The 57,671-nt window shown below is 60.8% G+C and carries 47 protein-coding genes and 1 pseudogene (1 of these 48 running past the window's edge); 20 read left to right on the top strand and 28 right to left on the bottom strand.

Annotated features, from left to right (window positions below; all coding sequences use genetic code 11):
* Positions 1-1,186, bottom strand: partial view of an AMP-binding protein gene (locus tag VJ651_RS21395; protein WP_324109368.1) — the 5' portion only. The gene continues 497 nt to the left of window position 1, outside the view; the window shows 1,186 of its 1,683 coding nt (coding positions 1-1,186); its start codon is at positions 1,184-1,186; the stop codon falls past the left edge of the window.
* A gap of 413 nt (positions 1,187-1,599) precedes the next feature.
* Here VJ651_RS21395 and ctaD point away from each other — a divergent pair, with 413 nt between their 5' ends.
* Positions 1,600-3,189: a cytochrome c oxidase subunit I gene (ctaD, locus tag VJ651_RS21390; protein WP_324109367.1), complete on the top strand. Its 1,590-nt coding sequence runs from the start codon at positions 1,600-1,602 to the stop codon at positions 3,187-3,189.
* Positions 3,190-3,217: 28 nt separating this feature from the next.
* The gene (locus VJ651_RS21385) at positions 3,218-3,679 is read left to right on the top strand and encodes a DUF2244 domain-containing protein (RefSeq protein WP_324109366.1); all 462 of its coding nucleotides are present in this window, start codon (positions 3,218-3,220) and stop codon (positions 3,677-3,679) included.
* A 40-nt stretch (positions 3,680-3,719) separates the two neighbouring features.
* Here the strand turns inward: VJ651_RS21385 and VJ651_RS21380 are convergent, their stop codons facing one another.
* Positions 3,720-4,361, bottom strand: coding sequence for a cation transporter (locus VJ651_RS21380; protein WP_324109365.1), 642 nt, complete (start codon positions 4,359-4,361; stop codon positions 3,720-3,722).
* Here VJ651_RS21380 and VJ651_RS21375 point away from each other — a divergent pair.
* Positions 4,331-4,480, top strand: a complete 150-nt coding sequence (locus VJ651_RS21375; RefSeq protein WP_324109395.1) for a hypothetical protein — start codon at positions 4,331-4,333, stop codon at positions 4,478-4,480. The genes VJ651_RS21380 and VJ651_RS21375 overlap by 31 nt on opposite strands.
* 73 nt (positions 4,481-4,553) lie before the next feature.
* On the opposite strand, the gene VJ651_RS21370 is transcribed toward VJ651_RS21375, so the two are convergent.
* Entirely contained in the window at positions 4,554-5,414 is an 861-nt protein-coding gene (locus VJ651_RS21370; protein WP_324109364.1) for an MBL fold metallo-hydrolase, read from the bottom strand.
* Positions 5,415-5,491: 77 nt separating this feature from the next.
* Here VJ651_RS21370 and VJ651_RS21365 point away from each other — a divergent pair, with 77 nt between their 5' ends.
* The 3 genes from VJ651_RS21365 to VJ651_RS21355 are packed head-to-tail and all read left to right on the top strand — an operon-like array spanning position 5,492 to position 6,711.
* Entirely contained in the window at positions 5,492-5,812 is a 321-nt protein-coding gene (locus VJ651_RS21365; RefSeq protein WP_324109363.1) for a metalloregulator ArsR/SmtB family transcription factor, read from the top strand.
* 10 nt (positions 5,813-5,822) lie between these two features.
* The gene (locus VJ651_RS21360; RefSeq protein WP_324109362.1) at positions 5,823-6,257 is read left to right on the top strand and encodes a YeeE/YedE family protein; all 435 of its coding nucleotides are present in this window, start codon (positions 5,823-5,825) and stop codon (positions 6,255-6,257) included.
* Between the two features lie 4 nt (positions 6,258-6,261).
* Entirely contained in the window at positions 6,262-6,711 is a 450-nt protein-coding gene (locus tag VJ651_RS21355) for a DUF6691 family protein (RefSeq protein WP_324109361.1), read from the top strand.
* A gap of 6 nt (positions 6,712-6,717) precedes the next feature.
* Here the strand turns inward: VJ651_RS21355 and VJ651_RS21350 are convergent, their stop codons facing one another.
* Positions 6,718-9,066: a response regulator gene (locus VJ651_RS21350; protein ID WP_324109360.1), complete on the bottom strand. Its 2,349-nt coding sequence runs from the start codon at positions 9,064-9,066 to the stop codon at positions 6,718-6,720.
* 350 nt (positions 9,067-9,416) lie between these two features.
* On the opposite strand from VJ651_RS21350, the gene VJ651_RS21345 reads away from it, so the two are divergent.
* Complete coding sequence (locus tag VJ651_RS21345) at positions 9,417-12,896, top strand: pyruvate carboxylase (RefSeq protein ID WP_324109359.1); 3,480 nt, start codon at positions 9,417-9,419, stop codon at positions 12,894-12,896.
* A gap of 74 nt (positions 12,897-12,970) precedes the next feature.
* Here the strand turns inward: VJ651_RS21345 and VJ651_RS21340 are convergent, their stop codons facing one another.
* The 4 genes from VJ651_RS21340 to VJ651_RS21325 form a co-directional block, all read right to left on the bottom strand.
* Positions 12,971-13,465: a glycine zipper 2TM domain-containing protein gene (locus VJ651_RS21340; RefSeq protein WP_324109358.1), complete on the bottom strand. Its 495-nt coding sequence runs from the start codon at positions 13,463-13,465 to the stop codon at positions 12,971-12,973.
* Between the two features lie 259 nt (positions 13,466-13,724).
* Positions 13,725-15,992: an adenylate/guanylate cyclase domain-containing protein gene (locus VJ651_RS21335; protein WP_324109357.1), complete on the bottom strand. Its 2,268-nt coding sequence runs from the start codon at positions 15,990-15,992 to the stop codon at positions 13,725-13,727.
* A gap of 15 nt (positions 15,993-16,007) precedes the next feature.
* On the bottom strand, positions 16,008-17,639 hold the full coding sequence (locus VJ651_RS21330; protein ID WP_324109356.1) for an HD domain-containing phosphohydrolase: 1,632 nt from the start codon (positions 17,637-17,639) through the stop codon (positions 16,008-16,010).
* 88 nt (positions 17,640-17,727) lie between these two features.
* Entirely contained in the window at positions 17,728-18,495 is a 768-nt protein-coding gene (locus VJ651_RS21325) for a 3',5'-cyclic-nucleotide phosphodiesterase (RefSeq protein WP_324109355.1), read from the bottom strand.
* 316 nt (positions 18,496-18,811) lie between these two features.
* On the opposite strand from VJ651_RS21325, the gene VJ651_RS21320 reads away from it, so the two are divergent.
* Positions 18,812-21,184, top strand: a complete 2,373-nt coding sequence (locus VJ651_RS21320; protein WP_324109354.1) for a GspE/PulE family protein — start codon at positions 18,812-18,814, stop codon at positions 21,182-21,184.
* A gap of 6 nt (positions 21,185-21,190) precedes the next feature.
* On the opposite strand, the gene VJ651_RS21315 is transcribed toward VJ651_RS21320, so the two are convergent.
* The 4 genes from VJ651_RS21315 to VJ651_RS21300 form a co-directional block, all read right to left on the bottom strand.
* Positions 21,191-21,343, bottom strand: coding sequence for a hypothetical protein (locus VJ651_RS21315; protein WP_324109353.1), 153 nt, complete (start codon positions 21,341-21,343; stop codon positions 21,191-21,193).
* A gap of 34 nt (positions 21,344-21,377) precedes the next feature.
* Complete coding sequence (locus VJ651_RS21310) at positions 21,378-22,226, bottom strand: FecR family protein (RefSeq protein WP_324109352.1); 849 nt, start codon at positions 22,224-22,226, stop codon at positions 21,378-21,380.
* 136 nt (positions 22,227-22,362) lie between these two features.
* Complete coding sequence (locus tag VJ651_RS21305) at positions 22,363-28,884, bottom strand: filamentous hemagglutinin N-terminal domain-containing protein (RefSeq protein ID WP_324109351.1); 6,522 nt, start codon at positions 28,882-28,884, stop codon at positions 22,363-22,365.
* Positions 28,885-28,895: 11 nt separating this feature from the next.
* Positions 28,896-30,470, bottom strand: coding sequence for a ShlB/FhaC/HecB family hemolysin secretion/activation protein (locus tag VJ651_RS21300; RefSeq protein ID WP_324109350.1), 1,575 nt, complete (start codon positions 30,468-30,470; stop codon positions 28,896-28,898).
* Between the two features lie 379 nt (positions 30,471-30,849).
* Here VJ651_RS21300 and VJ651_RS21295 point away from each other — a divergent pair, with 379 nt between their 5' ends.
* Positions 30,850-33,939 (top strand): bifunctional diguanylate cyclase/phosphodiesterase, encoded by a 3,090-nt coding sequence (locus VJ651_RS21295; RefSeq protein ID WP_324109349.1) that lies wholly within the window; start codon positions 30,850-30,852, stop codon positions 33,937-33,939.
* Positions 33,940-33,958: 19 nt separating this feature from the next.
* Here the strand turns inward: VJ651_RS21295 and VJ651_RS21290 are convergent, their stop codons facing one another.
* The 3 genes from VJ651_RS21290 to VJ651_RS21280 all read right to left on the bottom strand — a co-directional run bounded on the left by VJ651_RS21290 (position 33,959) and on the right by VJ651_RS21280 (position 35,801).
* Entirely contained in the window at positions 33,959-34,555 is a 597-nt protein-coding gene (locus VJ651_RS21290) for a DUF938 domain-containing protein (RefSeq protein ID WP_324109348.1), read from the bottom strand.
* 95 nt (positions 34,556-34,650) lie between these two features.
* The gene (locus tag VJ651_RS21285) at positions 34,651-35,406 is read right to left on the bottom strand and encodes a DUF5615 family PIN-like protein (RefSeq protein WP_324109347.1); all 756 of its coding nucleotides are present in this window, start codon (positions 35,404-35,406) and stop codon (positions 34,651-34,653) included.
* 17 nt (positions 35,407-35,423) lie between these two features.
* A complete protein-coding gene (locus tag VJ651_RS21280) occupies positions 35,424-35,801 on the bottom strand; it encodes a phasin family protein (protein WP_324109346.1) in 378 nt (125 codons plus the stop codon).
* Positions 35,802-36,018: 217 nt separating this feature from the next.
* Here VJ651_RS21280 and VJ651_RS21275 point away from each other — a divergent pair, with 217 nt between their 5' ends.
* From VJ651_RS21275 to cydB, 3 genes are all read left to right on the top strand, one after another.
* Positions 36,019-36,858, top strand: coding sequence for a universal stress protein (locus VJ651_RS21275; RefSeq protein WP_324109394.1), 840 nt, complete (start codon positions 36,019-36,021; stop codon positions 36,856-36,858).
* Positions 36,859-36,972: 114 nt separating this feature from the next.
* Positions 36,973-38,367, top strand: coding sequence for a cytochrome ubiquinol oxidase subunit I (locus VJ651_RS21270; RefSeq protein ID WP_324109345.1), 1,395 nt, complete (start codon positions 36,973-36,975; stop codon positions 38,365-38,367).
* A complete protein-coding gene (gene cydB, locus VJ651_RS21265; protein WP_324109344.1) occupies positions 38,364-39,377 on the top strand; it encodes a cytochrome d ubiquinol oxidase subunit II in 1,014 nt (337 codons plus the stop codon). The genes VJ651_RS21270 and cydB overlap by 4 nt, the downstream gene beginning before the upstream one ends.
* A 57-nt stretch (positions 39,378-39,434) precedes the next feature.
* On the opposite strand, the gene VJ651_RS21260 is transcribed toward cydB, so the two are convergent.
* Entirely contained in the window at positions 39,435-41,171 is a 1,737-nt protein-coding gene (locus VJ651_RS21260; RefSeq protein ID WP_324109343.1) for a methyl-accepting chemotaxis protein, read from the bottom strand.
* A gap of 585 nt (positions 41,172-41,756) precedes the next feature.
* The gene (locus VJ651_RS21255) at positions 41,757-42,089 is read right to left on the bottom strand and encodes a hypothetical protein (RefSeq protein WP_324109342.1); all 333 of its coding nucleotides are present in this window, start codon (positions 42,087-42,089) and stop codon (positions 41,757-41,759) included.
* Positions 42,090-42,595: 506 nt separating this feature from the next.
* On the opposite strand from VJ651_RS21255, the gene VJ651_RS21250 reads away from it, so the two are divergent.
* From VJ651_RS21250 to VJ651_RS21235, 4 genes are all read left to right on the top strand, one after another.
* The gene (locus tag VJ651_RS21250; RefSeq protein ID WP_324103150.1) at positions 42,596-42,796 is read left to right on the top strand and encodes a CsbD family protein; all 201 of its coding nucleotides are present in this window, start codon (positions 42,596-42,598) and stop codon (positions 42,794-42,796) included.
* 191 nt (positions 42,797-42,987) lie between these two features.
* Entirely contained in the window at positions 42,988-43,251 is a 264-nt protein-coding gene (locus tag VJ651_RS21245) for a DUF2188 domain-containing protein (RefSeq protein ID WP_324109341.1), read from the top strand.
* A gap of 214 nt (positions 43,252-43,465) precedes the next feature.
* On the top strand, positions 43,466-43,735 hold the full coding sequence (locus VJ651_RS21240; protein ID WP_040039440.1) for a GlsB/YeaQ/YmgE family stress response membrane protein: 270 nt from the start codon (positions 43,466-43,468) through the stop codon (positions 43,733-43,735).
* A 221-nt stretch (positions 43,736-43,956) separates the two neighbouring features.
* The gene (locus tag VJ651_RS21235) at positions 43,957-44,262 is read left to right on the top strand and encodes a YciI-like protein (RefSeq protein WP_324109340.1); all 306 of its coding nucleotides are present in this window, start codon (positions 43,957-43,959) and stop codon (positions 44,260-44,262) included.
* Between the two features lie 43 nt (positions 44,263-44,305).
* Here the strand turns inward: VJ651_RS21235 and VJ651_RS21230 are convergent, their stop codons facing one another.
* Positions 44,306-44,503 carry a hypothetical protein gene (locus VJ651_RS21230; RefSeq protein ID WP_324109339.1) on the bottom strand — a complete coding sequence of 66 codons (198 nt, stop codon included), beginning with the start codon at positions 44,501-44,503 and terminating at the stop codon, positions 44,306-44,308.
* Positions 44,504-44,736: 233 nt separating this feature from the next.
* On the opposite strand from VJ651_RS21230, the gene VJ651_RS21225 reads away from it, so the two are divergent.
* Positions 44,737-45,117, top strand: a complete 381-nt coding sequence (locus VJ651_RS21225) for a hypothetical protein (protein ID WP_324109338.1) — start codon at positions 44,737-44,739, stop codon at positions 45,115-45,117.
* Here VJ651_RS21225 and VJ651_RS21220 read toward each other — a convergent pair.
* Together VJ651_RS21220 and VJ651_RS21215 are read right to left on the bottom strand one after the other, a co-directional pair.
* Positions 45,114-46,412 (bottom strand): NAD(P)/FAD-dependent oxidoreductase, encoded by a 1,299-nt coding sequence (locus tag VJ651_RS21220; RefSeq protein WP_324109337.1) that lies wholly within the window; start codon positions 46,410-46,412, stop codon positions 45,114-45,116. The genes VJ651_RS21225 and VJ651_RS21220 overlap by 4 nt on opposite strands.
* Positions 46,413-46,585: 173 nt before the next feature.
* On the bottom strand, positions 46,586-47,380 hold the full coding sequence (locus VJ651_RS21215; RefSeq protein WP_324109336.1) for an HAD family hydrolase: 795 nt from the start codon (positions 47,378-47,380) through the stop codon (positions 46,586-46,588).
* A 136-nt stretch (positions 47,381-47,516) separates the two neighbouring features.
* On the opposite strand from VJ651_RS21215, the gene VJ651_RS21210 reads away from it, so the two are divergent.
* Complete coding sequence (locus tag VJ651_RS21210) at positions 47,517-48,479, top strand: LysR family transcriptional regulator (RefSeq protein WP_324109335.1); 963 nt, start codon at positions 47,517-47,519, stop codon at positions 48,477-48,479.
* A 20-nt stretch (positions 48,480-48,499) separates the two neighbouring features.
* Here VJ651_RS21210 and VJ651_RS21205 read toward each other — a convergent pair whose 3' ends face one another.
* Positions 48,500-49,936 carry a HAMP domain-containing sensor histidine kinase gene (locus VJ651_RS21205; RefSeq protein ID WP_324109334.1) on the bottom strand — a complete coding sequence of 479 codons (1,437 nt, stop codon included), beginning with the start codon at positions 49,934-49,936 and terminating at the stop codon, positions 48,500-48,502.
* Entirely contained in the window at positions 49,933-50,610 is a 678-nt protein-coding gene (locus VJ651_RS21200) for a response regulator transcription factor (RefSeq protein ID WP_324109333.1), read from the bottom strand. Before VJ651_RS21200 ends, VJ651_RS21205 begins: the two co-directional genes overlap by 4 nt.
* Before the next feature lie 157 nt (positions 50,611-50,767).
* Here VJ651_RS21200 and VJ651_RS21195 point away from each other — a divergent pair, with 157 nt between their 5' ends.
* Positions 50,768-51,862 (top strand): hypothetical protein, encoded by a 1,095-nt coding sequence (locus tag VJ651_RS21195; RefSeq protein ID WP_324109332.1) that lies wholly within the window; start codon positions 50,768-50,770, stop codon positions 51,860-51,862.
* A 49-nt stretch (positions 51,863-51,911) separates the two neighbouring features.
* Here VJ651_RS21195 and VJ651_RS21190 read toward each other — a convergent pair whose 3' ends face one another.
* The 6 genes and pseudogenes from VJ651_RS21190 to VJ651_RS21165 form a co-directional block, all read right to left on the bottom strand.
* Complete coding sequence (locus tag VJ651_RS21190) at positions 51,912-53,627, bottom strand: long-chain fatty acid--CoA ligase (protein ID WP_324109331.1); 1,716 nt, start codon at positions 53,625-53,627, stop codon at positions 51,912-51,914.
* 67 nt (positions 53,628-53,694) lie between these two features.
* Positions 53,695-53,967, bottom strand: a complete 273-nt coding sequence (locus VJ651_RS21185; RefSeq protein WP_324109330.1) for an SDR family oxidoreductase — start codon at positions 53,965-53,967, stop codon at positions 53,695-53,697.
* Positions 53,968-54,058: 91 nt separating this feature from the next.
* Positions 54,059-54,460 (bottom strand): annotated as a pseudogene (locus tag VJ651_RS21180) (SDR family NAD(P)-dependent oxidoreductase); the annotation flags it as partial.
* Positions 54,461-54,544: 84 nt separating this feature from the next.
* Positions 54,545-55,759 carry an acyl-CoA dehydrogenase family protein gene (locus VJ651_RS21175; RefSeq protein WP_324109329.1) on the bottom strand — a complete coding sequence of 405 codons (1,215 nt, stop codon included), beginning with the start codon at positions 55,757-55,759 and terminating at the stop codon, positions 54,545-54,547.
* A gap of 142 nt (positions 55,760-55,901) precedes the next feature.
* Entirely contained in the window at positions 55,902-56,672 is a 771-nt protein-coding gene (locus VJ651_RS21170) for an SDR family oxidoreductase (RefSeq protein WP_324109328.1), read from the bottom strand.
* A 1-nt stretch (position 56,673) separates the two neighbouring features.
* Positions 56,674-57,381 carry a histidine phosphatase family protein gene (locus VJ651_RS21165; RefSeq protein ID WP_324109327.1) on the bottom strand — a complete coding sequence of 236 codons (708 nt, stop codon included), beginning with the start codon at positions 57,379-57,381 and terminating at the stop codon, positions 56,674-56,676.
* Positions 57,382-57,479: 98 nt separating this feature from the next.
* Between VJ651_RS21165 and VJ651_RS21160 the strand changes: the two genes are divergently transcribed.
* Positions 57,480-57,671 (top strand): LysR family transcriptional regulator (locus tag VJ651_RS21160; protein ID WP_324109326.1); only part of this gene is annotated, 192 nt, incomplete at its 3' end.

Below are 57,671 nucleotides of genomic sequence, written 5' to 3'. Positions count from 1 at the left end.
GGATCTGCACTTCGGTGGATGGCAGCGGTATGCCGACGCTGCCGCAGCGCGGCCGATGCAAGGGGTTGATGCAGACGCCGGCAGTGGCTTCGCTCAAGCCGTAGCCTTCGATCATGGCAGCCTTGGTCGCCGCCATCCAGCGTTCCATCACCGGACGCAGCATGGCGGCGCCGGCCCCGATCGACAGCTTGGCCGCGCGGGCGCAGTCCGGTCCGAAGCCGGGCTGGTTGGCGAGCGCGTTGTACAGCGTGTTCACGCCGGTCATGACGGTCCATGGGTAGGCGCGCATGGTTTTGACGAAGGCTGGCAGATCCTTCGGATTGGTGATCAGGATGCTGTGCCCGCCGAAGTTCATGAAGGTCAGGCAATTCGCCACCAGTGAAAACGCGTGATACAGCGGCAGCGGCGTGAGCACGATTTCCTCGCGCTGGCGTAAGGTATTGCCTATCCACGCGCTGCATTGCAGGACATTTGCAATGACGTTGGAATGGGTCAGGACGACGCCTTTCGAAACGCCGGTGGTACCGCCCGTGTATTGCAGAAAGGCGATGTCATTGCCGTGCGCCATGCGCCCCGGGCGGGCTTGCGCGGCAAGCTTGCTGCCCGCCGAAAGCGCCTGCAGCAAGCGAATGGCGCCGGGGATGTGCCAGCGGGGAACCATTTTTTTGATGTGGCGCACAGCCATGTTGACGATCATGCGTTTGGGCGGATCGAGCATATCGCCGACCCGCGTCACAAGCACGTGCCTGACGGCCGTTGCTGGCAGCACCCTCTCGACCTTGGAGGCGAAATTCTCCAGCACGACAATGGCGCGCGCACCGGCATCCTGCAGTTGATGTTGAAGCTCGCGCTCGGTGTACAGCGGGTTGACGTTGACAACGACCAGTCCGGCGCGCAAGGCACCGAACATGACGATTGGATACTGCAGCAGGTTGGGCAGCATGATCGCGACCCGCTCGCCCGGCGCCATGCCTGGCAAGGAAAGTAAAAATGCCGCGAAGGCGGAGGACAGGCGGTCAAGCTCGCCATAGCTGATCGATTTTCCCATGCAAGTGAATGCAGGCAGATCCGCGTATTGATGGCATGCCTCATCAAACATCTGGTTAATCGATTGAAAGCTGCCGGCATCGATGCTTGCCGGAACGTCGGGCGGGTAATCCTGCAGCCAGGGTTTGATCGTCTCCATATCATTCTCTTTCCGAGTTGTGTTTTTAGACACATGCTACGCCGGCATCAAATTAAAGCAAGCGATTGACTTTGTTCGACCCCGTAATACGGCAGATTGTTGATTCCGATCTAATTGCTGAATGTCGTCCCTTCGCCCCTTCGGCCCGGCGCAAAGGATTGCGGCGGGCGACGTACCCGTCTTTCATTACGGAAGCGAAATGCGCGCGTGCATTGATCGGGATCAGAGCCGGACGCACTGGCCCGGCAATTTGCATGCACGGCGATATATTTCAATACATTGTCCTGCAGAGACGACACGGTTCTTCCCTGCCATTTATCTTGCCGCCCACGGCGACGTAACAGGCCGCCGCGGCGTTGACGGAAGACATGTTCAGCAACGCAATCGCGGGCAATTCTTTCAGGAGCTCTCCCATGGCGATCACGACCACCGCCGATCATCCGCATGATCACCCAGAACATGCGCACCCGCACGGCTGGCGCAGGTGGCTATATGCAACAAACCACAAGGATATCGGTACGATGTACCTTTGGTTCTCCATCGTCATGTTCCTGTTCGGCGGCATTCTTGCAATGCTGATCCGTGCCGAACTGTTCCAGCCCGGCCTGCAGTTTTTTCAGCCCGAGGTCTACAATCAGCTGGTGACCATGCATGGCCTGATCATGATTTTCGGTGCCATCATGCCGGCCTTCGTCGGCCTGGCGAACTGGATGATTCCGCTGCAGATCGGCGCATCCGACATGGCGTTCGCACGCATGAACAACTTCTCGTTCTGGCTGCTGCCGCCTGCCGCCGTTCTGCTGGCGACCTCATTCCTGGTGGCCGGAGGCGCTGCCGCGGCCGGCTGGACCATGTACCCGCCGCTCTCGATACAGATGGGCGTCAGCATGGACATGACGATCTTCGCGGTGCACATCATGGGTGCTTCGTCCATCATGGGCGCGATCAACATCATCACCACCATTCTCAACATGCGCGCACCCGGCATGACCATGATGAAATTGCCGATGTTCTGCTGGGGCTGGCTGATCACCGCCTACCTGCTGATCGGCATCATGCCGGTGCTGGCCGGCGCGGTGACGATGATGCTGACCGACCGCCACTTCGGCACCACTTTCTTCGACGCGGCAGGCGGCGGCGATCCGGTGATGTACCAGCATATTTTCTGGTTCTTCGGCCATCCCGAGGTCTACGTCATGATCCTGCCGGCGTTCGGCATCATCTCCCACATCATTCCCACTTTTGCGCGCAAACAGCTGTTCGGCTATGCCTCGATGGTCTACGCTATCGCGTCGATCGCGATCCTGTCGTTCATCGTCTGGGCACACCACATGTTTACCACTGGCATGCCGGTGACCGGCCAGTTGTTCTTCATGTATGCAACCATGCTGATTTCCGTGCCGACCGGCGTGAAGGTCTTCAACTGGGTGGCGACCATGTGGAAAGGTGCGCTCAGCTTCGAGACGCCGATGCTGTTCGCGGTCGGGTTCATTTTCGTGTTCACGATCGGTGGCTTTTCCGGTCTGATCCTGGCGGTGGCACCGATCGATATCCAGATGCAGGACACTTATTACGTCGTGGGACACTTCCACTACGTGCTGGTGGCTGGCTCCCTGTTCGCGCTGTTCGCCGCCTTCTACTACTGGTCACCCAAGTGGACCGGTCACATGTACAACGAATGGCGCGGGAAATTTCATTTCTGGAACTCGCTGATCTGGGTCAACGTGAGCTTTTTTCCGATGCACTTCCTGGGACTGGCCGGCATGCCGCGCCGCTACGCCGACTATCCGGCGCAGTTCACCGACTTCAACATGTTGACATCGATCGGCGCCTTTCTTTTCGGCCTGACGCAGGTCTACTTCATTTTCTTTGTCGTCATTCCGGCAATCCGCGGCGGCAAGAAGGCAGAAGCGGCACCATGGGAAGAAGCGCAGGGATTGGAGTGGACAGTCCCGAGCCCGGCGCCGTTTCACACCTTTGAAGTGGCTCCCATCGTGAAGTAGCCTGACGCGCCGCAGTGAGGAGCGATTCATGAACAGGCATGAATGGCAGTTGAGGCGCAATTGCTCGCTGTCGCCATGCCAGCTTGGCATCGCCTTCGCCCTGCCCTGCCTCGCATCGCTTTTCATCGCGGCATTTTTCCTGTGGCAGGGTACCTGGATTGTTCTTGCCTTTACCATGCTGGAAATCGTCGCCGTGGCCTTGGCGTTCTGTCAGTATGCGCGTCATGCAACCGATCAGGAGCACATCGTCGTGGCTGACGACTGCCTGCTGGTCGAACGAATCCTGGCCGGACAGATCAAGCAATTCCGGCTGGACCCGCATTGGACTCGTGTTTCGCCGCCCGACCAGGCGCAGGATCTGATCCATCTTGAAGCAAAGGGAATAAAAATCGAAGTCGGACGTTTTGTCACAAAGGAATGTCGACGGCAGATCGCCCTGGAACTTCGGCAAGAATTGCAGAGGAGTCCATCGCTGCACGGAAGCGCATGATGTTTGCCACCAGACTGCGACGACATTCGCCGTGATACGACTATGACGATGGATGCGTCGCGAAGGGCCGGTATGCCTGCATCTCTGCACGCGCCTGCCGAATGACAGAACGCGCGGCGCTCAGCCCCAGCGTACCCATGACGGTGGCGACGACGATATCCGGCCATCCGGTGCCCGTGCCGAAAACACCCAGCGCCGCCAGCAGGACGGCGACATTGCCGATGGCATCGTTGCGCGTGCACAGCCATACGGAACGCATGTTGGAATCGCCATTGCGATAGGCGAACAAGAGCACCGCGACGAGCAGATTCGCGAGCAAGGCCAGCGCCCCGATCTTGCCCATGGTCATATGTTCAGGGAGCACGCCGGACGCCGCATTCCACAGCGAAGCGCCGAGCACGAAGAGGCCGTACGCACCCATGGTCAGGCCCTTCGCCAGGGCGGCGCGCGAGCGCCAGACCGGCAGCATGGCCAAGACAAACAGCGAGAGGCCGTAATTCGCGGCATCGCCGAAGAAATCCACCGCATCCGCGAGCAGCGATACCGACCCGGCCGACCAGCCGCTCACCAGCTCGACGCCGAACATCGCGGCATTGACGAACAAGGCGATCCAGAGCACGCGCCGATAGCATGGGTCGACAGGAGGTTGGGATGAACATGTTCCAGAACAACAATCCGACATCGATGACTCCTTTTCCTTTCCCGACATTACACACCATGCTGCGGGTACAAGGTCAAGCAATGTTTGAAAAATGCCGGAAAGTAAAACAACAAGGCAAACTTTCCATGACGCCTTGTTGATGGAACGCCAGCGCTTCAGGCGAAGTCCAATGCCAGTCGATGATGATTTTCGGGCGAGGAGGTGGCCCGCCGCTCAGAGCGCATTGAGCGGGATCTTCAGGTAGCTCACTCCGTTGCCTTCCGGGGGCGGGACATTGCCGGCGCGAATGTTCACCTGGATCGCGGGCAGGATCAGATTGGGCATGTCGAGGCCGGCATCCCTCTTCTGACGCATGTCCACGAATTGCTCTTCGCTGATGCCGTCGCGGATATGGATATTGCGCGCACGCTGCTCGCCCACCGAGGTTTCCCATGCAGGCGGACGGGCACCGGGCGGATAGTCGTGGCACATGAAGAGCCGCGTGTCGGCCGGCAGCGACAGCAGCTTGCGAATCGAGCGATAGAGGGTGCGCGCATCGCCGCCCGGGAAGTCGCAGCGCGCGGTGCCGACATCCGGCATGAACAGGGTATCGCCGACGAACACGGCATTGCCGAAGCGGTAAGCCATGTCGGCGGGGGTATGGCCGGGCACGAACAGGGCCTGCCCGGTCAGTGCTCCGACCTGAAAGCTTTCATTGTCGGCAAACAGATGATCGAACTGCGAACCGTCCTCGCGGAATTCGTCGTCAAGGTTGAACAGGCGCTTGAACACGGCCTGCACCTGGCAGATGCGCTCACCGATGGCAACCTTTCCATCCATGTGGCGCTTCAGGTATTGCGCCGCGGACAAATGGTCGGCGTGGGCGTGGGTTTCGAGTATCCAGTCGAGGGTCAGCGAATGCGCGTAGACAAACTGCATCAGGCGGTCGGCCCGGCTGGTGCGAGTGCGGCCGGACTTGGGATCGTAATCGAGCACCGGATCGATGATCGCCGCACGTCCGCCCGGGCGGTCATACACCACATAGCTCACGGTCCCGGTGACGCTATCGAAAAACGCCTCAATGCGCGGCTCCATCTGCTGCTCCGAAAACATTATATTCAATGATATATTATCGCCCTGCCCGACAAGGTCAAGAAGATTCTGGAGACGCCATGAAAGACCATCCGACGCTGATCGACATCGCTTCCATGCATGCGGCGGCCGCGGAAGCAACGGCACTGCTGCGCACTTTGGCCAATGAAGATCGCTTGCTCTTGTTGTGCCAGTTGAGCCAGGGCGAGAAATCGGTCGGCGAGCTGGAGGAACTGCTCGACATCCGCCAGCCGACCCTGTCGCAGCAACTGGGCGTGCTGCGCACCGAAAACCTGGTCAACACCCGGCGCGACGGCAAGCGGATCTACTACTCGGTGGTCGATCCCAAGGTGCTGACCCTGCTCGGCATCCTCTACGATTTGTACTGTCCGCAGGAATAAGGAGAAAACAATGTCGATCGACTGGACGCATTTCACGCCGCTTTCGGCATTGGCGGGCGGCTTGCTTATCGGCCTGGCCAGCGCGCTGTTCGCGCTCTTCAACGGCCGGATCGCCGGTGTCAGCGGCATTGTGGCCGGCATGCTGCGTCCGAACGGCGGCGACATGCTGTGGCGCCTTGCCTTTGTTGCAGGAATGGCCGCGGCGCCGCTGCTCTACCTGGTGTTTTCTCCGCTGCCGGAAATCCGCATCGACACCGGGCCGGCGCTGCTGATGCTGGCCGGACTGCTGGTGGGCATCGGCACGCAGTATGGCTCCGGCTGCACCAGCGGCCACGGCGTGTGCGGCCTGTCGCGCCTGTCGCCGCGTTCGCTGTTCGCAACGATGATGTTCATGGCAGCCGGCTTTGCGACCGTGTATGTCGTGCGCCACCTGCTGAGAGGATGAGCGCATGAACATCCTGTTCGCCTTTATTGCCGGCCTGGTGTTCGGACTCGGGCTCATCGTCTCGGGCATGGCCAATCCGGCGAAGGTGCTCGGCTTCCTCGATCTCGCCGGCGCCTGGGATCCGTCGCTTGCACTGGTGATGGCCGGTGCCATCGGGATCGGCCTCGTGGGATTCGCGTTTGCCCGGCGCAGGACCCTCACCCTGCTGAATCTGCCCATGCAACTGCCTGACGCGGACCATATCGACCGGCGCCTCGTCGGCGGCAATCTTCTGTTCGGCATAGGCTGGGGTCTGGCCGGCATCTGCCCGGGACCGGGGCTGGTCTTGCTGGGTGCGGGGGTCGTGAAAGGATGGCTGTTTGTCCTTGCGATGATTGCCGGCATGGCCCTGTTTGAATTCATCGAACAATTCAGGCAGCGTGGTGCCGCCCCCGGCGCATCGGTGCTGCGCTAAGATCGGTCAGGACGCGGACACGATGCCGCGCAAGTGCTGGCGCGCGATGTCGAATTCGCGCTGCAATGCCTCGTACAATTTCTGCGCACCTTCGAGGCTGCCTTCCTTGCCCATCCGTTCGAGTTCCATGCAGTGCTTGCGCATGCGGTCCGCGCCGAGGTTTTCAATGCTGGAAAGGAAGCGATGCGCGGCCGATTCCAGCGCCTCGGCCTTGCCTTCGGCCAGCGCGGTAGCGATGTTGTTCAGATGCTTGGGCGAGTCGGCGACGAACAGTTCGATGATGTCGGACACCAGCGTCGGATTGTCCTCATCCTGCAACTCCATCAGCTGGTTGATGCGGCGGCGATCGATGACTTCCGTCCCCTCCGGCGCGACCTCGTCCCTGGGCGGCGCCGACACGGCGATCAGCACCGCGCGCACATCGTCCAGTTCGATCGGCTTGGACACATAGGCATCCATTCCCGCGGCCAGGCAGCGTTCGCGATCGCCGGGCATCGCGTTGGCCGTCATCGCAATCACCCGCGGCGGCATGTTCGCACCGTAGCGCGCACGCAAGCGCCGCGTCGCTTCCAGCCCGTCCATTTCCGGCATCTGCACATCCATCAGGACCACGTCGTAGTTCTGCCGTTCCAGCGCATCGAGCACTTCGATGCCGTTGGCGACCACATCCGCACGATAGCCCAGATGCGCCAGCAATTGCTGCACCACTTTCTGGTTGACGGTATTGTCCTCCGCCACCAGGATCTTGAGCGGCACCGTTTCGGACAGCCTCTCGCTGGGCGCCATCGGCCGCCGCAATGACGTCTGCATGGGTTCGATCCGCATCGCATGCAGCAAGGCGTCGAACAAGGCGGTCGGCTTGATGGGCTTGTTGAGATACGCCGAAAACCTCACCTCGCTCATCTTCGCGTCGCGCGGCCGGTGGGCCACCGAGGTCAGCATAATCAGCGGCAAGGCTTTTTCGTCGCGGTATTTGCGAATCTCAAGCGCGAGGCCGAGGCCGTCCATCTCCGGCATGCTCATGTCGAGTATGCCGACGTCAAACGCATGCCCGTGGCGCACGAGGTCCAGCGCCTCGATGGCCGACGCGGCGGCCGACGGCACCATGCCCCACAGCAGTGCCTGCTTGACCAGGATGCGCCGGTTGGTGCTGTTGTCGTCGACGATCAGCACATGCTTGCCTGCCAGCGCGGAAGAGCGCTCCTGTAGAAAGCTGTGCGCCAGCTGCGACCCGGATGCTTCGGCGACGATGGTGAAGTAAAAGGTCGAGCCACTGCCGACCTCGCTCTCCACCCACATCCTGCCGCCCATGATTTCCGTCAGGCGCTTGCTGATGGCGAGGCCGAGTCCGGTGCCGCCATATTTGCGCGTGGTCGAGGCATCGACCTGGGTGAAGGCCTGGAACAATTCGGCCAGCCGCTCTTGCGGAATGCCGATGCCGGTGTCCTTCACCGCGAAATGCACTTCGTAACCCGCGTCGCCGAAGGGCACCGCTGACACCGATACCACCACTTCGCCGCGATGCGTAAACTTGATCGAGTTCGACAACAGGTTGACGAGAATCTGGCGCAGCCGGGTGACGTCGGAGACCAGCGCTGCCGGCACGCTGTCGTCAATGAAGTACGCGAGGTTGATGTTTTTCTCGCTCGCCTCGGAGGACAACAGATCCAGCGACTCCTCGATGCAGCGCCGCAGGTCGAAGGGCTGCCGCTCGATTTCCAGGCGTCCGATTTCGATCTTGGAATAATCGAGAATGTCGTTGATGATGGTGAGCAGCACCTCGCTGCTGGCGCGGATCGTTTCGGTGTAGTCGCGCTGCTCATCGTTGATGTGCGTGTTGAGCAACAGGCTGGTCATCCCGATGACGGCGTTGAGCGGCGTGCGGATCTCGTGGCTCATGTTGGCGAGGAACATGCTCTTGGCCTGCATCGCGGCCTCCGCTCTTTCCTTGGCCGTTTCCAGCTCGCGTTCATACGCCTTGCGCTTGGAGATGTCGCGCAGAATCACGGTATGAATCGTGCCGCTGTCGGCCTCCAGTTTTGAAATCGATGCTTCCGCCGGAAATTCGGTACCGTCCTTGCGCGCCGCATAAATGACCTGCCGTTCCGCCATCTTGCGCGCCGTCAGGCCAGACTTGTCGAAGCGGTCGATATGCTTGCTGTGTTCAGCGTGATATCGCAATGGCAGCAGCAGATTAAGCGGCTTGCCTTTGACTTCCTCGGCGCTCCAGCCGAAGGTGCGCTCCGCACCCTGATTGAACAAGATGATTCTCTGCGCGCTGTCCACGCAAATGATCGCGTCGTCGGCAATGCTGAGGATGCCGTTGAGTTGGGCGGACGTCAGGTTGTCGTTCATGGTCTGACGGCAGGCAGGCGCTATTTCATTGCGGCAGCTCTTTCCAATCGACACGATCCATTCATGTCATCGAACGCGCATGCTGGTTCGATGAAACGTCGGCGCATCAAGCGGACCGCAACGCGCATTCCGGCGCCGGTCCGCCGCGTGTCGCTGATCAATTGTTCAATTGGAGGCAAGCCAAATGAGAATGGTTCCTTGCATCGGATTATGCGCACGACCGTGCTATATCCGTCCCCGTTTCCTGCACGCGACACGATCACGGAAGAATGAAAAAGTTTCACCTTTTTTCAAGCGATTTAATTTATCCTTGCGCGAAGCGCAAATTACCCATCCTGTACTACTCCACCATGACATCAAACGTTCATCACCAAGCGCGGCCGATCCACAAGATCCTGGTCGCCAACCGTTCTGAAATTGCCATCCGCGTCATGCGCGCCGCCGCCGAACTGGGCATGCGTACCGTCGCGATCTACGCTGCCGAAGACCGCTTCGCGCTGCACCGCTTCAAGGCCGACGAAAGCTATCTCGTCGGCGAAGGCAAGAAGCCGATCGCCGCCTACCTGGACATCGACGACATCATCCGCATTGCCAAGGAAGCGGGCGTCGATGCGATCCATCCCGGCTATGGCTTCCTGTCCGAGAACCCGGATTTTGCCGAAGCCTGCGCCGCGAACGGCATTATGTTCATCGGCCCGCAACCGGAAGTCATGCGTACGCTGGGCAACAAGGTCGCCGCCCGTAACGCCGCGATTGCCGCCGGCGTGCCCGTCATGCCGGCCACCTCGGCCCTGCCGCACGACATCGAAAAGGCAAAGAAACTCGCCGCCGAGATCGGCTATCCGCTGATGCTCAAGGCCAGCTGGGGCGGCGGCGGTCGCGGCATGCGCGTGATCGAATCCGAGGCTGAACTGCCCGGCCAGCTCGAAGTTGCACGGCGCGAAGCCGCAGCCGCTTTCGGCAATGATGAGATGTACCTGGAAAAGCTGGTGCGCCGCGCGCGCCATGTCGAAGTACAACTGCTGGGCGACACCCACGGCAACCTGGTGCACCTGTTCGAGCGCGACTGCTCGGTGCAGCGCCGCAACCAGAAAGTGGTCGAGCGCGCGCCGGCGCCCTACCTCGACGAGGCGACCCGCGCCGAATTGTGCGACGCCGCCCTGCGCCTGGGCAATGCCGTCAATTACACGCACGCCGGCACGGTCGAATTCCTGATGGATGCCGACACCGGCAAGTTCTACTTCATCGAAGTCAATCCGCGCATCCAGGTCGAGCACACCGTGACCGAACAGGTAACCGGCATCGACATCGTGAAGGCCCAGATCCGCGTCTCGGAAGGCGCGAAGATCGGCGACAAGGACGAGCATGACGCCGGCATTCCGGTGCAAGCGGACATCCGCCTCAATGGCCATGCGCTGCAATGCCGCGTCACCACCGAGGACCCGGAGAACAACTTCACCCCCGACTACGGCCGCCTGGTCGCCTACCGCAGCGCGGCCGGCTTCGGCGTGCGTCTCGACGGCGGCACCGCCTATTCCGGCGCGGTCATCACGCCCTACTACGATTCCCTGCTGGTGAAAGTCACCGCCTGGGCGCCGACCTCGGATGAGGCCATCGCCCGCATGGACCGCGCATTGCGCGAATTCCGCATCCGCGGCGTGTCGACCAACCTGCCCTTCCTCGAAAACGTGATCAACCACCCGATGTTCAAGTCGGGCGAATGCATCACCCGCTTCATCGATACCACGCCGGAGCTGTTCCAGTTCGCCAAGCGGCGCGACCGCGCCACGCGCCTGCTGCGCTTCATCGGCGATGTGGTGGTCAACGGCAATCCGGAAATGAAGGGCAGAAAGGGCATCGACGGCATCCTGCCGGCGCCGCTGCTACCGGCCACCGGCAAGTCGGGCCAGATCATTCCGGGTTCGCGCGACAAGTTCAGGGAACTCGGCGCCGAGAAATTCTCGCAATGGATGAAAGACCAGCCGCAGGTGCTGATCACCGACACGACAATGCGCGACGCGCACCAGTCGCTGTTCGCCACCCGCATGCGCAGCGCCGACATGCTGGCCATCGCGCCCTACTATGCGCGCCTGCTGCCGAACCTGTTCTCGATGGAATGCTGGGGCGGCGCCACCTTCGACGTCTCGATGCGTTTCCTGAAGGAGGACCCGTGGGAACGCCTGGCCAGGTTGCGCGAAGCGGTGCCCAACGTCCTGTTCCAGATGCTGCTGCGCGCTTCCAACGCGGTCGGCTACACCAACTATGCCGACAACGTGGTGAAACACTTCGTGCAGCAGGCGGCCGCCGGCGGCGTCGACCTGTTCCGCGTGTTCGATTCGCTGAACTGGGTGGAGAACATGCGTGTGGCCATCGACGCGGTGCGCGATACCGGCGCGCTGTGCGAAGGCGCGATCTGCTACACCGGCGACCCGTTCGATCCGTCCCGCCCGAAGTACAGCCTGCAGTATTACGTCAAGATGGCGAAGGAGCTGGAAAAAGCCGGTGTGAACATCCTTGCCATCAAGGACATGGCCGGCGTGTGCAAACCGAACGCGGCCAAGGCGCTGATCAAGGCATTGAAGGACGAAGTCGGCCTGCCGATCCATTTCCATACGCACGACACTTCCGGCATCGCCGCCGCATCGGTACTGGCGGCGGTGGAAGCCGGCTGCGACGCAGTGGATGGTGCGATGGATGCGATGAGCGGCCTGACCTCGCAGCCGAACCTCGGCTCGATCGCGGCCGCGCTGTCCAACACCGAGCGGGATCCGCTACTCGATAAACAAGCCCTGTTTGCCATCTCGCAATACTGGGAAGGCGTGCGGCGGCAGTACGCGCCCTTCGAAGCCGACATGCGCTCCGGCACTTCCGACGTGTACCGCCATGAAATGCCGGGCGGGCAATACACCAACCTGCGCGAGCAGGCGCGCGCGATGGGCATCGAGCACCGCTGGACCGAAGTGGCGCAGGCGTATGCCGACGTCAACCAGCTGTTCGGCGACATCGTGAAGGTCACGCCAACTTCCAAGGTGGTGGGCGACATGGCCCTGTTCATGGTCGCCAACGATCTCACTCCCAACGAGGTGAAGCATCCGGACAAGGAAATCGCCTTTCCGGAATCGGTGATTTCCCTGTTCAAGGGCGAGCTCGGTTTCCCGCCGGATGGCTTCCCGAAGGAGCTGGAAAAGAAAGTACTTAAGGGCGCCAAGCCGATGGAAGGACGTCCCGGCAAGAACCTGCCGGAAGTCGATCTCGTACAGGCGAAGGCGGACGCGGAAAAGGCCGTCGGCCGCAGCATCAGCGAGCAGGAACTGGCGTCGTATCTCATGTATCCGAAGGTGTTCCGCGATTATGCCGCGCATCGCCGCGACTACGGTGACGTGAGCGTGCTGCCCACGCCGGTATTCTTCTACGGCCTGAAGGACGGCCAGGAGATTTCGGTCGACATCGACCAGGGCAAGCGACTGGTGATCCGCCTGCAGGGCCGTACCGAACTGGAGGAGGAAGGGCAGAGCAAGCTGTTCTTCGAGCTCAACGGCCAGCCGCGCCTGGTGCGGATCGACCGTGCCGGCGCAATGAAGCTGGTCACGCATCCGCGCGCGGAGGATGGCAACGCGAACCACGTCGGCGCGCCGATGCCGGGCATGGTGGTGACGGTCGCAGTCAAGGCCGGCCAGAAGGTCGCCAAGGGCGATCCGCTGGTATCGATCGAGGCCATGAAGATGGAAACCATGATCCGTGCCGAACGCGATGCGGTGGTCAAGCACACGCATGTGAAGCCGGGCGCAGTGGTAGCGGCCAAGGACTTGCTGATCGAACTCACCGATTGAGCAAGCACGGTCATGCCATGAAAAAAAGCCTGCAGCGATGCAGGCTTTTTTATCGGCAAGACAATCGTGGCTGATCAGTAATAGCGATACACGCGATTGTTTTCCACCCGCACGCGCGTGCCGATCTGCAAATCCGCCGCGCTCTCCTGCGTGATGGTCTGATGCGTGCCGTTGTCCAGACGTACGCCGATCTGATACGCCTCACGCCCCTGCGAATTGCGCTCGATCTCGTTGCCGATCATGGCACCGCCGACGACGCCGGCAACGGTCGCGGCCTTCCTCCCGCGCCCTCCACCAACCTGATTGCCGAGCAAGCCACCCACCACGCCGCCGACGACCGCCCCCACACCGACATTGCCGACATTACCGGTGGCGCCGCCCTGGACGAGCTGGATGGAGTCGATCATGCCGTAGGATTGGTAATACGATTGCGACGGGCCGGGATAGCTTTGCACCGGCACCGGATAGGACTGCGACGTGGCAGGCGGGTAATAGCCGGGGCTGGCGCAGCCGGCAAGAATCGCGGCGGCGATGAGGATGGCGGAAGCAGGTGTGCGGCAGGTTTTCATGGCAGTTCTCGCTGATAACGATTTCATTAAAAGCGAAACGGAGAGGCAATGCCAGTGTCTATCGGTAAGGGTTGAAACAAGTTGTTTCGTGCACGGGCTGATTGTCCACGGAAAACACGGAAAGCACGGAAAGGGAAGACCGGTTTCAAGTTCTTCCCGTCTGCACCGATGACGGGAGAATGCCCGGATTTCAGCACGCTTGAAACTTCAATCTTTTCCGTGCTTTCCGTGTTTTCCGTGGACCACTGAACGGCGTTTGCTACTTGGTCTCGAAGGTCGTGACGCCATCCCAATCGGCACCAGGCGGCACGTCGCGGTAGTGCGCAATGCGCTCCAGGTAAAGCATGTACAAGGCCGTGTCGGGATACATCTCGTGCAATTCGCGCAGATGCTGCTCGGCGAGGTCCCATTGCTGTGCGCGCACCAGCTCCAGCGCCTTGTGCCATTTGTCGAGGGCGCCGTGTGTCGCGTCGTCCAGTTCGGACATCCGGCCGAGCGGTTCGAAAATCGGTACCGGCTCGTTTTTTCCCTTCACCCGTACGCGATCGAGTTCACGATAGGCGAATTGCGGCGCGGCGAGCCGGGTCGCTTCGCCGACCGCAATGCCGACGCCGTACACCTTGGTAATGCCTTCCAGCCGCGAAGAGAGATTGACTGCATCGCCCATCACGGTATAGGCGCGGCGGATCTTCGATCCCATGTCGCCCACGCGCATTTCGCCGGTATTGAGACCGACGCCGATCTTCAGGGGCGGCCAGCCGCGCGCGGTGAAATCCTGGTTCAGCTTTTTCGCGCTGGCCTGCATCTGCAATGCGGTCGCCACCGCGCGGCTGGCGTGATCAGGCAAGGCCACCGGCGCGCCCCAGAACGCCATCACCGCATCGCCGATGTACTTGTCGAGCGTGCCGCGATTGCCGCGTATATCTTCCGACATCGCGGTCAGGTACAGGTTGATGTACTCGCGCAAGGCGTTGGGCGTCAGTCCTTCGGAAATCGTGGTGAAGCCGCGCACGTCGCAGAACAGCACGGTCAGCTCGCGGCTCTCGCCCTCCATGTTGTAGCTCTCCGGATTCTCCGCCATCTCGGCGACCAGTTCCGGCGCGACGTATTCGCCGAACAGGTTCACCATCGCGCGACTCTTGCGGAATTCAAACAGATAGCCCCAGGCGAGGCTGAAGATGAACAGGCTGCCGATCAACAGCAGCACCGCCGCAACCGACACCACCCAGTTCAGAGACTGGTACATGTAGAGGTTCAAGCCGAGGACGCCGGCGATCGTCGCGAACGACACCAGGATGGACATGAGCGGCGACAGCACCGGCAGCAGCAGGCCGAGCACGATGCCGACGAGAGCGGTCTCCACCAGCTCCAGCGCCACGCCGAAATCGGGCTCCTGCTTGAAGTCGCCGTCGAGGATCGATGCGATGATGTTGGCGTGCATCTCGACACCGGGATAGTCGATGTTGACCGGTGCCGCGCGCAGATCCTTCAGGCCGGCCGAGGTGGTGCCGACCAGGATGATGCGGTCCGCGAGATCGTCCACCGGCAGGCGCTCCTTGAGGACGTCGATCGCGGAGACATAGCGGAACTGGCCGCCGCGCGGCCCGCCCGGCCCGCGGTAATTGATCAGCGCAGTCAGGTTGCGATCCAGCGGGATGGTGGTCGTATGCGGCTTGCTGTTGAGCTTGATCGCCTTCAGCGCACCGTATTCGCGCAGGGTGTCGCCGGAGAGATGGGTTTCTTCCGCGGTGAAGAAGACCGGCTTCACCCGGCTCGCACCGAGGCCGGCGCGCGCCGTGGCAAGCGCGAGCGATTCATAGAAGCCGTCGCCGACCTGCGCGATCAGGGGAACGCGACGGATCACGCCGTCCAGATCGGGCGTCGGATTCATGAAGCCGCCGCCTCTGGCCGCTTCCTGCAGCACGTCGAGGTTGCCGGTATAGGACCGGTAGACCGATACGTCGATCTCGCGCCCGCCGAGCTGCTCGACGGTGAACACCGGCGGCGGCAGCAGCCCCTTGATGATGGCAGTCGGCTCGTTCGAGAGAAAATAGCCAAGCACCACCGGTCTGCCGTCGAGTGCCATGGCCATGCGCTTGTCATAGTCGAACCTCGGCTTGAGCGCGCGCACCCGTTCGCCGAATCCGGGCACATCCTTCAGCTCCTTGTTCGCCAGCGATTCCAGTGTGTTGTAGCCGGAGCTGGTGTCGGGCTCGGAAAAGATCACGTCGAAGCCGACCGTCCTGACGTGGTACTTGTCGTCGAGCTTCTCAATCAGGCTTGCCACCGTGGCGCGGTTCCAGGGCCAGCGTCCGACTTCCGCGATGCTTTTCTCGTCGATGTCGACGATCACGATGCGCGGATCGAGTTCGCCCTGCTGCACCCGCATGCGCATGTCGTAGATAAAATCGTCGATGCGGCCGATCAGGATGGTCGGCAGGAAGTGCAGTATCTGGAGCGCGGCGATCAGCGTGAAGATCAGGGCCAGCAACCAGCGCGCGCCATATCTGGACAGGTGGCGTCGCACGTTCACTTCCTCCGGTCAGGGCGTGTAGCCGGGAATCTTGCTTTCATCGACTTCATCAATCTGTGCCGGGTCCATGAAGCGCTTTGCATAGTCGAGATACACCTTTTTTCGGATGAAAATGTCGAACAGGTCCGGGTCGATGTGATTGCGCAGCTTGAAGCCGCCGAGGATGTGCAGCGATTCGGTCAGGGTCTTGCCCTTCTTGTAAGGCCGGTCTTTCGCCGTCAGCGCTTCGAAGATGTCGGCAATCGCCATCATGCGCGCCTGCCAGGACATCTCGTCGCCGCGCAGGCCGCGCGGATAGCCCTTGCCGTCCATGCGCTCGTGATGGCCGCCGGCATATTCCGGCACGTCGCTCAAATGCTTCGGCCAGGGCAGCGATTCCAGCATGCGGATGGTGACCGAAATATGGTTGTTGATGATGTCGCGCTCGCGCTGGTTCAGCGTGCCGGCGCGGATCGTCAGGTTGCCGATCTCTTCCTCGCTGAGCAGGTCGCGCTCGTCGCCATCCGGCGCGATCCAGCGGTAGCGGCTGGCAATCTGCGTGACGCGCTTCTGGTCGTCTTCCGACATGGCTTCACTGCCGATATTGGCGCGCCGCAGAAAGTCGCGGTCCGCATCCATGCGGATCAGTTCTTCGCTCAGCATGCGGTTGATTTCGGCATGGCGCTTCGGATCGTTGCCACTGGCGAGCTTTTCCTTCAGCGAGCGGATCTCGGCATCGCGCTTGACGACTTCAAAGCGGGTGTCGACCAGATGGACGCGATCGAAAATGGTTTCGAGCTTGGTGGATTTTTCCACCACATGCACCGGCGTGGTGATCTTGCCGCAATCGTGCAGCAGGCCGGCCAGCCACAATTGCTTGCGGTCGTTCTCGCTCATCTCGAATTCGGCCAGCGGCCCGGCCTCGGTCGCATGCGCCGCGTCGGCCAGCATCATGGTCAGCAAGGGCACGTGATGGCAATGCCGTCCGGTGTGCGGCGATTTCTCGTCGATGCCGATATTGATCAGGGTGACGAAGGATTCGAACAGGTCTTCCAGGCGCAGGATCAACTGCTGGTTGGTGAGCGCGATCGCCGCCTGCGACGCGAGCGCTTCGATGAAGCGCTGGTCGGTGTCGGAAAACGGCTGGGTCTGGCCGGTGTGCGGATCCCTGGCATTGATCAGCTGCAGCACACCGATCAGTTCGCCTTCATGGTCCTGCATCGGCACCGTGAGGAACGACTGCGAATGATAGTGGTAAGTCTCGTCGAACTTGCGCATCCCGGAGAAGTTGAACACGTCGACCTGGTAGACGTCCTGGATGTTCACGGAGACGCCGGTGTTGGCCGCGTATGCCGCCACCGCGCCGAGATTTTTTGCGCCGGTGGAGGTCGTCAGCGGAATATCGGGAATCGCCACTTTATTGCCGCTCAATCCACCCTGGTACATGCCGAGCGTATCGTTGATCGAAATCGAGAAGCACAGGTTCTTCTTGTCGGCGCTGATGCGATACAGGGTGCCGCCGTCGGCATGGGTCATGCTTTTCGCCGTCCGCAGGATTTTCTCCAGCAGCACGGTGGTGTCATGCGTGGTGCTGAGCTCGACGCTGAGCTCGGTCAGCTGCTCCAGCCTCAGCGCGATGTCAGGTTTGTTTTGCTCGGTCATTGCTGTTCAACCGTGTGGCGATGCGCCACCGGAATGGGTGAATGTTGCGCCGCTTCCTTCCCCTCGCCACGCGTCAGACGCGAGTCGCTCAAAACACGAATGTGTCTCCGCACTTGAGCGCCTTGAAGCCGCGTGCCCCGCCTTCGGAGCGCAGCTCCTGCATGATCAGGTCTTCATGTCCCGGCTTCAGGTGGTAGATCAGGAATTCGACGGAAAGTGGTACCGACCGGATATCGGCGAGCAGCGAACGCGGACAGAAATGCAACGAGCGGTTCGCGATCTCCATGTCGGCGTTGGCAAAAGAACAATCCACAATCACTTTGGTGAGCCGTTTTTCCTGTGATAGCGCAGCCCACAATTCGGCGGTGGCGGCCATGTCGCCGGTGAACAGGAAACCGGATTTTGTGTTGTGCACCCAGTAGGCGGATGACCCGGCGGTATGGTTGACCGGGTAGGCGCAGACGATCCTTCCGTCGATCTCGACGCAACCATTGGGATCGATGGCCTCCCAGCGCAGTGTTGGCGTCTCGGGGCTGGGAATGACGGCGAAGTCCGGCCACAGTACCCAGTTGAACAGATGTTTCTTCAGTGAGGCGATGACCTTTTCGGTGGCGTGCACCGTGACCGGGCCGCTCTTTCTGCCCTGGACGGCATCCAGCAGCAGTGCCAGGCCGGCCACATGGTCAAGATGGCAATGCGTGATGAACACATGGTCGATGCGGATCAATTGGTCGATGTCGAGGCTGGTCAGGCCCGTCCCCGCGTCCAGCAGGATATCGTGATCCACCAGCAGGGTCGTGGTGAGGCGTTCGCGTCCGCCGATACCTCCGGCACATCCAAGTACTTGCAACTTCATCGTTCGGCGCCCGTTGATATCGGGTCAGTCATCGTGTGAAACGCATCGGCGGACCTCCATATGCAAACCCGCCCGGCGCGCATTGAAAATAGCTCTCCCATCGTCCTCCCCCGTTTTCTTTTTTGAATGATTGTAGACTGAAAAGGTTCCATTGCGGCTTTTATGTCGCCGCAACGCGGCTGGTCAAAATTAAGCTGATGCCCGTGATACATTTTCGCAACGCGATCCATTATTATTGAAGCTTGGCGCCATCGACGGCAGGCACGGTCATACCCTGCGCATTCGACGGCAAACGATGACGAATGGACAAGATGACATGAGTGCTGTTCTCGGTACCCCCAAAAGCAACGGCAGCCAGGACGATGTCAACACTCGCCTGAACTTCTTCAAGAAACTTCAGGCCGTCACCAACAAGATCCATTCCACGAGCAACGTCGACGAGATCATGCTCGACCTGTCGCAGGACGTGTGCGACCTGTTCAATGCCGATCGCCTCACGGTCTACGCGGTCGCCGAGGACAAGACCTCGATCGTGTCGAAGGTCAAAACCGGTCTCAACTCGATCAACCAGCTCCGCCTTCCGATTTCCGACCAGAGTGTGGCGGGCTATGTCGCGCTGATGCGCAAGGTGGTCAATATCCGCGACGTCTACGACGACGCCGAGCTGAAGACGCATTCGCCCGAACTGCACTTCCTGCGCGAAGTGGACCGCCGCACCGGCTACCGTACCAAGCAGATGCTGGTGGCGCCGATCATCGACGAACGCAACAACGAGTTGCTCGGCGTGGTCCAGCTCATCAACAACCGCGACGGCACCACTTTCTCCGCCATCTCGGAAGACGGCATCAAGGAGCTGGGCAAGACGCTGGCGATCGCCTACACGCAGCGGCTGCGTCCGCCGCCGGTGATCCGCTCGAAGTACGACCAATTGATCGCCGAGGCTGTACTGTCGGCGGCCGAGCTGGAGCTTGCGTCCCGTTCGGCGCGCCGCAAGAGCGACGACATCGAAGCCGTCCTGGTGAAGGAGTTCCAGGTCAAGCTGCCGGTGATCGGTCAGGCGCTGGGCAAGTTCTTCGGCGTGCAGTACGAACCCTTCAAGGCCGACCGAGTCAAGCCGACCGACCTGCTCAGGAATCTCAAGCGCGACTTCGTCGAGCAAAGCCAGTGGCTGCCGATCGAAGAGAACACGGAAGGCGTGGTGATTCTCGCAACCGATCCCGAACAGGCGAGGAATGCGCGCATCATCAACAGCATTTTTCCCAAGGCGAAGCTGGTCTACCGGGTGACGACGAATGCCGAGTTCCGCCAGACCATCGACCAGTTCTTCGGCGCCGAAAGCGAAATGGGCTCGGTCGGCGAACTGCTGTCGGGCATGGAGGACAGCGACGAAGACGGCGTCGAACTGTCCGAAGCCGATCTGTCCGCGGCGGCGGAAAACGAGCTGGTCAAACTGGTCAACAAGATCATCATCGATGCCTACCGCCAGAACGCGTCCGATATCCATATCGAACCGCGCCCCGGCAAGGAAAAGACGATGATCCGCTTCCGCAAGGACGGCTCGCTCGAACCCTACATCGAAATTCCGTCCAGCTACCGCAATGCGATTTCCGCGCGCATCAAGATCATGTGCGACCTCGACATCTCGGAGCGCCGCAAGCCGCAGGACGGCAAGATCAAGTTCAAGAAGTTCGGCCCGCTGGATATCGAATTGCGCGTCGCGACCATTCCCTCGGCCGGCGGCGTCGAGGATATCGTGATGCGTATCCTGGCGGCGGGAGAACCGATTCCGCTCGACAAGCTGGGCGTGCTGCCGCACAACCTGGAGCGGCTCAAGAGCGCCGTCAGCAAGCCTTACGGCCTGTTCTTCGTCTGCGGCCCGACCGGTTCCGGCAAGACGACGACCCTGCATTCCGTCCTCCATTTCCTGAACACGCCGGAAACCAAGATCTGGACCGCCGAGGATCCGGTGGAAATCACGCAAAAAGGCTTGCGCCAGGTGCAGGTCAACCGCAAGAGCGGGCTCGATTTCGCCACCGCGATGCGTGCCTTCCTGCGCGCCGATCCGGACATCATCATGGTCGGCGAAATGCGCGACAAGGAAACGGTGTCCATGGGCATCGAGGCATCGCTCACCGGTCATCTGGTATTTGCCACGCTGCATACCAACAGCGCGCCGGAATCGATCGTGCGCCTGCTCGACATGGGCATGGATCCGTTCAACTTCGCCGACGCCCTGCTGGGCGTGCTGGCGCAGCGGCTGGCCAAACGCTTGTGCTCGAACTGCAAGATGGCTTACGAGCCCTCGAAGGAAGAGCTGCAGCTGCTACTGGCGGAATACTGCGAAGAGCTGCGGAACACGACGGCCTTCGTCAAGGATGAATCCGCTGCGAAGCAGGCTGTCCTCGATCAATGGACGAAGAACTACGGCGACAGCCAGGGCCGCTTCACGATGTACAAGGCGGTCGGCTGCGACCAGTGCAGCAACGGCTACAAGGGTCGCGTCGGCCTGCATGAGCTCATGCTCGGCACCGACCGCTTGAAGAAACTGATCCAGGAGCACAACCGGGTCGCGGTCATGCTCGCGACGGCACTGGAAGATGGCATGCTGACACTGAAGATGGACGGCATCGAGAAGATCCTGTCCGGGATTACGGATATCAAGCAGGTGCGTGCGGTCTGCATCAAGTGACCACGCTCAGTCGTGATCGAGGTACTCCACCAGTTGTCCGCTGACGCCGCGCAGCCGCTGACTCATCAGCTTGCCAAGCTTGGCCAGGATATGCGCCGCAAGTCCCGGTCGCTCGGTGATAATGCGGTGATAGTTGTCCTTGGTGAGCAATAACAGCACGCTGCCCCGGCTTGCGATACAGGTTGCAGAACGCTCAACGCACCTCGCAATCCACAGCACCTGCCTTGCCACCGCTGGAGGCGCCGCCCTGCGGCCCCGGACTGCTCGAGAAACTCGGCGGCGGCGTGAACTGGATGCCCGGGTTGGCCGGCAGAATCACCGGCGGCTGGTGGAGGCTCGGCGTATAACCGAACTGCCCCGCCGCAAAATTCTGCGTTCCGGCGCCATTGCTCAGGTGGATCATGCCGTCCAGCACCTGCACGTACAAGCCTGGTGCGCGGCCGCCGCTGATACCGCCCGCAGGAGGCGGCGCATTCTGCGCCAACCGCAGCGGCAACACCTCCAGCGGCGCAGCCTGCATGGGCATGTCGCTGCGGATGTCATCCGTCGCAGCCGGGTAGGCGGCCGGTGCGAGGGCCGCCATGCTGGCCAGGCCGTAAGCCGCCACTGCACCGTCTTCCGGCGGGATGTATTCGGCGATATAGGTCGTGCCGCGAATGCCGATGGTGGCCGTCGGCGTGTTCACGCCAACCCGTTCCTTGCTGCGCTTGCCCAGCGCGCCGGTCACGGCACGCAGGCCGCCCTTGACCAGGCTAAAGGTCGCGCTGTCTTTCTCCTGCTTGTCTTCCTCAAAGACGAAGCTGTCGATCTTCAGCTGTGAGTTGGGACGCAGCGTGATTTCGCTGTTGTCGATGAACTTGACGCGCGCATAGGTCTCCTTCTCGCTGATCAAGGTATCGCCCTGCTCCACCGTCGATTTGACCGCGAGGATCTTCACGGTGCCGTCCGCTTTCTTGGCCAGCAAGGCACCACTCAGGTTCACAACCGTACCCGCCACCTGTCCGGCGAATGCGAGGCCCGCCGACAGGAGCAAGACCAGCAATGCAAGTGCCTTGGCAGTTCGATCAACAATATGGCGAGCGGATCGGGCCAGGACGCGCGCAGCGCCAGCCCACGCGGAGTACGCAGCGCGCCGCAAACCCGAAGACCGGTCCGCGCAGTCGTTTTTCAACAGGCTGCTAGTTGCAATACATTTTCTTGGCGGGTTCATTTTTCTTCACTCCATCGTCTTTCGGACCGGCGGTGTCTTTCCTCTCGTCCTTCTTCTCTTCACTCTTCGGGCCGTCAGACGTGCTGGACGTACTCGATGTGCTGCTTGCGCTGGTCGAACTGCTCGTACCACCGGGGGTGGAGGAAGCGCTCCCACCCGCAGCCGGCGTCTTCGGCGTGGTCGTGCTTGTTGGCGGCGGGAGCAGGCTCATCGTTTGCGTGGTCGCCGTGACAACGGCATTGATAGTCGACGTGACGGTGGTTGTCACCACTTCCGTGCTTGCCGGCGTACTCGGAGGCAATACCGTCGTGCATTCCGGCAGCGAGGGATTCGTCGTGCACAAGCTCGCGGCCGGCATGACGACGCTGCAACCGGCAAGCGTCGGTGTCGCCGTGCATTGCGCGATGGTCGGCAGGACCGCCTTACACCCGGCCAGGTTCAGGTCCACCGTACATAGGTCAATGCTTGGCAGGACCGCGCTGCAGCCGGCAAGCGTCGGGGTTGCAGCGCAGCTTGCCAGAGACGGCAGCACCACCGCACAGCCTGTCAGAGCGGAATTGGCCGTGCACTGTGAAACGGTGGGCAGCACAGCCGTGCAGCCGGCAAGCGTCGGCGTCACGCTGCAGCTAGCCAGCGAAGGCAGAACCACGCTGCAACCGGCAGCTGTCGGGGATGTCATGCAGGTGGTGAGCGAGGGCAGCACTGCCGTGCATCCCGTGGTCGTCGGCGACGTGATGCAAACCGACAGGGACGGCAGCACTGCGGTACAGCCAGTCATTGCCGGCGATATCGTGCAAATCGCGAGTGAAGGCAGCACCGCGCTGCAACCAGGCAGCGTTGGCGTTGCCGTACATTGCGCGATCGTTGGTAAAACTGTCGTGCAACCGGCCAGCGTCGGCATGTCCGTGCACTGGCTTAGCGTTGGCAACACCGCCGTGCAACCCGCTAGCATCGAATTGGCCGTGCAATCGCTCAAGCTTGGCAGAACCGCCGTGCAACCCGACAACGTCGGCGTGGCCGTGCACTGGCTCAATGTCGGCAACACTGCCGTGCAACCCGCTAGCGTCGGCATGCCGGTACAGTCGCTCAGGGTCGGCAGAACTGCCGTACAACCCGACAATGTCGGAGTTGCCGTGCATTGGTTCAACGTCGGCAGCACCGCTGTGCAGCCGGACAAGGTTGGCGTAGCCGTGCATTGGCTCAGCGTAGGCAACACTGCTGTGCAACCCGCGAGCGTCGAATTAGCCGTGCAATCGCTCAAGCTTGGGAGGACTGCCGTGCAGCCCGCTAGCGTCGAATCGGCCGTGCACTGACTCAAGGACGGCAGCACCGTCGAGCAGCCGGACAGGTTAGGATTGGCAACGCAGTCGGACAAGGTGGGGGGTGGCGGGGGTGGCGGAGGCGGGGGCGCATTCTGGTTGGACATTTGCGTGACCGACGATCCCGCCACCGTGCTGCCCGCGGCAATATTGATTGCGTTGCCCGCGACCAGCGTCACGGTATTACTCGTGGAAACCGTGGCGCCGGCAGCGATGGTCAGCTGGTCGGTCGTCTGACCACTCGAACCTGCCGTAAGCGTAATCGGCCCCGAGGCCGACTGCACAGCTCCGTTGACGTTCAGCGGACTGTGCGCCGTCAGCGTAATCGCCCCGCTTGCCGTCGATACCGTCTTGGCCGCACCCACCGTCAGCGCGCCGGTGTTCTCGATCTTGATCGCTCCGGCCCCGCCAGCCGCCGTCTGCTGGACGTCGTCCAGTGTCAGCGGCAGCGAATTGGTGATTGCGATATCGCCGCTCGCCCCTGTATTCGTCGCGGCCAGCGTGCTCACGCTCGTTCCGAGCGTCATGCCGTTCGCAGCGGATGCAACGAGTACGCCGCCGGCCACGGTCCCAGGCCCGCTGATTGCTCCCGATGACATCAGTTGCACGGTGCCCGTTCCGGCATTGATGCCAGGCATGCTGTAGGTATCGCCCGCAACCGTTCCGTTTGCATTGAACACGGAAAGGTCCGCGCCGTTGGAAAAGGAGAAGCTGCCTCCGTCGGTCTTGCCTGCCAGGTTCGTCACGGCGTTGCCGCTATTGGTGAGCGAAACCACGTCAGTACCGCCGGCGCGCACGCCGAGATCCTGGACGTTGATCGCTGTGCCGCCGGCCTGGCTCACACCGCCGCCACTCAGCAGGCCGATGCGCGTCGTCGCTGCATTGCGATCGGTTACAGTACTGCCGCCCACTGTGATGCCAGCCACGTAAATATCGCCAGTGGGATTCACCGTGTCCTCGGTGCCGATACCGACCACCGGCGTGACGAGCTGATACAGATTCGTGACTGTCAGGCAACCGCCATTCAACGTGGTATTGCAGACCAGGGAGCCCACGGTGATCGGACGGCCGGAAGAATACGGACGCACCGAGACGCTGCTCGCAGTCACTGAATTGTTCAGTGTGATGCCGTCGGTTTTGAAACCCACGCCGCCGGTTCCCGCGGCAATTGCCTGGCTGACGGTAACAGCAGCGTCCGCGACGCTCGTTTCGAGTTCGAGCGTCGTGTTGTTGGTGTTGATGCCGTTGATCGCATTGCCTGCCACGCCGGTGAGCGACGCAATGTCGAGACTGGATGCGGTGCCGACCATCGATTTGCCAATGCCCGCGCTGTTGGTATTCAGATTGACGGCAAGCTTGCCGAAATTGTTGTTGGTATTGGGCAGCTTGACATCACCCGCCGCTTCCAGCACCAACCCGCCGCCGTTGGCCCAGACTGCATTCGGATGGACGAAATCGCCGTTGGAAATCGCCGCCTGCGAAATGCCGGCGGTATCGGATTTCAGTTTGATGGTGCCGGTATTCTGCGACACCGTGATGCCGCTTTGAGCGTGCACCGTGTCGACCGCTATCTGGTTCAGCGAGCGGTATATGAAATCGCCGGTCGTCGCAGTGCCGGCGATGATGCCAACATTGTTCGACTCCGGCAGGTTGACGCTCGCGCCCTTCACGGCAAGGCTGCTCACGCTGTCGATTGTCGCTCCCGCTGCCTGGGTGACATTGCCTGTTGCAACGAGATCGAGCACAGGTGCGCCCATGCTGGTGAGCGCACTCGAGATGTTGATGCCTGTGCCGCCAGCGCCGGTGCTGTCAATGCGCAGAATGCCGGCATGAATCGCACCGAGTTCGGCGGTGGAAAGTTCAAGCTTCGGATTGGCATCGCCAGTACTGCCGAGATCGATATCGCTGTCGCTGCTGAGCAGCACAAAACCGGTGCCGCTTCCGGCGTTGATGGTCGGCGTACCGCTATCGACGAGGCTCATCTTCTGGGCCGTCAGAAAGATCGGGCCGGCGGCCGTGATATTGCCGCTGTTCGTGAATTTACCGACCGGCGCCGATACCGTGATGCCGCCGGACGACGCAAGCGTATTGCTGTTCAGGATATCGCCTGTGGTCGCAGTCATTTGAAGCGACGAGGTGACGTTGATCGCGCCGCTATTCGTCAACGTCCCTTGTCCGGCGGTCAGAATTGCCTGGTTGCCGGAGAGCGCCGCGCTATTCGTCAGGCCGCCTGTGTCGCCGCTCAGGGACACCACTCCGCCGGCGGTCACTTGCCCGCCATTGGACAGCGTATTGTTGCTCGATATCAGGGATACGTTGGTACCGGCATTGATCGCCGCGGTATTGCTGACCGTGCCGGAGGTCGAATACAAGCCGACCGCCCCGCTGGCCGACGTGAGCGCACCGGTATTGAAAACCGCGCCGGACGCCGAGGAAATCGTCAGTGCGGAATCGGTCGTGATCTGCGCGTTGTTCGTCACCGTGCCCAAGGTCGATGCAATGCTGATTGCCGGCGCCTTGATGACATTGCCGCCGGCGGTCGTGAGCGCGCCGTCCACGGATTGCAGAGACAGGCTGCCGGTCAGCTTGCCGGGGGTCTTGAGATCCAGGGAACCGGCCGTATCGAGCGTGGTTAGGCCGGCGCCCTGGATCAGCAGCTGTCCGCTGGTGGCAATGTTCGCCAGCTCCGACGTGCCCAGTTCGAGCAGGCCCGCAGTGATATTGGCACTATTGGCACCGCTGCCGATCTTGATCGCTGACGCCGCGCTTGGCATCAGCGTCACATTGCCGGTGCCGGCATTGATCGCGCCTAGCATCTGGATATGGTCGGCGGTCATGTTAATGGCGCCGCCGCCGCTGTTGATCTGCGTGACTGCCGCGATGCCGATCTTCGCGTCGGGATTCGAGGAATAGAGTGTAATCGCACCGCCGTTCGAGTTGATCTCCGGCGTGGACGATGTGTAGACGTTGATGCCGCTTAATCCATTCAGATAGATTGCCCCGTTATTGCTGTTGATGGGGGCGTGCACCTCAATGGTATGGTTGACATCCGTCGCGACGGCGATTTCTCCGCCGGAACCGAGATTCTTCACACCATAACCGACGGCCCCGATGTCGGAGATCGACAGGTTCGAGCCGCTGTTGCTAATGCGAATCGGACCGGTGCCGGTGTTAAGCGCGTTGACCGAGCTGACCTGCGTCGTCATCGCATTGGTGGAGGCGGTACCGTAGATGCCGGTGGCCGCCGTCATCTTTAGTTGATTACCGTAGATGGTCTTGCCGTTTTGCAGACTGATGGCATCTCCGGATTTCAAGGTGACGTTGCCGTTTGTGCCTCCGGACCCGCGTGCGTCAATATGGGCCCCGCCCAGCGTCATGTAGCCGCCCGAGGTCAGGGAAATATTGCCACCGTTGCCGCCGCCCGGGGTCGTCGCAGCGCCGCGCAACACCACATTGCCGCTGGCATTGACCGTAATTGCGCCTCCGGCGGTTCTCAGCGTACCGACGTCGATTGTGGCAGCCTGCGGTGACGCCCCCGTACCGGTTTCGAGCGTGATCGTGCCGGTTCCCTGGGTCTGGAACACGAGATTGGAAGAATCGACACTGTTGACGAGATTGATGCCGATGGTGCCGGAACCGTCACCTGATGCATTGCGGGTGCGCATGATCAGGTTGGAATTGGACGGCAGAGTGACGGTACCGCCGAAGCTTCCCACCGCGCCAATGTAATCGGTCGCCTCGAGCACGATGTTGGTGCCGGCTGCCATACCTTCGAGTTCGGACTGGTAGACGTTCGAGATGCCAGCCGACGTAAGATCACTGTCGGCGAAATTGACGGTGCCGGCTGTCGCGTTGCCTTGGAATGTAGTATTGCCGTCGGGTGTGGCGGCACCGTCACCGGAGCCGCCGACGATGGTGATCGTCGCAGGATCGAGCAATAGCGTCCCGCCCTTTCCCTTCGACGCCGCGACATTCACTGCAGCGTGGTGTTCAAGCGTCTGCTTGCCCGAGGATTCGACAAAGCCACCATCGCCGCCCTGAGCGCCGCCGCGAGCGGAAATGTTGCCGTAGTTGCGGGTCACTTCGTCGGACCAGACGATCACCTTGCCGCCGTTGCCGCTGTCCGTTGCGTCAGCCTTGATGTCGGCGCCGCTGCCGACGTAAGTCCGTCTTGCATTCGGAACCGCTGCGTTCTCGCCATGATAGTCGCCCCCCACCAGGACAGTGCCGCCCCCGGTCCTGCCGCTCGCGTCGACACGCGCGCCGCCGGCCAGCCCGACCCGGTCGCCCAGAACGTCGATCTCGCCGCCGCGTCCCTCGCCGGTGGCCGTCGTCACGCTGCCCGTATCCAGAATGGTGTCGCGGCTCGCCTTGAACACGATCTTGCCGTTCTCGCCCACCACCGCGCTGTTGGCATTGACGATGCCGCGTTGATGAATCAGCGCGCCGTAGATGCCGGTCTTGCCGCCTTGCGCGATGATACGGCCGAGGTTGATCGCTTCGTTTTCGGGTGCGCTGAGCACCACATGCAGAGCCGGGTTGGCGCTGTCGACGAGTTGTACCGTATGGCCGGCTGCCAGCAGCACTTCGCCCTTGGGTGAAGTAATGATGCCGCTGTTTTCCACGTTCGGCGCAATCAGCAGCACCTGTCCGCCGCTTGGCGTGGTGATGGCGCCCTGGTTCTGAATCCGGCCGGCGGTGCTGCCCGCCTGGAAGTTCATGCGGCCCAGCAGAAAGTCTTCGTTACTGAGGTGCAGCGTGGACGCGATCAGGCCGTTGACGTCGACCTGCGCGCCCTGTCCGAACAGGATGCCATTCGGATTGATCAGAAATACCTTGCCGTTCGACTGCAGTGCGCCGAGGATCGCGGAGGGATCGCCGCCGGTCACGCGGTTCAACACGGCGCTGCCGGGATTTTGCTGGAGAAACCGCGTGAGCTCGCCTGGGTTGATCGAGAAATTCTGCCAGTTGATGATCGCGCCGGGCGTATTCGTGATGGACAGCGTGTTGCCCTGCGTGACGAAGCTCGCCTGGCCGTTGACGACTTGCGGGCCTATCGGATTGGCGAGGAGGTTGCCGGCAAAACAACCGGCGATCAGCAGTGGCAGTGCGCGACGGCGCAGACTTGCTGCATGTCCTGCAGCACGATGTTGACGCTTCATGATGTTCATGTTGTCCCCTGCTAATACGACAATGCGATCTTGACGTGCAGTCGCCTGTCGCCCTTGCTCCGTGTATTCCCGGCGTCGATGACCTGGCCATAGTCCAGCTGCAGCGCCATGGTCTTGCCTGCGTTGAGACGCAGGCCCAGCCCGGCGCTTCCGATCGAGACCGTCGACGGCGCGATGCCGTTGTTTCTGAGTTGCGCCGTGTCGTAGAACGCCAGCATGCGGCATTGCGCCCACGCATCCTGACTGCCTGCGCACAGCTCAGGCGTGTACACTTCGGCGCTCGCCATGTGGCCGATGTCGTTGGATGCATCGCGTTCAGTGAAACCCCGCACCGAGCTCGCGCCGCCTGCGCCGAACTGTTCACCGGGGATAAGGACGTCGTTCGTGTATTGACCCGACAGGGACAAGTGCAATTGCCAGGCCGCGGGCAAGACCCGGCTGTAGTCGGCGCTGTAGCGCAGGATGCGATAGGCATCCTCGGCACCCGGGCGCGCCGCATTGAAATCGCGGCTGCCGCCCTTGCCGCCGCCGGGAATATTGCGCAAGGCCGTGAGGTTGAAGTTGACGGCGTTTTCCGCCCCGCTCCAGCTGCCGGCGTAGGCAACGCTGAGCGGGTGGACCGTGACGTCGTTGCCCAGTTGCGCCCCCTGCAACAACACGCTGTTATTGAAGGCCTTGTGGTCGATCCCGTAGATGAACCTGGAGTCGTAGTCGCCTTTGCGTCGCAAAACCTGGTTGTAGCGCCCGCCGACGACCGTGCCGCGCCCGCTCACTTGCAGGTTGACGATACCGGCCAGCACCGAACCGGAATCGACATTCGAATAACTGCCGAACAGATCGATCGAATCGCCCAGCGCATACAGGGGAATGTGATAACCCACGCCGTACACGCCGATCTTGCTCGGATGCTCCAGCGTTGTCGTGTACTGCAGGCTCAGCACCTGGTCGCGATCGGCGATGTTGGCGTGCTGGTATTGCAGTGTCAGTTGCGATTCACCGGTATTCTTGTTGCCGCTGTTGTCCAGGCTGGCCGAAAGTTTCCACGGCTTGTCGTCGGTCACCTTCAGCGTGGCGTCGATGTCCTCGTCGCCACTTTGCAATTGCAGCGCGGTCTTCTTGGCGGGATTTTCGTTGGCCAGTCTGAGGCTGGCCGACACCCGACCGATGTTTGGCGTACGGCCTTCCACCAGGCCGGGCAGGCTGTTGCGAATATTGGCTTCGCTGAAATGCTGATTACCTTCCACGCGCACTTTGCCGAGCCGGGTTTCCACCACCTGCAGCTTGACCACGCCCTGATTCAGCTCCTGCTCTGGCAAGGCAACCTGCACGACATTGAAGCCGAGCCGGTGATATTCCGCTTCCAGCGCTTCCAGCGCCATCTGCACATCCCCGAAGTTGCGATCCTTGCCTGCGAAGGGTGCGACGGCACGTTCGACCGCTTGCGTAGTGAGCAAGGTATTGCCGCTGACCTCGAAACGCTTGATCTCGAAACGGCCGACCTCGTCCGGCGCATCCGCTGCCGCAACGGGAAACACCGACACGGCAAACGCCGCACCGACCAGCAGGCGCGAAATATGATTTCTCATAGGTGATCACTCTAGGGGTGGTGCTGTATTTTTTATCGCCGCCGGGCTTCCCCGATATCGGCCGTTTGTCTAGTCGAACTATAACGCATGCCATTGATGCATCTCAAAATTGTTGTATTTTTTTCAGCAAAATTTCCCGGCATTTTGGTCACAGCGCACAACTCCGCAAACGCGTCCGGGACGGTAGCGGTTTCAGTGGCTTCCAAGGGGTGAAAGCGGTATTCGCGTTGAACCGTGCCTGCCGCCGCAAGTCATATAGGCAACCGGCGGCTCATGGCCGTACCGTTTGGCTGTTTCCGGAACGATGGAAGCGCAGACGGTGGATTGCGTCGGGTCATCCTGCGCGTTTTCGCTTGTCGTTCCATGAAGGGCCAGGGGGATGAGGCTGATCAGCAAATTCATTGCGCAGGCGGGCAACCGACCGCAACCCGACTGGGCTGCGGTCGGCACCTACCTCATGCGCTTCACGATTGCAGCAAGTGCTTATTTCCTCCTTGCCCGGCTCTCGGTCCACTTCGCCTTCCTTCCCGAGCTCACCAGCCCGTTCTGGCCGCCGTCCGCGGTCGCCCTGTTCGTCTGTCTCGCATGGGACATGCGCTACGCGCCTGCAATCTGGTTCGGGTCGATGCTCAACTCATACACCTTCGGCGCGCCCTGGTCCGCCGCGTCCGTCTTCGGCATCAGCTCCGCGCTGGAAGCCTGCATGGCGGCCTATCTGATCCAGCGGCTGTACCGCAACCGCGCCGATTTCATTTACCACGGACCGATCTTCCGTTTCATCGGCATCATTTTGCTTAGCGCGCTGATCGGCGCATCGATCGGGGCGATCGGTATTCGCATTGCCAGCCATCCCTCGACGTCCGCCTTGTTGCAAAGCTGGGTGACCTGGTGGCTGGGTGATGCGACCGGCATAATCATCGTGCTGCCGCTGCTGCTCGCATGGAACATCCGTGTCGGTATCAATTGGCATGCAGGAAAAATCGCGGAAGCCATCGCGTTTTTGATCCTGCTACCAACTATTACTCAGTTCGTCTTTGGCGGATTTCTCGGACGCTGGCCGGTCGCCTATCTTTCCATTCCCTTTTTCCTGTGGGCCGCCTTCCGGTTCAACCTGCCGACGGTCACCTGGACGACTGTCGTCGTCTGCGCCATCGCCGTCTGGAACACCGCGAACGGCAACGGCCCATTTGCAAGCAACGACATGAATGCTTCGCTGCTGCTGCTCATGATTTATTTCAGCGTGGTCGCCACCATGAGCCTTGCGCTTGCCAACGAGATTTATCAACGAAGCCTGGCGGAAACTACCCTGCGCAAGGAACGTGATGGCATGGAACAGCAGGTGCGCCAGCGCACCACGGATTTGCAGACAGAGATCGAGGAGCGCAAGCATTTCGAACAGGAACTTGCATCGCGCGAGCGCCAATTGGCCGAGGCACAGCGCGTGGCGCAGATCGGCAGCTGGAACTGGGACGTCGATTCGGGCGTGGTGACCTGGTCGGACCAGCTTTACAGCATCTACGACGTGAACAAGGAAAGCTTCGTCGTCTCACCGTCAAGCTGCCAGCCCCACATTCACGGCGACGACGTTGCCCCGTTGAAGCGGGTCATCGATCAATGCCTCGAAACCGGGCAGCCGTTCAGTGTCGACTACCGCATCATGTTGAAAGACGGCTCGCTGCGCTACGTCACGGCGCGCGGCCGAGGCGACAGGAACGGCAGCGACCGCGTCGTGCGCATGTTCGGTACCGTGCAGGATGTGACCGACGCCAGACTCGCCGAACTCTCGCTGCGCGAAGCCGAAGAGCGCTATCGCAAGGTGGTCGAGTTGTCGCCGGATGCGATCCTAGTCCAGCAGGATGGCGTCTTCGTCTTCGCCAACGGCGCGGCAATGACACTGCTGGGCGCCAGCAACGCCAGCCAGATCGTCGGCAGGCCGTTGGCCGATTTCCTGCACGCCGATTTCCATGCCCTGAAGCAGGAGCGCATCGCGCGCTTGCAGGAAGGCGAAACCTTCTCGTCGCTCGACGAGAAGTTCATCCGCCTGGACGGCAGTTTGGTCGATGTCGAGGTCAATTCCTCGCCTTTTCTCCATCGAAGCCGCCGCGCATCGCTATTCATCATGAGAGACATAACAGAGCGCAAGAAAACCGCCGAGCAACTGGCCTATCTCGCCCATTACGATTCGCTCACCGGTTTGCCCAACCGCATGCTGTTTCACCAAAGGCTGGAGCATGCGCTCACCATCGCCGCGCGCCCCGGCCGGTCGCTGGAGCTGCTGTTTCTCGATCTCGATCGCTTCAAGAATATCAACGACACGCTCGGCCACGGCACGGGTGACCGCGTGCTGCAGGAAACCGCGTCCCGGCTTCAGGGAATCCTGCGCGAATCGGACACCGTGGCTCGACTCGGCGGCGACGAGTTCGTAGTGCTGGTGGAAAACGTCGATGAGCCGCATCGCGGCGGCACCATCGCCGAAAAGATCCTGGCGGCCTTCGCCCCACCCTTCTTACGCGAATCCACTCCGCTCAACATCACGACCAGCATCGGCATCAGCAGCTTTCCCGACGACGGCACCGACGCCGATGCGCTGCTGAAAAATGCCGACGTCGCGATGTACCGCGCCAAGGAAATGGGGCGCAACAATTTCTGCTATTACTCGCCCGAACTGAACCGCCATACCGCCGAGCGTCTGTCGCTCGAATACGCGCTCAGCCATGCGCTCGAACAAGGGCAGCTCAGCTTGTACTACCAGCCCAAAATCGATGTCGTCAGCAAACTGATCATCGGCATGGAAGCGCTGCTGCGCTGGCGGCACCCGACGCTCGGCATGGTGCCGGCGCATCAATTCATTCCGGTCGCCGAAGACACCGGCCTGATCAAGCCGATCGGCTACTGGGCGATCCGCATGGCGTGCAAGCAAAACAGGCATTGGCAGGACACCAGTCCGGCGCGCCTGAAGGTTGCGGTAAATCTGTCCGCGCGCCAGCTTGCCGACGAAAAGCTGGTCGAAAACATCGCGGAGATACTGCGCGACACGGAACTCGATCCGCACTATCTGGAACTGGAAATCTCCGAAAGCGCGGTGATGGCCAATCCGGAAAAGGCCGTCAACATCCTGAATGCGCTGCGCGACCTCGGGGTCAGCATCGTGATCGACGATTTCGGGATCGGCTACTCGTCATTCGCCTATCTCAAGCAGTTTCCGATCCGCTCGGTCAAGATCGACCGCTCATTCATGCAAGGCATTCCCGCCAATCGTGACGATTCGGCTGTTGCCAAAGCCATCATCAGTCTCGCGCACGGCCTCGACTGCAGCGTGATTGCACAGGGCGCGGAGACGCAGCAGCAATACGACTTCCTGCGCGAGCATGCCTGCGACAGCGTGCAGGGTTTCTATTTCAGCGAGCCGATGCCGGCGGACAGTTTCGCCGACTTGATCAAGGTGCAATCCAATCTGCACCTGCATTGAACGCGTACAGAACAGTGGCTCAGGCGCGCCGCCACACGATCAGTCTGTTGTGCGCCGGCATTTCATAGTCGCGCTTCAATGCCAGTCCGTGCCCGGTTGCCATGCGGTCGACTTCCTCGAAGTCGCGTATGCCCATATGCTCCGCCTGCGCCTTCAGCGACGCATCGAAAACGGCATTGCTCTCGCTGGTGAATTGTCCGCCATAGTTGAACGGGCCGTAGACGCAGGCCAGCCCGCCCGGGCGCAAGACGCGCGCGATGCCGGCAAACATCGCGCACACCTCTTCCCACGCCATGATGTGACAGGTGTTGGCGGTGAACACCGCGTCGTACTGCTCCTGCGGCCAATGGTCCGCCGAGGAAGTATCGAGCGTCAAGGGCGACAGCACATTCGGCAGACCGGCCTCGTTCATCCAGGCATGGATGCTTGCATGATTCTGCGGGAGATCGCTGGTCTGCCAGGTGACATGCGGCAGATGCGCGCCGAAATAGACCGCGTGCTGCCCTGTCCCGCTGCCGATTTCCAGCACGCGCGCGGGATGAGGCAGCAACTCGCTCAGCACCGCAAGAATAGGTTGGCTGTTGCGTTCGCACGCAGCGGAGAATTGTTTGGTCATGGCAAATAGATGGCGTAATTTAATCGGTCTGGCCCTTCATTCAACGAGGCATGTCCTGTCCGGTCGCATCGGCGGCGCGGTTGGGTTTCTCGCGCTCACCCGGCATCTTCCGTCGTCCCCAGCATCCGCGCCACCCGCGATCGCATTCGCTCCACGTGCGAACCCTCCCAATATACCCGTGAGCACCCCTGGCACTCGAAGAAGCGCTCATAGAACTCCCGGCTGTGCAGCGGCACGCGGTGCCCGACGACTTCCTTGTCGATCTGTTTCAGCTCGCCGCCGCAGGTCAGGCAGCGGCTGAACGCGCGCGCGGATTGGGTGAGATCGTAGCGACTGATGACTTCCATGACCTGCGCGTCGCTGGACCTTGAATGCAGATAGCAACCGCGCACGATTTCCTTCCTGATCAGCAGATCGCGATCGCGCGTGAGCACGATGCGGTCTTCGTCGGCGGCAACGCGTGCGACTTCCGCATCGCTGTAGTCGTTGCGGTAAAGAACATCAAAGCCGAGCATGCGCAGATGTTTCGCAAGCTGTCCCAGGTGTGCATCGGCGATGAAACGGGCCATGCCCTTGGTCGCCGGCCGCAACCGAACAAGCGGCGTGACATCGATCGAGGAAAAGCCTGGGTAGACGCTGACATGTTCCCCGTCATGCAAGCGCCAGGAAAAATCCACCGACGCACCGTCGACCAGGATCAGTTCAACCTCCGTGTGCGGAACGCCGAGGACTTCGATCATGTGCTTGACGCTCGCATCGCGCGAGAGCGGGTAAGGAAAGGTTTGCTGCCGCTGCCATGGCGCCAGGAAGTCATTCAGTTCTGCATAGAAGCGAAAATGCGCGGTCGCCACGATGGTCGTCGCCTGCCTTACGTATTGCCGTTGAGGATGCCGGCCCTGCCTTGTGCATGCCCCGGCGGCGCGCCCGGGGCGAAAGCGTCGCCGATGATTCCGAAAAAATCGCCCAGCGTATCGAACATGATGGTCATCAGGTAATACGCATAATCCATGACGCAGCGTGCATCCGATTCCATCTGCGTCGCGGACAGTGCGGCGAGTTGCCGCGCATCCTTCAAGGTCGCCAGTTTCCGCGCCGCAAAGTTCGCCTGGTCCAGCGCAAGTCGCGCCAGGTTGAGATGCAGATCGGTCATTTTCTTCATGCCGTCCATCGCCTTGTCGACCAGCAGGCCACCGGTCTCGATTTTTGCCTGGGTCGCTCTTGAAAGCTGCTCTTGAAACGATTGCATGCACTTCTCCATGGGGCGGCTGCAATTCATTCTATGTGAGGCTTGAGTGAAATCAAGGGAAGAAGATCGCATGGTTTGTTTCAGTTCTGCCGCGCGGCCAAATTCGTTTGATGCGCGTCAAGCTTACGCGCACGTGCGTCTGCTATTCGTCTTGCGGCCGGTCTAACCGGCAAGGCTTGCCATGCGCGGTTTCACCCGCGTCAACAAGGAATTCACCATGTCATACAAGACCATTCTGGTGCACGTCGATGAATCCACCCGTGCCAGCGAACGGATCAAGATCGCGTCGGCCATCGCGATGACCGAAAACGCTCACCTGATCGGCACCGCCATGACCGGCGCCTCCCGCTATCTGGTGCAGACCATGATGCTGGCGGATACCAATCCGAACCTGCGCACGCATCTCGACTTGTTGCGCGCACGCGCCGAGCGCGGCCTCGACGACTTTGAAAACTGTGTCCGGCGCCTCGGTCTGCCTTCGTTCGAGAAGCGACTGGTGGACGACGAGGCGGGCGCAGGCGTTTGCCTGCAGGCGCGCTACGCGGACCTCGTCGTGATCGGGCAAAACGATCCCGGCGAAGTGTCGCCGGTCGTGATGCCGGACTTCCCGCAATACGTCGTGCTCAATTCCGGCCGCCCGGTACTGCTGGTGCCGTATGCCGGCCGCTTCGACAACATCGGCAATCACGTCCTCATTGCCTGGGACGCCAGCATGGCGGCAACGCGTGCCGTGAGCGGTGCCATTCCCCTGCTGCGGCGCGCGCAGGTGGTGGAGGTGGTCGTCTTCAATCCGCAACTGCAGCCGCAGGCGCATGGTGCGATGCCCGGCTCGGACCTGGCCTTGTACCTGGCCCGTCATGGCATCAAGATCGAGGTCTCGCAGCAGCAGACCGATCTGGAAATCGGCGATGCCTTGCTATCGCAAGCAGCCGACATGGATATCGATCTCATCATCATGGGCGGCTACGGCCATGCCAGATTCCGGGAAATCCTGCTTGGCAGCGCAACCCGCGCGGTGCTGGAAACCATGACCGTGCCGGTCCTGATGTCGCATTGATTCCTGCAGGAAGCGCGGCGCGCTGCCGCAACGCCTTCGGCTTGATATTCCTCACTGCGCGCGCGGCGAATGGCAGGAAAGTAATCGCATCCCATTCTATTCAAGGCCAGGATCATGGAAAACTTCGGCGGCATCGACGGCACACTGCTTGCCCGAATCCAGTTCGCATTCACGGTCAGCTTCCACATCGTCTTTCCTGCGTTCTCGATCGGACTTTCGGCTTTCATCGCCACTCTGGAAGTGTTATGGCTGCGCCGGGGCGAAGCGCACTATCATCTGCTGGCCCGCTTCTGGACCAAGATCTTCGCCGTATCGTTCGCGATGGGCGTGGTGTCGGGCATCGTGCTGACTTACCAGTTCGGTACCAACTGGAGCCGCTTCTCCGAGGTGGTCGGCAACGTCGTCGGCCCTCTGATCGGCTACGAGGTGCTGACCGCGTTCTTCCTCGAGGCCAGCTTCCTCGGCGTGATGCTGTTCGGCTGGAATCGCGTGCCGCCCTGGCTGCATACGCTGGCCTCGATCATCGTAGCCTTCGGCACCGCGCTGTCGGGATTCTGGATTCTTTCGGCCAACAGCTGGATGCAGACACCGGCCGGCTTTGCCATGCGCGACGGGATCGCCTATCCGGTTGCATGGTCGCAGATCATCTTCAATCCGAGCTTCCCCTACCGCTTCGCGCACATGATGATCGCCACCTATCTCACCACCTCCCTGGTCGTGCTGGCGACCGGCGCGCGCTATATCCTCGCCGGCCGCTTCGAGCGTGAAGCGCGCACCATGGTGCGCATGGGACTGGGCATGGTGATTGTGCTGGCGCCCTTGCAAGTGCTTGTCGGCGACTTCCACGGCTTGAACACGCTCAAGCACCAGCCGTCGAAGATTGCCGCCGTCGAGGCGCATTGGGATGGCAGCAAGCCGGCCGGTCTGGTGCTGTTCGCCTGGCCCGATATGCAGGCGGAACGCAACCTGGCGGAAATCGCGATCCCGAATGCCGGCAGCCTGATTCTCACGCATGATCCGCAGGGACTGTTTCCGGGACTGCTCGACTTCACGCCGGAAAACCGGCCGCCGGTAGTGCCGGTCTTCTTTTCGTTTCGCTTGATGGTCGGACTCGGCGTGCTGATGCTGTTCATCGGCGTGATCGGGGGTGTGCTGTGGCTGCGCAAGCGCCTGTTCATCACGCCATGGTTTCTCAGGCCGGTCGGTCGCTGCTGGCCGCTCGGTTTCATCGCCATCATCGCCGGCTGGGTGGTGACCGAGTCCGGCCGCCAGCCGTGGGTGGCCTACGGGATTCTGCGCACCGCGGACGCCACCTCGCCGGTGTCCGGTTCGACGGTAGCGATCTCGCTTGCACTGTTCGTGCTGGTGTATTGCGTGGTGTTTTCGATCGGCATCGTGTACATCCACCGCATGCTGAGAAAAGGCCCGCAACCGCTGTCGCCCGCGCCGGAGGCCCTTCCCAACCGTCCGCTGTCGGCGGCACAGCAGGACGCAGGAGACGCGCCATGAGCACACTCGAATACACGCTGCCGGTAATCTGGGCATTGGTGATTGGCCTGGCGGTCGCCCTCTATGTCGTGCTCGACGGCTTCGACCTCGGCATCGGCATCCTGTTCCCGTTCTTTAAAACCGAGGCGCAACGCGACCAGGCGATGAATACCGTCGCCCCTTTCTGGGATGGCAATGAAACCTGGCTGGTGATGGGCGGCGGCGGATTGTGGGTCGCATTTCCCAAGGCGTATGCGGTGCTGATGCCGGCGGTGTATCTGCCGATCATCGTCATGCTGCTTGCACTGATTTTCCGCGGCGTCGCCTTCGAGTTCCGCTGGATTGCGAAACCGCACCATCACAAATGGGATCTGGCATTCGCGGCGGGTTCGACGCTGGCGGCATTCGCGCAAGGCGTGGTGCTGGGCGCCTTGCTGCAGGAAATCCATGTCGCGAACGGCCAGTTCGCCGGCGGCGCACTCGATTGGCTTACACCGTTCAGCCTCATGTGCGGCGTCGCGCTGGTGGTGGGCTATGCGTTGCTCGGTGCAACCTGGCTGATGATGAAGGCCGGCGGCGAGGTCGAGCAGCTTGCGCGGCGTGCCGGAATGCCGCTGCTGCTCGGCTTGCTCGCATTCATCGCCATCGTCAGCATCTGGACGCCCCTGCATATCGCGCGCATCGCCGAGCGCTGGTTCAGGCTTCCCGATTTCTATTGGCTGGCGCCGCTGCCGCTGGCGACGCTCCTGCTCGCATGGCTGTGCTGGCGCGGCATCCAGAACAATCGCACGATCCAGCCATTCGCATCGGCGGTCGGCCTGTTCCTGCTCGCCTACGCCGGTCTGGTGATTTCCAACGCGCCGTATCTGATACCGCCGTCCATCACGCTGTGGGATGCCGCCGCGCACCCGTCCTCGCAAGTATTCCTGCTGATCGGCGCGGTCATCCTCCTGCCGATGATTCTCGGCTACACGCTCTTCGTATTCTGGGTATTCCGCGGCAAGGTGCAACCGGGCGAGGGTTATCACTAATAAAAACGGCTGCATGAAGCAGCCGTTTCAATTTCCGTTTGTAGCGTCACGCCGGCATCAGAACTCTTCCCAATCGCTTTCATCGCCGGAGCGCAGGCCGGCAATGCGCTTCGTGCCGCTGGCGGCCGGCGCCGCTTTCGCGGGCGCTTGCAGTGCCTTCTTCCTGGCAAGCGGAATCACGCTGCTCTCCGCCGCCTTTTGTGGAGCCCTCGGTGTCACAGACGCAGCCGGCGCTACCTGCATGTTGCCGAGCTTGAACACGCTCACCACATGCGCAAGATTGTCTGCCTGCTCATGCAGGGACTCGGCCGCAGCGGCCGCCTCTTCCACCAGCGCCGCGTTCTGCTGCGTGCCTTCGTCCATCTGCGCGATCGCCTTGTTTACCTGCTGAATGCCATCCGTCTGCTCTTTGCTGGCGGTCGAGATTTCGCTCATGATGTCGGTCACGCGCTTGACGCTGTCGACAATCTCCTGCATGGTCGCGCCGGCCTGATCGACCAGCTTGGCGCCTACCCCGACCTTCTCGACAGAATCGTCGATCAGAGCCTTGATTTCCTTCGCCGCCGCCGCCGAGCGTTGCGCCAGCTGCCGCACTTCGGTCGCCACCACGGCAAAACCCTTGCCCTGTTCGCCCGCGCGTGCCGCTTCCACCGCGGCGTTCAACGCCAGAATATTAGTCTGGAATGCAATACCGTCGATCACGCCGATGATGTCGGCAATCTTCTTGGCCGATTCGTTGATCGACCCCATGGTATCGACCACCTGCGAGACCACTGCGCCGCCCTTGACGGCGACTTCGGAGGCCGACATCGCGAGCTGGTTGGCCTGGTAGGCGCTGTCGGCATTCTGCTTGACCGTGCCGGTCAGTTGCTCCATCGAGGATGCGGTTTCTTCCAGCGCGCTCGCCTGCGTCTCGGTGCGCTCCGACAGGTCGAGATTGCCGGAAGCGATCTGGCTCGACGCGGTCGCGATGGTTTCCGTCCCGCCGCGCACTTCGCTCACAATCCTGACCAGGCTTTCATTCATTTCCTTGAGTGCCTGCAGCAGCTGGCCGGTTTCATCGATGGTCGTGACTTCGATGCGCCTGGTCAAGTCGCCCGCGGCAACGCTGCGCGCGACATTGACCGCGTCCGCCAGCGGCTTGGCGATGGCACGCACCAGCCAGATACAAATCACGGTAGCAAGAAGGACGGCGAATGCCATACCGCTGATACAAGTCACGCGCACCCAGAAATAAATGGTCTGGTTCTTTTCGTATTCCTTTTTCGCGGTATCTTCCTGGTACTGCATCAGCCGGCTGGCGGCCTCGGATACCGGAGGGAACAATTCATTCATCGGGCCGCGCATGACGCGGCCGGCCCCCTGCACGTCATTGGCGCGCAGCGCCGCCACCGCCGGCTTCAAGCCCTCGGCGACAAACTTGCTGCGGGTTGCAATGAATTTGTCGGCGAGTTCCTTTTCCTGGGGAGACATGGTGCTGGCCGTACCCGCGAGGAAGCTCTCCCATCGGGCATTGATCTCGGCAATGCGCTTGTCTACCGCATCCATTTCCTTGGCAACGGCTGTCGGCTCGTCCGTCAAGGCCTGCGCTATGGCAATCTGATTACGATCGATCAAACGGACGATGTCATCCAGTTGCTCCATCGGAACCAGACGCTGCTTGAAATTGGTCTTGAGACCTTCATTGGCCACGTAGAGGCTGGAGAGACCGATCGCTGCGCCAATGATGCAATTCAGAGACAGAAAGGCGACCACAAAGATTAGGCGTGACTTGATCGTGAGATTTCTGAGCATGTTGCTCCTTCGTGCGGGAGATTTATATTTCTGTCAATTGCATACGCTCGGGACGCGCTTGTAAATCAAATCAGCCAAGTATTTCCAGGCAAAATATTGATTCCAATCAACTAGAGAATATTAGCATCGAACAATTAAATCCATGACGCCAGTCAGGAAAAATAGATGTGGAACTACAAGGAGATGGCCTACACAGGGGTGGCGCCGCATGTGTCGTTGCACGCGAACGACATCGCCGGCCTTGTCAACATCGGAAGGAATGGAAGACGCGCTCCGCCGGTGCGGCATCAGAGGTACGAGCGGCACCAGCGGCAGAACGAACTGGATAGGCGGCCTGCGGATGGCGCGGAAGGGGGCCGAGAACAGCGTCGGACGGGCAGAAAGGGTACGCGCGGCCGGCCTGACCGGCTACGATCCATCCGGATCCGTGCAAACGCGCTTCCGCTTCACACGCGCAGACAAGACAAACAGGATCGCCGGGCCCGCGCAGGAATCCGGAAGCGCATTTCCAGTAACGGCCACAGGCGGCATCCGAGCCAGCATCCCGCGGAGTATCAGGATGTCGACCCGGACGGAGTCTGGTCCTCAGTGAAAGTGCGTAGGCTGACCTCCGCCAGCCGGGGCAACCTCGGCTGGCTTCGGTTTGCCCTGGGCGTCGCTCAGGCGGTACTTGGTGCGGCGATCGCCCATCAAGTCGCGCAGTTCGCGAATGCTCATGCCGGTGGTCTCATGCATGCGGATCAGCAAGGATGCGCCGATCGGCAGTCTCCGGTGCCGGATCTTGCTGATGACCGGCGGGGCGACTTCGAGCATGCGCGAGAGTGCTGCGTCGTTCTTCAAATTCATTTTCTCGAGCAGCGTGTCCAGCAATCGGTTCGGATCATAAGTTTCCTGTCCGGATAGCGCGTGTTCGGTCATGATTGGCTCCTGAAATATATAAAAAACATCGTACTTAGGTGTAACAAATGACACCTTGACCTCAATTAAGTTTCCCGCCGCATCAGAAATTGTTCACAAATTGTTACGATAGCCCTGATTGATGCAGGATTTCCGCCGAATCAAGCCGTGTTTTTGCCTGCAGCAAGCTTCACTTAAGCTCTTCCGCAGCTTTTTTGCTCCCTCGTTTGCTCCCTTTTCCGGCAGCTTGCACGATGAGTCTGGCCGGATATGTTGTCTATCTATCATGCAAAGCAATAGTGTGCTCTTATTTGCGGCTCATCAACTTCCCGCTTCGTTCACTTTGCGCAACTCCGGCTCTTTGTACCGCGCTGTATTGTTTTCAAAGCCGCTTGGAACATTTACAAGAAAGCATTGCCAAAACGTCGTGAGCTCCATCTTTTAGCGCCCGGTCACGGGCACAGGATTTGCACCTCCCCCTCGCAGCACCAAAGACGCATTCTTTACTTGTGAGAAAGGAGATTGTCATGAATTGGGATACCGTTGCAGGCAACTGGACGCAGTTCAAAGGCAAGCTGAAAGAGCGCTGGGGCAAGCTGACCGACGATGAACTGGACATGATCAACGGGCAGCGCGATCAGCTCGTCGGAAAAATCCAGGAAGCGTACGGCATCGGCAAGGATGAGGCCGAGCAGCAAATCCAGGGATTCGAGCGCACCCTGCACTGAGCACTGCACGCATCGACTCTGATGCGCGCGCCATGATGCTTTCCTTCACTCCATAGCAAACCGAAGATGCATGCATTCTTGCCTGTGCACTGGCAGGTCCAACGCATTGCACACCGTCCGGTCTTCCATCGATCCGGCCAATCAGGATTGACGGGTTCGCAACCCGCCTCCCATCGACAAGGACCAGCAATATGGGATTCGATGAAAAGGACACCGTGGTGATCTGCGTTTCGCCGGGCATCAAAGGCAAGTGGGATGTGTCGGAAAAAGGCTTCGAAGAGCCACTCGCGTCATTTGATGATAAGGAGGATGCCTATGCGTATGCCACGGAATTGATGAAATCAAAGGAAAACGCCACCGTTCTGGTCGAAGACGAGGATGGCTTCTCGCTGCTCCCGATACCGGGACAAGGCAGCGACGCCAGAGACGAAGCGAACCGGTCAGGCGATGGTTGATCGCACAGCGCACGTTCCTTGCATTGGGTAGATCCGGTGGCTTCATGTGTGTAATGGCTCATTCGCTCCGGCACTACTCGACGCAGCATGGCCCAGGCATTCGGGCTGGAGAGACGAATCGCAGCACATCGCGAAGACAAGTCGGGGATGAACCATTCCACACGCTGCCATGTCTATGAAATAGCCAGTCTGTCAACTTACTTAGGAGGTAAATATGAATTTCATTATCTGGATCGTCGTCGGCGGTATTCTCGGGTGGCTAGCCAGCCTGGTGATGCGTACGGACGCGCAACAAGGCTTGTTGCTCAACATTGTGGTCGGCATCGTCGGCGCACTGCTTGGCGGATGGCTGCTTGCTCCGCTATTCGGCACCGGCACCATCAATCAGAATGACTTCAGCATTTCATCGTTGCTGGTATCGTTCCTAGGCGCGGTTGTCCTGCTGGCCATCGTCAATTTACTGCGTCGCGGCACACCGCGCTAACGGATTGGCCGCATGAGCCTGGTTGGGTGTCGATTCGACAGTGCAGGACTTCCTCTCTGCTGGAGTCCTGCACTACGACACCTGCTCCCCTCCTGAAATTTCCCGCCTGCTTGTCACCAGCCACGCATCTGCGCTGCAACAGCTCCTTGCCGGTATCCATCATCCGCGCGGATGTCTACAATGAATCCCCTGGATTGATCACCTAGTCGTGGAGCGATGGCATGCACTTTTTCTTGTTCTATGAAGTCAGCGACGATTATCTCGAACGCCGAGGCGCGTTCCGTGCGGAGCACTTGAAGCTCGCGTGGCAGGCACATGCACGCGGCGAACTGGTCCTCGCCGGCGCACTGGCCGATCCGGTGGACACCGGAGTGCTGCTCTTTAAAGGCGACTCAAAGGAGGCGGTCGAGCGATTCGCTGCGGCCGATCCTTATGTGCAACATGGCTTGGTGAAGCGATGGACGATACGGCCCTGGACGACTGTGGTCGGCGACGACGCGACGACGCCGGTCAAGCCGGACGCCTGATCGATTCGTCAGCCAGGCACTCATGACGGGCTCACCGGCCTGCTCAAACCGAGTCGTCCTTTTTCAGCCCGGCGTCGTCCGCAGGGCAGTCGGGCGATCCTGGAGGCTGTGCCGCGTTATGTTGCATTCGGCGGTCCGGCGTATCGCGCTGGGTGGCTCGTCTCTCGGCCATGCGCCGCTCCCTGAACTTGTTCAGGTCGTAACTTGCCGCCTCAAAAAGGTTGTCCGGTCTTGTCGTCATGCGTCGTCCAGAATTGTTCATGTGGAGAGAAATCTGGCGCAAGTGTAGGCCGTTCAAGGCGGCCAAGCTTGATCTGCCGCAAACATCCTTTCCGTGCGTCAGCGCCTCCGATCGAAACGGGCGAATCGTCCGAGGCACTTATCCATTCTGCCTGGGTCACATTGACTGCCCATGCCCGTCTGACGGGGATTGGCCGGCCACCACGAGGGGGTGGCAGCAGAATGGAGATCGACATGGCACATACACTCATCCGGGTATTCGACAGCTTCTCGAAGGCCGAAAACGCACGAAACCAATTGCTTGATGCCGGCTTCAGCGCCGACTGCGTGCAGCTCGTTTCCCAGGACGACGAAGCGGGCGCGATGCGGAGCAATTTCTCGGTAGGCAATGCACCGTCGACGCGCGGCGGCATCAGCGGCTTGTTTTCCGCATCCCCCACCGCGCCCAACGACAGCTTCGACCAGACCTACGCGCGCGACTACGCCAAGCCGGAAAAGTACTGCAACTATCTGCTGACCGTCGAAGCCACCGACGAGGAACAGCAGGCGCGCGCCGCCGATATCGTGCGGCGCCTCGGTGCTTCCGAAATCCAGGACCGCAGGCCGGGACGCTAATGGAGCTTGACCGGCGGGGTCAGCTTGGCGCGGATCCAGTGCGCAAGCGTCTGCGCCGCCATGCGGATGAAGCCATGCAGTGCCATGACATGGCTCTGGTACATCAGGCTGTACAGCATACGCGCGGCCCAGCCTCCGACCAGCATCTCGCGCCCCTTCAGTCCACCGATCAGGACTCCCACTGCGGCAAACGGCCCGAGCGATACCAGCGAACCATAATCCCGATACTGAAAGCCGGGCAGAATGCCGTCCTGCTGCCGCGCCAGCACCTCGGCCAGGAACACGGCCTGCTGGTGCGCAACCTGCGCGCGTGGCGGCAGCGCCGTGCCGTTGACCGGGCACACATAGCTGGAACAGTCGCCAAGCGCAAACACCTTCGGATCGCCAACCGTCTGCAAGCTGGGACTCACCGCGATCTGCTTCAGCCGGTTGACCGGCAGCCGGAGCGACAAGCAGAGATCGGGCGCTTCCACCCCAGCCGCCCACAGCGTGATATCGGAGGCATGCCGGACACCGGCCGTGTCATGCACCGCATCGGCCTCGACGCGCGCCACCGTCGTCGACGTGCACACTTCGATGCCCAGCGCACGCAAATACCTTGCCGCCCTCTTCGACAGCCGCGGGTTGAGCTGCGGCAGCAAGCGGTCGCCTCGTTCGATGATGCGTATGCGCACATCCCGCGCCGGATCAAGCGAATGCACCTTGTATTGGGCCAGGGTGCGCACCGTGTGGCACAACTCCGCCGCCAATTCGACACCGGTTGCACCGCCGCCGACGATCACGATATTAACGCTGGCACGCGCGCCATCCATTCCGCGGTTGCTGGCCTGCATGCAGCTTGCCAGAAAACGCCGGCGGAACAATTCCGCGTCGCGCACGCTGTCGAGCGTGAGCGAATGCTCGGCCGCACCCGGAATGCCAAAGAAATTGGTAATGGCGCCGCAGGCAAACACCAGCCTGTCGTAGTGCAAGCTGCGCTGCGGCAGCACTTGCGCGCCGTCGTCTGCATGGTATGCACCGATCTCGATGGTGCGCGTATCGCGGTCGACGCGCTGCACTTCGCCGTGTATGAACTGAAAGCCATGCTCCGCGGCCTGCGCGGAATATTCGACCTGATGCACTTGCGGATCAAGCTTGCCGGACGCCACGGTATGCAGCAGCGGTTTCCAGAAATGCGTCGGCGAACGGTCCACCAGAACGATCCTGGCCCGCGCGCTCCTGCCGACACTGTCGCCCAGACGGGTAGCAAGCTCAAGCCCGCCCGCGCCTCCTCCCACGATGACAATAGTTTCCATTTCCCGTCTCCAGACTGATTGAAAATTCGGGTCATGACGACTTGGGCGTCATGAATAATTGAAAGCGGTCGCGAGCCCGCCTTGCTCAAAGCGAGGAACATGCACGCGTGATAGGAAAGCTGGGGACCGTCGGCCCCGGCATTGGATTGCGCAGCAGGCGTTCGGTCAGCCTGTCAGGCGGCCAGCTGGACCGGCGCCGCCAGCTTGAAAGTGGCCGGATTCACCCGGCGTCCCCGGCGCAATGCACGCAAGGAATCGAAGTTGATGCAAGGCTCGCAGCCTGTCTGGGCCGGGTTTCCCGGCTTGATCCAGTGACGCAATTCCTGCCATTGCGGGCACCACACGTCCGCGCCGGAAATGCGCGCGATATCCTTTTCATACGGCCCGATCGCCATCGTCCAAATACCCGCGCATTGCGCCGCGCGCAAGCCGGGTGCGCCGGCATCGATGGCAATGCAGGCCTCCGCATCGATTCCCACGGTGCGCAATACCAGCTGGCATGGACCATTGTCGCTTGAACCGTTCAAATCGGCGCCGCTGACTACGGCGGAAAACATGTTGGTCACCGCATTGCCGAACGCGCGGTCCAGCAGCGTTGTTGCCGTTTGTGCCGGCATGTCGGTGACGACTGCCAGCTTGCATCCGTGCTGCAGTGCGTCCTCCATCAATGCGGCGCACGCGGGATTCAGCTCGGTTCGACGCGCCAGCACGATGTCGCGAAACAGCGTGTTCTTTTCCTGCATCAGCTGAACCGCTTCCTTGCTCGCCACCGGCAAGCCCAGCTTGTCGATCAAGGCGGCGACTGCATTGGTCGCGCCCCATACCCTGCTGGCCTGACGCAGTTGCGCCAGGGACCAGCGCAAGCCCAGCCCGCAGCGCGCGAAGGCTTCGTTGCATGCGTCCAGATGCGCCGCCTCGGTTTCCAGGATGACGCCGTCCAGCCCGAGGATGAGTGCTTCGATTCCCATGTCAATTCGCCCGAATAAGTGATGCGCAAAGCAGCGTGAAAGCGATGCGCCAGTATTGATCAATTCACTGTTAATATAAGCGCAAGCTATTGAAAAGAAAAATTAATTTTTCTAGTTATTTAATAAGGCAATACTTATGCATCACGCCAGTTTCAAGCAGCTGCAGGCCTTGCTCCTGGTGGCGCGCCATGAAAGCGTTTCACGCGCCGCGGAGGCATTGCACGTGACCCAACCTGCCGTTTCGCTGCAATTGCGCATGCTGGAGGAAGCCGCCGGCACCCCTTTGACGCGCAAGGTCGGACGCGGCATCCAGCTGACCGCCGCCGGCGAAGTCATGGTTGAATTTGCGGAGCGCATCCTGCGCCTGTGGGAAGAAGCCACGGACGAGGTGGCCGCGCTCAAGGGCGTCATCAGCGGCACCTTGCGCATCGGTGCGATTACCACTGCGGAATACCTGTTGCCGCCGATGCTGGTCCGCTTCACCACCGAACGGCCCGACGTGCGCATCAAGCTGCAGGTGGGAAACCGCAACGAAATCGTAGGCATGCTGAGCAAGCATGAAATCGACCTCGCGATCATGGGCACACCGCCACGCGAACTGCGCACCAATGCCGCGCGTTTCGCCCGTCATCCCATGGCATTCATCGCGAGCCCGGACCACCCGCTGATGAAAAAGAAGCAGGTATCGCTGGCCGACATCATGGACGCCAACCTGCTCGTGCGCGAGCGCGGCTCCGGCACGCGCACCACCATCGAGCGTCTGTTCAAGGAGTCCGGCTATCCGCTACGCATCGGCTCGGAATTATCCAGCAATGAGGCAATCAAGCGCATGGTTGTCGCCAATCTGGGCGTGGCATTCCTCTCGGTGCATGCATGCACGCTGGAGTTCGAGGCCGGGCTGGTGAAGATGCTCCCCATGGCGGAAAACCCGGTGGAAGCCGATTGGTATGTCATGCATCTCAGCGACCAGCATATCCCCACCGTTGCCGCCGCATTCCAGGACTTTGTCATTGAAAACGGGCAGGAAGTCGTGCGCCGCCAGCTCGGCGCCTTTCTTCGTGAAACGGCGAAACTGCGACCTGCCAAAAAGGCGCGCTGATAGCGGATGCTACGCGAGCTTCATGCGTCCGCCGTCGAGCGTGATTCTTCCAGCGGCAAAGCGATCGTGATGCGCGTGCCTTGCAGGGCGTTCCCGGCCCTTTCGCTTTCGAGCATGATGTGCCCTCCATGCAAAGAAACGATGGTCTTGATAATCACCGACCCCAGTCCAAGCGATGCTCGCAAGTCGCCCTTACCCGCAAGGATGCGCTGGCTGCGGCGTTGCCCGAACGCTGCAATCGCCTCCGGGCTCATCCCCGGGCCGTCGTCCTCGACAAGGATTTCGACAAAACCGGCCCGTGTCCTGGTTCTCACCCGCACCGTCGAGCGTGCATGTTTGATTGCGTTTTCCAATAGGTTGCGAAACAGGCGCGCGATCAGGTAAGCATCGCCAATGATCGCGCACGATGCTGTTTTTCTCTGGCCAAGTGCGACATCAAGATCAATGCCGCCAGCCGAATTCGATTCACCGCGCCCGCTGCTTTGCATGAGCTGGATTTCGTTGTTGACAACCGTATCGACATCGATCAGCTCCGCCGCATTCCGATAGCGCGGCTCGTCGATTTCCGCGATAAAAAACAAGTCGTCAACCAGTTTCCTGAAGTAGCTGAATTCGCTGGACACCACATTGAAGAATTCACGGCGCTCCGCATCTGACATGGCGTTGCCATGCGCGGCCAGTGTTTCGATCGCGGTCCGCAGGCTAGTCATCGGCGTGCGCAGGTCGTGCCCCAGTTCCTGCAGCAGCTCGCGCCGCGCCCGCTCGGTGTCCTGAAGCCGTGCGACCAGGCGCCCGATCTCGTCAGCCATGCTGTTGAAGTCGTGCATCAGTCGGCCTACGGTATCGAGCCTGTCGACCTTGAATCGCGCAGCAAGATCACCCGATTCGATGCGCGCGATGACCTGCTTGACTTCGCGCGAACGGCCGCGCAGGTAAAGCAGCACGAGTGAAAGCCCGAGGAAAATCGCGCCGATCACCGACACAACGAATAATATGCCAAGCGTCAGGAAAACGTGCCGCCCGGATTGCCCGGCGTTGCGCACAACGAGGTAAGTCGGTTCCGGAGCGTCGAGCCGCACAATGGCCGAAGCCGTCGTGCTGGAGAAGAAGCGTCCGCGCGTCAGGACATCATGCACCCGCGCCGGCCTGCCGAGTGCCAGAAGCTTTTGCGGAGGCGCAGCCGCGGTATTGCTGGCCAGGACCTGGCCGCTCGCGGACAAGACCCACACATCCAGCGCCAGCGAAGGCGATTCTGCACGAAGGCTGTCCAGTCGGAGAATCGATGCCGGATACGGCGCTTCCTCGACGAGACGGGCGATGAACAGATACATGCTGCGCTGGACATCGTCGCTTGCGTCGCCGGCGATCTCGCGAATCAATCGTGCATAGAGCAGGCTCAGCAGCAGCGCAAACACGACGCTGATGGCAAGAAACCGCAGCCAGAGCGAGCGATTCATTCTTTTTCGATCCGGTAACCAACGCCGTACACGGCAACGATACGCACCCTCGCCCCCGCATCGCGGAGCTTCTTGCGAAGATGGCTCAGGTGCGAATCGATAGTACGGTCATACATCGCGCCGCCATCGTCGAGCATATCCAGCATCTGCTCACGCGTGACGATGTCGCCCTGCGCACGGACCAGCAGCGACAGGATGTCGAATTCCTTCTTTCCCAGTTGCAGAGGCGTTTCAGCGGCAGTCGCGACGCGTCTCTGCGAGTCAATGGTGACCGGTCCAAAGCCGGCGGCATCCCGTTGCCTGCGACCGCGCGCCAGAAGGCGATTCATGCGTGCCGTCAATTCCCGCACGCCATAGGGTTTGCGGACATAGTCGTCCGCGCCGCCTTCGATTCCAGCAGCGGCAGTCGATTCATCGGTCCGCGCCGAAAGCATCAGGATGGGAATGCTCTCGTCCTGCGCGCGCAACTGCCGGCAAAGATCGATTCCATTCCCATCCGGCAGACCCACATCGAGCATCACCAGATCGAACCGTCCGCCCGCGAGCGAACGCTCCGCGTCGCGTACGGTAGGCGCGACAGAAAGCTCAAATCCCTCATAGCGCAGGCTCATGGACAGGGTCCTGGCAATCAAGGGATCGTCTTCGACAAGCAGGACCAGGGTGGGTTGGTTCATTGCGCGTTTCGAAAGTCGGATCGGGAAGCGGCTTGACGAAGGCCATCTTCCACAAAAATTACAGAATTGCGAAATAAAGTACACCACAGAGATTACACCAGAGGGCATGCAGGCAACCGCAAATTGCGGACCGTCAATTACCGACAAAGGAAACAATATGCAGAAATCATTATGGCTCGTGTGCGGCACGTCAATCGTTTCGAGCGTGCTGCTCTGCGCATGCGGCGGCGGAGGTTCCGGCGCCGACACCTCATCGACGACAAGCGCGGTGGCAGTGACAAAGACAGAGGTGGTCACGACAGCGCCCGCGAACAGGATGGCAAGCGCAATCAAGGCCGCAGAAAATGCCGCCTCGACTGACGCGCTCTGCGATCCGGCGAAGCTGGGCGATTATTATTGGGAGATCGGCGATGCCGACAGCGAGCTTCCCGTGGCCTCGGGAACGCGCGGAGGCGGCACGGTAACCGCCTCGACCCGGTTCAACATTGCATCGGCATCCAAATTCGTGTTCGGCGCCTACGTGCTTGAAAAAAAGGGCATTGAGGAAGTCCGTAACAACCCGTCGCTGCATGATGGCCTGCGGTTCCTGTCCGGCTATACCGACTTCAACGAAAACGATTGCATCGGCTCGCTGACCATCGGCGGCTGCTTCAAGGCGGGCAACGGGGGACATCCCCTCCTGCCCGATCCGAATACGAAGGGCCGCTTCTATTACAACGGCGGACATGATCAGAAGCTGGCCGCCATCGACCTCGGCATGTATACCTTCACCGCGAAACAACTGGACCAGGAATATCAATCGACACTTGGATTGGGTGCCGGTTTCAGCACCTCGACCTTCGCCCCGCTGGCTGGCGGCGGACTCATCGCCAGCGCATCCGACTTCGCGCAATTCCTGCGTAAAGTGATGCGTCAGCAATTGGTGATCGGTTCTCACCTGGGCGAAGATGCGGTCTGCACCCAAGCTACGCTCTGCCCGGATCAAGCGATCTATGCTCCGCCTGGTTTGCAGGACGAACCATGGTCATACTCCTACAACCATTGGGTCGAATCCGAAACCGGCAATGGCACGGTCGATGCCTATTCCAGCCCCGGCAAGTTCGGTTTCTATCCCTGGATTTCGCCGGACCGCAAGTACTACGGCATTTTGTCCCGGCACAGCAGATTCGAGGCCGGCGCCGGCGGCGCCTCCGCGCGATGCGGGCGGCAGATCAGGAAGGCCTTTCTGGCCGCGCTGCAGGCGACTTCCTGACTGACTGACGGCGAAGGTTGAGGAGATACTCGACCTTCGCTGAACTGGTTCAGGAGCGTGCCTCGCGCCTTTTCGCTTCCTCGTCGTACAGTTCTTTCTTCGACAGCTTGCCGACCGGCGTCTTCGGCAACTGCGCACGAATCTCCATCGCCTGCACCATCTCGTGCTTGCCGAGGCGGCGACGCAGGAAGGCCTTCAGTTCATCGAGCGTAAAGGCCTCGGCGCCCTGCTTCAGCGTGATGAATGCCTTCGGCGCCTGTCCGCGGTAGGAATCGAGGATGCCGATCACGCTGACTTCAGCGACAGAAGGGTGTTCGTAGATCGCTTCCTCGATATTGCGCGGATACACGTTGTACCCGCTGCAAAGGATCATGTCCTTGGTGCGGTCCACGATGTACACGAAGCCGTCCTCGTCCATGTAGCCGACATCGCCGGTACGAAAGTAGCCGTCCGGCGTCATCGATTCGGCGCTTGCCTTCGGATTTTTCCAGTAGCCCTTCATCACGTTCGCGCCCTTGATGCACATCTCGCCGCGTTCGCCGCGCGGCATTTCCACCGACGGGTCGTCAACGCTGACGAATTTGAGCAGGACACCGGTCGTCGGCATGCCGCAGGAACCGACTTTCTGCATGCCGTAGACAGGTGTGAACGTCCCGGTCGGCGAGGTCTCGGTCATGCCCCAGCCCTCGACCAGACAACAGCCGGTCAGATGCTGGAAACTCTGGTTCACTTCCATCGGCAATGGCGCGCCGCCGGAATTGCAGAATTTCAGGGAGCTGAGATCGTAGTTGCCGATGTCGGGATAGTTGATGATCGCGGTGTACATGGTCGGCACACCGCAGAACACGGTGACCTTTTTCTCCGCCAGATCCTTGACCACCGCATCCAGTTCGAAGCGGGTATGCAGGATGAGTTCTGCGCCGAGGCGCACGCCGAACAGCATGTTGACCGTCAGCGCATAGATGTGGAACGGCGGCAGCACCGCGAGAAGCCGCTCCTGGCCCTCGTTCAGCACTTTCGGCTCGCCGCTCACTACCGCGTAAATCTGGCTGCAGGCGGTCGTCAGGTTGGCATGCGTGAGCATCGCGCCCTTGGGCAGTCCGGTCGTGCCGCCGGTGTACTGCAATACTGCGACGTCTTCCTTCAGATCGCTCAAGGGATATGGCTGATACTTGCCATCGTTGTCGAGCAGTTGCGCAAAGCGGACATGTTCCTCGTTCACCGGTACTTCGACCAGTTGGCCGCTCGTCTGGAGCTGCGCTCGCACCGCCTCCGGATGCGAGGTCATTTCGGCGATATCGCCGACCACCAGCTTCTTCACGCGCGTACTGCCCAGCAGCTTTGCCAGTTGCGGATAAAGCACGGCGAGATCAAGCGTGATGAGGATGTCGGTTTCGCTATCCTCGACCTTATGCGCCAGCACTTTCTCCGCATCCAGCGGCGAGTAATTGACCACGACGCCGCCCGCCTTCAATACCGCGAAAAAGCTGATGACGTAGTGCGGTGTGTTCGGCAGGTAGAGCCCGACATGCACGCCGGGTTTGACCCCGAGCTGCTGCAGTCCTTTTGCGGCGCGATCGACCAGCACGGCCAGTTCGCGATAGCTCGTCTTGCGGCCCATGAAATCGAGCGCCGGCCGGTCGGGCCATTTCGCGACTGCATCGTCCAGCAATTGCTGCACCGGCATGATCGGCAATTCCGCATCCCAGTACACACCGGGCGGATAGGATTTGATCCAGGGGAAATGCTTGATGTCGCGTTTCATGCTTGCACAACCTCTTTTCTGTTTCTTGTTCTACCGCATCCCTCGCCCGATCCTTTCGCTGAAGCGATCAGACCGCTGTCAATCCTCCATCGACCGCCAGTTGATGGCCGGTCACGAAGGACGCGCTATCAGAGCATAACCAGAGCGCGGCATTGGCGATTTCCTCCGCTTCACCGAGACGCCCGATCGGATGCGCCTTCTGGATCATCTTTTCGCGCTTGGGCTCGCGCTCGATGGCACGATCCATCATCGGCGTGCGGATGATGCCCGGGCACACCGTATTGACGCGAATGCCGGCGCGCCCGTATTCTGCGGCCGCGGTCTTGGTCAATCCGACCACCGCGTGCTTGGTCGCTGCATAAATCGGCTGCAGGGGGGGCGCCGACCAATCCCGCCACCGAGGCGGTATTAACGATGGCGCCACCGCCTTGCCTGAGCATCTGGCGGATTTCGTACTTCATGCACAGCCACACGCCCTTGACGTTGACGTTCATCAGCTTGTCAAAGGTTGCCTCCTCGGTGTCGGCCAGGCGCACATGCTCGATTTCGATGCCGGCGTTGTTGAACGCGCAGTCGAGCCGACCGAAGCTGGCCACAATCTTGTCGATCAAGGCTTCGACCTGCGCCGCCTGCGACACGTCACATTGGACGAAGATCGCATTGCCGCCGGCCTGATTGATCATGCTCGCCGTCTGTTCGCCGCCTGCTGCGTCCACGTCCGATACCGCCACGCGCGCACCCTCGCGCGCAAAGGCCAGTGCCGCAGCGCGCCCGATGCCGCTTGCGCCACCGGTGACCAGCACCGACTTGCCCGAAAAATTTTGTCCGCTCATTGATCTGTCTGTTCCGTTCGTCCCCAACCCTGCAGGCAGGCGACAGACCGGCCGTCGCGACCGATCGGGCGCCGCCCATTCTTCTTACTTGTACTTGCGCAGTTCCATCTTGCCGATCTGGTTGCGGTGCACTTCGTCCGGGCCGTCCGCCAGGCGCAGCGTGCGTGCCTGTGCGTAGGAATAGGCCAGCCCGAAGTCGTTCGACACCCCGGCGCCGCCATGCGCCTGGATGGCCCAGTCAATGACTTGGCAAGCCATGTTGGGCGCGGCCACCTTGATCATCGCGATTTCCTTGGCGGCGACCTTGTTGCCCACGGTGTCCATCATGTAGGCCGCATTCAGCACCAGGAAGCGCGCCTGATCGATCAGGATGCGGGCGTTCGCGATGCGCTCCAGCGTCACGGTCTGCTCGGCGATCGGCTTGCCGAAAGCGACGCGCTTCAAGCTGCGACGGCACATGTCTTCCAGCGCACGCTCGGCCAAACCGATGAGGCGCATGCAGTGATGGATGCGGCCCGGCCCGAGGCGGCCCTGCGCGATTTCAAAACCGCGGCCCTCGCCCAGCAGGATGTTGGCTACCGGTACACGGACATTTTCGAAATGCACCTCACCGTGACCGTGCGGCGCGTCGTCGTAACCGAACACCGGCAGGTTGCGAACGATCTTCACGCCGGGGGTATCGCGCGGCACCACGATCATCGATTGCTGCTTGTGCTTCTCCGCGCTCGGGTCGGTCTTGCCCATGAAGATGAACACCTTGCAGCGCGGATCATTGGCGCCCGACGACCACCATTTGCGGCCATTGATCACATACTCGTTCCCGTCGCGCACGATCGACGATTCGATGTTGGTCGCATCCGACGACGCTACCGCCGGCTCGGTCATTGCGAAGCAGGAACGAATCTTCCCTTCCAGCAGCGGCACCAGCCATTGCTGTTTCAATTCTTCGCTGGCATAGCGTTCCAGCGTTTCCATGTTGCCGGTGTCCGGCGCGGAACAGTTGAATACCTCGGCAGACCACAAGGCGCGGCCCATGATTTCGCACAGGGGGGCATATTCGAGATTGGTGAGGCCGGCGCCGCGATGGGACTCCGGCAGGAACAGGTTCCACAGGCCCTGCGCCCGTGCTTTTTCCTTCAGTTCTTCAATGATCCGCGTGGGCACCCAGGCATTGCCCTTGGCACGGTTTTGCTCAATCTCGCCGAAGAAATTCGCCTCGTTCGGGTAGATGTGCTCATCCATGAAGGCGATCAGGCGTTTTTGCAGTTCCTTGACTTTGGGGCTGTATTCGAAGTCCATTTGTTGCTCCATGAAATTGTGCATGCATGCACGGACAGTTAAGTGCCAATCCTTGTTGAGGAGACAGGCTTTGCAGGGCGGGCGAACCCGCCCTGCCGCCATCTTCTTTTTGCTGTCTCCTGCTTCTCTTCCTTCGTTAAACCTATCCGATCAGATAACCGCCATCGACATTGATGCAGGTGCCGGTGGTATAGCTCGCCGCGTCCGACGCCAGGTACAGCACCGCTCCCGCCATTTCGTCCGGAGCCGCGATGCGGCGCATCGGCACATGCGGCAGCAGTTTGTTGAGCACTTCCGGGTTGTGCATCAGCGCGGAAGCGAACTTGGTGTCGGTCGCGCCCGGCAGCAATGCGTTCACCCGCACTTTCGAGGTGCCGCACTCCTTCGCGAACGCATGCGTCATCGAAATGACAGCCGCCTTCGTGATCGAATAAATGCCTTGCATGTCGCCTGGGATGACACCATTGACCGAGGCGACATTGATGATGCTGCCGCCGCCATTCCTGGCCATCAGCTTCGCGCCGATCGCCGAGCTGAAGAAATAGCCGCGGATATTGACGTCGACGGTCTTCTGGAACGATCCCAGGTCGGTATCGAGGATCGGGCCGAAATAGGGATTGGTCGCAGCGTTGTTGACCAGGATGTCCAGGCGGCCATGCTTCTTTTCGATGGCGGCGAACATGGCTTCGATCTGCGCCATTTCGCCGATATGGCAGGCGATCGCTTCGGCTGATCCGCCGGCTTCGCGGATCGCGGCGACCACGGTTTCGCAGGCTTCCGCCTTGCGGCTGGAAACGATGACATGTGCGCCATAGGCGGCAAAGGTCTTGGCGATCGATTCGCCGATGCCGCGACTGGCGCCGGTGACGAGCGCGATTTTTCCGCTGAGGTCGAACAGGTTTGCGTTTGTCATGTTAGCGATAAGTAATGGTATTCGGTTGGCCCAGCCATTCAAGGTGGGAGTAATTATTGAGGTAGCTGAGCGTGACCCGACCCGGACGGTACAGCAGCTTGGTGACGCCGCAATTGACCAGCGACCAGTTCATCTCGGCCATTTGCCGGTCCGGCAGCTTGAGCAGATGCTGGCAAATGGCGGAAATCGTTCCGCCGGAGGTGAAAACGATGATGCTTTGCGATTTGTCGGCGCCTTCGAGCAGACGCTGCACCGCATTCACGCAGCGTTGCTTGAATGCCGGCCACGGCTCGTCATAGTCGATATCGAAGTCGCCGCACATCCAGCGCGTCATGGCTTCCTCGAACATTTCCTGGAAGGCATGGCGCGCACTCGGGCCTGAGGCAAGGAAGCGCTTGACGGCCTCCGGGTCTTCGAAGTCGGGGCGATGGCGCACCATCACTTCATGATGGTTGTATTCATTGAAATCCGGATCCAGCTCCCAATCGGTTTCAACGCGCAGCGACTTCGGCAGCGCCATCAGGCAGGCATCGGCAGTCTGCCGGTGACGCTTCAGGCTGCCGGTGACAACGCGATCGAACTTCTGATGGGAATTGGCAAACCACTCACCCAACAGGCGCGCCTGCTCGGCACCGAGCTCTGACAACTGGTCGTAGTTCTTGCTGCCGAATGATGCTTGTCCATGACGAACCAGGTAGATTTGCCCCATCGTACGCTTGCCTTCTCATGCGTTATCTGTTGTGGGAAGCATATCGCCAGGTATAGAATCGATCAAATGAATAGTTATTATCGAATCACATAAACGATATGCATATATCGCGCGTCGATCTAAATCTGTTTACGGTCTTTGAAGCCATCTACACCGAAGGCAGCGTCACCCGTGCCAGCCAGAAACTGAGCCTCACGCAGCCTGCCATCAGCCATGCGCTGAGTCGCCTGCGCCTGATGTTCGACGACCCGCTGTTCGTCCGTCAGGGCCACAAGATGGTGTCGACGCCC

The organism is Noviherbaspirillum sp., from assembly GCF_035254865.1.
GTDB lineage: Bacteria > Pseudomonadota > Gammaproteobacteria > Burkholderiales > Burkholderiaceae_D > Noviherbaspirillum.
The sequence above is the reverse complement of the archived record's forward strand: the minus strand, read 5'-3'. Positions and strand labels throughout refer to the sequence as shown.

What these genes read in the sequence shown, in the direction of transcription:
- ctaD (WP_324109367.1), top strand. Translation starts at nt 1,600, where the DNA reads ATGGCGATCACGACCACCGCCGATCATCCGCATGATCACCCAGAACAT.
- VJ651_RS21385 (WP_324109366.1), top strand. Translation starts at nt 3,218, where the DNA reads ATGAACAGGCATGAATGGCAGTTGAGGCGCAATTGCTCGCTGTCGCCA.
- VJ651_RS21375 (WP_324109395.1), top strand. Translation starts at nt 4,331, where the DNA reads ATGAACATGTTCCAGAACAACAATCCGACATCGATGACTCCTTTTCCT.
- VJ651_RS21380 (WP_324109365.1), bottom strand. Translation starts at nt 4,361, where the DNA reads ATGTCGGATTGTTGTTCTGGAACATGTTCATCCCAACCTCCTGTCGAC.
- VJ651_RS21370 (WP_324109364.1), bottom strand. Translation starts at nt 5,414, where the DNA reads ATGGAGCCGCGCATTGAGGCGTTTTTCGATAGCGTCACCGGGACCGTG.
- VJ651_RS21365 (WP_324109363.1), top strand. Translation starts at nt 5,492, where the DNA reads ATGAAAGACCATCCGACGCTGATCGACATCGCTTCCATGCATGCGGCG.
- VJ651_RS21360 (WP_324109362.1), top strand. Translation starts at nt 5,823, where the DNA reads ATGTCGATCGACTGGACGCATTTCACGCCGCTTTCGGCATTGGCGGGC.
- VJ651_RS21355 (WP_324109361.1), top strand. Translation starts at nt 6,262, where the DNA reads ATGAACATCCTGTTCGCCTTTATTGCCGGCCTGGTGTTCGGACTCGGG.
- VJ651_RS21350 (WP_324109360.1), bottom strand. Translation starts at nt 9,066, where the DNA reads ATGAACGACAACCTGACGTCCGCCCAACTCAACGGCATCCTCAGCATT.
- VJ651_RS21345 (WP_324109359.1), top strand. Translation starts at nt 9,417, where the DNA reads ATGACATCAAACGTTCATCACCAAGCGCGGCCGATCCACAAGATCCTG.
- VJ651_RS21340 (WP_324109358.1), bottom strand. Translation starts at nt 13,465, where the DNA reads ATGAAAACCTGCCGCACACCTGCTTCCGCCATCCTCATCGCCGCCGCG.
- VJ651_RS21330 (WP_324109356.1), bottom strand. Translation starts at nt 17,639, where the DNA reads ATGACCGAGCAAAACAAACCTGACATCGCGCTGAGGCTGGAGCAGCTG.
- VJ651_RS21325 (WP_324109355.1), bottom strand. Translation starts at nt 18,495, where the DNA reads ATGAAGTTGCAAGTACTTGGATGTGCCGGAGGTATCGGCGGACGCGAA.
- VJ651_RS21320 (WP_324109354.1), top strand. Translation starts at nt 18,812, where the DNA reads ATGAGTGCTGTTCTCGGTACCCCCAAAAGCAACGGCAGCCAGGACGAT.
- VJ651_RS21305 (WP_324109351.1), bottom strand. Translation starts at nt 28,884, where the DNA reads ATGAACATCATGAAGCGTCAACATCGTGCTGCAGGACATGCAGCAAGT.
- VJ651_RS21300 (WP_324109350.1), bottom strand. Translation starts at nt 30,470, where the DNA reads ATGAGAAATCATATTTCGCGCCTGCTGGTCGGTGCGGCGTTTGCCGTG.
- VJ651_RS21295 (WP_324109349.1), top strand. Translation starts at nt 30,850, where the DNA reads ATGAGGCTGATCAGCAAATTCATTGCGCAGGCGGGCAACCGACCGCAA.
- VJ651_RS21290 (WP_324109348.1), bottom strand. Translation starts at nt 34,555, where the DNA reads ATGACCAAACAATTCTCCGCTGCGTGCGAACGCAACAGCCAACCTATT.
- VJ651_RS21280 (WP_324109346.1), bottom strand. Translation starts at nt 35,801, where the DNA reads ATGCAATCGTTTCAAGAGCAGCTTTCAAGAGCGACCCAGGCAAAAATC.
- VJ651_RS21275 (WP_324109394.1), top strand. Translation starts at nt 36,019, where the DNA reads ATGTCATACAAGACCATTCTGGTGCACGTCGATGAATCCACCCGTGCC.
- VJ651_RS21270 (WP_324109345.1), top strand. Translation starts at nt 36,973, where the DNA reads ATGGAAAACTTCGGCGGCATCGACGGCACACTGCTTGCCCGAATCCAG.
- cydB (WP_324109344.1), top strand. Translation starts at nt 38,364, where the DNA reads ATGAGCACACTCGAATACACGCTGCCGGTAATCTGGGCATTGGTGATT.
- VJ651_RS21260 (WP_324109343.1), bottom strand. Translation starts at nt 41,171, where the DNA reads ATGCTCAGAAATCTCACGATCAAGTCACGCCTAATCTTTGTGGTCGCC.
- VJ651_RS21255 (WP_324109342.1), bottom strand. Translation starts at nt 42,089, where the DNA reads ATGACCGAACACGCGCTATCCGGACAGGAAACTTATGATCCGAACCGA.
- VJ651_RS21250 (WP_324103150.1), top strand. Translation starts at nt 42,596, where the DNA reads ATGAATTGGGATACCGTTGCAGGCAACTGGACGCAGTTCAAAGGCAAG.
- VJ651_RS21245 (WP_324109341.1), top strand. Translation starts at nt 42,988, where the DNA reads ATGGGATTCGATGAAAAGGACACCGTGGTGATCTGCGTTTCGCCGGGC.
- VJ651_RS21240 (WP_040039440.1), top strand. Translation starts at nt 43,466, where the DNA reads ATGAATTTCATTATCTGGATCGTCGTCGGCGGTATTCTCGGGTGGCTA.
- VJ651_RS21235 (WP_324109340.1), top strand. Translation starts at nt 43,957, where the DNA reads ATGCACTTTTTCTTGTTCTATGAAGTCAGCGACGATTATCTCGAACGC.
- VJ651_RS21230 (WP_324109339.1), bottom strand. Translation starts at nt 44,503, where the DNA reads ATGACGACAAGACCGGACAACCTTTTTGAGGCGGCAAGTTACGACCTG.
- VJ651_RS21225 (WP_324109338.1), top strand. Translation starts at nt 44,737, where the DNA reads ATGGCACATACACTCATCCGGGTATTCGACAGCTTCTCGAAGGCCGAA.
- VJ651_RS21220 (WP_324109337.1), bottom strand. Translation starts at nt 46,412, where the DNA reads ATGGAAACTATTGTCATCGTGGGAGGAGGCGCGGGCGGGCTTGAGCTT.
- VJ651_RS21215 (WP_324109336.1), bottom strand. Translation starts at nt 47,380, where the DNA reads ATGGGAATCGAAGCACTCATCCTCGGGCTGGACGGCGTCATCCTGGAA.
- VJ651_RS21210 (WP_324109335.1), top strand. Translation starts at nt 47,517, where the DNA reads ATGCATCACGCCAGTTTCAAGCAGCTGCAGGCCTTGCTCCTGGTGGCG.
- VJ651_RS21205 (WP_324109334.1), bottom strand. Translation starts at nt 49,936, where the DNA reads ATGAATCGCTCGCTCTGGCTGCGGTTTCTTGCCATCAGCGTCGTGTTT.
- VJ651_RS21200 (WP_324109333.1), bottom strand. Translation starts at nt 50,610, where the DNA reads ATGAACCAACCCACCCTGGTCCTGCTTGTCGAAGACGATCCCTTGATT.
- VJ651_RS21195 (WP_324109332.1), top strand. Translation starts at nt 50,768, where the DNA reads ATGCAGAAATCATTATGGCTCGTGTGCGGCACGTCAATCGTTTCGAGC.
- VJ651_RS21190 (WP_324109331.1), bottom strand. Translation starts at nt 53,627, where the DNA reads ATGAAACGCGACATCAAGCATTTCCCCTGGATCAAATCCTATCCGCCC.
- VJ651_RS21175 (WP_324109329.1), bottom strand. Translation starts at nt 55,759, where the DNA reads ATGGACTTCGAATACAGCCCCAAAGTCAAGGAACTGCAAAAACGCCTG.
- VJ651_RS21170 (WP_324109328.1), bottom strand. Translation starts at nt 56,672, where the DNA reads ATGACAAACGCAAACCTGTTCGACCTCAGCGGAAAAATCGCGCTCGTC.
- VJ651_RS21165 (WP_324109327.1), bottom strand. Translation starts at nt 57,381, where the DNA reads ATGGGGCAAATCTACCTGGTTCGTCATGGACAAGCATCATTCGGCAGC.